The 57,671-nt window shown below is 46.2% G+C and carries 52 protein-coding genes (2 of these 52 cut by a window edge); 41 read left to right on the forward strand and 11 right to left on the reverse strand.

Annotated elements, in window-relative coordinates:
• The 8 genes from MKY35_RS10910 to MKY35_RS10945 form a co-directional block, all read left to right on the forward strand.
• Window positions 1-546, forward strand: the 3' portion of a protein-coding gene (locus MKY35_RS10910; protein ID WP_039273395.1) for a cation diffusion facilitator family transporter. 447 nt of this gene lie to the left of the window's left edge; the window shows 546 of its 993 coding nt (coding positions 448-993); the start codon falls outside the window, past its left edge; it ends in the stop codon at window positions 544-546.
• 206 nt (window positions 547-752) lie between these two features.
• Entirely contained in the window at window positions 753-2,657 is a 1,905-nt protein-coding gene (locus MKY35_RS10915) for a heparinase II/III family protein (protein WP_342446352.1), read from the forward strand.
• 28 nt (window positions 2,658-2,685) lie between these two features.
• A complete protein-coding gene (locus MKY35_RS10920; protein ID WP_342446353.1) occupies window positions 2,686-4,596 on the forward strand; it encodes a glycosyl hydrolase in 1,911 nt (636 codons plus the stop codon).
• Between the two features lie 56 nt (window positions 4,597-4,652).
• The gene (locus MKY35_RS10925; RefSeq protein ID WP_342446354.1) at window positions 4,653-5,789 is read left to right on the forward strand and encodes a glycoside hydrolase family 88 protein; all 1,137 of its coding nucleotides are present in this window, start codon (window positions 4,653-4,655) and stop codon (window positions 5,787-5,789) included.
• Window positions 5,790-6,188: 399 nt separating this feature from the next.
• A complete protein-coding gene (locus tag MKY35_RS10930) occupies window positions 6,189-6,569 on the forward strand; it encodes an RDD family protein (RefSeq protein ID WP_342446355.1) in 381 nt (126 codons plus the stop codon).
• A 206-nt stretch (window positions 6,570-6,775) separates the two neighbouring features.
• Window positions 6,776-7,294, forward strand: a complete 519-nt coding sequence (locus MKY35_RS10935; RefSeq protein WP_342446356.1) for a hypothetical protein — start codon at window positions 6,776-6,778, stop codon at window positions 7,292-7,294.
• 358 nt (window positions 7,295-7,652) lie between these two features.
• Window positions 7,653-9,620, forward strand: coding sequence for an ATP-dependent DNA helicase (locus MKY35_RS10940; RefSeq protein ID WP_342446357.1), 1,968 nt, complete (start codon window positions 7,653-7,655; stop codon window positions 9,618-9,620).
• Window positions 9,614-9,913 (forward strand): DUF6509 family protein, encoded by a 300-nt coding sequence (locus tag MKY35_RS10945; RefSeq protein ID WP_069010203.1) that lies wholly within the window; start codon window positions 9,614-9,616, stop codon window positions 9,911-9,913. Before MKY35_RS10940 ends, MKY35_RS10945 begins: the two co-directional genes overlap by 7 nt.
• Window positions 9,914-10,031: 118 nt before the next feature.
• Here MKY35_RS10945 and MKY35_RS10950 read toward each other — a convergent pair whose 3' ends face one another.
• Window positions 10,032-10,394, reverse strand: coding sequence for a hypothetical protein (locus MKY35_RS10950; protein WP_342446358.1), 363 nt, complete (start codon window positions 10,392-10,394; stop codon window positions 10,032-10,034).
• A gap of 256 nt (window positions 10,395-10,650) precedes the next feature.
• Between MKY35_RS10950 and MKY35_RS10955 the strand changes: the two genes are divergently transcribed.
• From MKY35_RS10955 to MKY35_RS10965, 3 genes are all read left to right on the forward strand, one after another.
• Complete coding sequence (locus tag MKY35_RS10955; RefSeq protein ID WP_029519141.1) at window positions 10,651-11,574, forward strand: cysteine synthase family protein; 924 nt, start codon at window positions 10,651-10,653, stop codon at window positions 11,572-11,574.
• Between the two features lies 1 nt (window position 11,575).
• Window positions 11,576-12,706, forward strand: a complete 1,131-nt coding sequence (locus MKY35_RS10960; RefSeq protein ID WP_342446359.1) for a bifunctional cystathionine gamma-lyase/homocysteine desulfhydrase — start codon at window positions 11,576-11,578, stop codon at window positions 12,704-12,706.
• A gap of 195 nt (window positions 12,707-12,901) precedes the next feature.
• Entirely contained in the window at window positions 12,902-15,658 is a 2,757-nt protein-coding gene (locus tag MKY35_RS10965; protein WP_342446360.1) for a PHB depolymerase family esterase, read from the forward strand.
• Between the two features lie 145 nt (window positions 15,659-15,803).
• Here MKY35_RS10965 and MKY35_RS10970 read toward each other — a convergent pair whose 3' ends face one another.
• Entirely contained in the window at window positions 15,804-16,721 is a 918-nt protein-coding gene (locus MKY35_RS10970) for a hypothetical protein (RefSeq protein ID WP_342446361.1), read from the reverse strand.
• Window positions 16,714-16,866, reverse strand: coding sequence for a hypothetical protein (locus tag MKY35_RS10975; protein ID WP_165147246.1), 153 nt, complete (start codon window positions 16,864-16,866; stop codon window positions 16,714-16,716). The genes MKY35_RS10970 and MKY35_RS10975 overlap by 8 nt, the downstream gene beginning before the upstream one ends.
• Window positions 16,867-17,166: 300 nt before the next feature.
• On the opposite strand from MKY35_RS10975, the gene MKY35_RS10980 reads away from it, so the two are divergent.
• The 13 genes from MKY35_RS10980 (at window position 17,167) to MKY35_RS11040 (ending at window position 34,838) form a co-directional block, all read left to right on the forward strand.
• A complete protein-coding gene (locus MKY35_RS10980; protein WP_039273366.1) occupies window positions 17,167-18,969 on the forward strand; it encodes a vWA domain-containing protein in 1,803 nt (600 codons plus the stop codon).
• 24 nt (window positions 18,970-18,993) lie between these two features.
• Window positions 18,994-22,383 (forward strand): tubulin-like doman-containing protein, encoded by a 3,390-nt coding sequence (locus tag MKY35_RS10985; protein WP_342446362.1) that lies wholly within the window; start codon window positions 18,994-18,996, stop codon window positions 22,381-22,383.
• A gap of 3 nt (window positions 22,384-22,386) precedes the next feature.
• Window positions 22,387-24,753: a transcription initiation factor TFIID gene (locus tag MKY35_RS10990; RefSeq protein ID WP_342446363.1), complete on the forward strand. Its 2,367-nt coding sequence runs from the start codon at window positions 22,387-22,389 to the stop codon at window positions 24,751-24,753.
• Window positions 24,754-24,799: 46 nt separating this feature from the next.
• The gene (locus tag MKY35_RS10995; RefSeq protein ID WP_342446364.1) at window positions 24,800-26,089 is read left to right on the forward strand and encodes a vWA domain-containing protein; all 1,290 of its coding nucleotides are present in this window, start codon (window positions 24,800-24,802) and stop codon (window positions 26,087-26,089) included.
• Window positions 26,090-26,107: 18 nt separating this feature from the next.
• Complete coding sequence (locus tag MKY35_RS11000) at window positions 26,108-26,761, forward strand: hypothetical protein (protein WP_039273361.1); 654 nt, start codon at window positions 26,108-26,110, stop codon at window positions 26,759-26,761.
• 16 nt (window positions 26,762-26,777) lie between these two features.
• A complete protein-coding gene (locus MKY35_RS11005) occupies window positions 26,778-28,043 on the forward strand; it encodes a hypothetical protein (protein WP_029519150.1) in 1,266 nt (421 codons plus the stop codon).
• Entirely contained in the window at window positions 28,040-31,093 is a 3,054-nt protein-coding gene (locus tag MKY35_RS11010) for a hypothetical protein (RefSeq protein WP_342446365.1), read from the forward strand. Before MKY35_RS11005 ends, MKY35_RS11010 begins: the two co-directional genes overlap by 4 nt.
• 208 nt (window positions 31,094-31,301) lie before the next feature.
• Entirely contained in the window at window positions 31,302-31,769 is a 468-nt protein-coding gene (locus tag MKY35_RS11015) for a MarR family transcriptional regulator (protein WP_342446366.1), read from the forward strand.
• Window positions 31,770-31,860: 91 nt separating this feature from the next.
• Window positions 31,861-33,237: an MFS transporter gene (locus MKY35_RS11020; protein WP_342446367.1), complete on the forward strand. Its 1,377-nt coding sequence runs from the start codon at window positions 31,861-31,863 to the stop codon at window positions 33,235-33,237.
• Window positions 33,238-33,323: 86 nt separating this feature from the next.
• A complete protein-coding gene (locus MKY35_RS11025; RefSeq protein WP_322252073.1) occupies window positions 33,324-33,893 on the forward strand; it encodes a hypothetical protein in 570 nt (189 codons plus the stop codon).
• Between the two features lie 68 nt (window positions 33,894-33,961).
• The gene (gene rpmG / locus MKY35_RS11030; RefSeq protein ID WP_013310116.1) at window positions 33,962-34,111 is read left to right on the forward strand and encodes a 50S ribosomal protein L33; all 150 of its coding nucleotides are present in this window, start codon (window positions 33,962-33,964) and stop codon (window positions 34,109-34,111) included.
• A gap of 23 nt (window positions 34,112-34,134) precedes the next feature.
• On the forward strand, window positions 34,135-34,575 hold the full coding sequence (locus MKY35_RS11035) for a hypothetical protein (protein ID WP_342446368.1): 441 nt from the start codon (window positions 34,135-34,137) through the stop codon (window positions 34,573-34,575).
• A gap of 17 nt (window positions 34,576-34,592) precedes the next feature.
• The gene (locus MKY35_RS11040) at window positions 34,593-34,838 is read left to right on the forward strand and encodes a type B 50S ribosomal protein L31 (protein WP_013310118.1); all 246 of its coding nucleotides are present in this window, start codon (window positions 34,593-34,595) and stop codon (window positions 34,836-34,838) included.
• A gap of 111 nt (window positions 34,839-34,949) precedes the next feature.
• Here MKY35_RS11040 and MKY35_RS11045 read toward each other — a convergent pair whose 3' ends face one another.
• From MKY35_RS11045 to MKY35_RS11055, 3 genes are read right to left on the reverse strand one after another with little or no spacing between them, the layout of a single operon-like run.
• Window positions 34,950-36,053 carry a CobW family GTP-binding protein gene (locus MKY35_RS11045; protein WP_342446369.1) on the reverse strand — a complete coding sequence of 368 codons (1,104 nt, stop codon included), beginning with the start codon at window positions 36,051-36,053 and terminating at the stop codon, window positions 34,950-34,952.
• Between the two features lie 18 nt (window positions 36,054-36,071).
• Window positions 36,072-37,049, reverse strand: coding sequence for a TIGR03943 family protein (locus MKY35_RS11050; RefSeq protein ID WP_342446370.1), 978 nt, complete (start codon window positions 37,047-37,049; stop codon window positions 36,072-36,074).
• 8 nt (window positions 37,050-37,057) lie between these two features.
• The gene (locus MKY35_RS11055; RefSeq protein WP_342446371.1) at window positions 37,058-38,059 is read right to left on the reverse strand and encodes a permease; all 1,002 of its coding nucleotides are present in this window, start codon (window positions 38,057-38,059) and stop codon (window positions 37,058-37,060) included.
• A gap of 235 nt (window positions 38,060-38,294) precedes the next feature.
• On the opposite strand from MKY35_RS11055, the gene MKY35_RS11060 reads away from it, so the two are divergent.
• The 12 genes from MKY35_RS11060 to MKY35_RS11115 all read left to right on the forward strand — a co-directional run bounded on the left by MKY35_RS11060 (window position 38,295) and on the right by MKY35_RS11115 (window position 47,518).
• Window positions 38,295-39,374, forward strand: a complete 1,080-nt coding sequence (locus MKY35_RS11060; RefSeq protein ID WP_342446372.1) for a CobW family GTP-binding protein — start codon at window positions 38,295-38,297, stop codon at window positions 39,372-39,374.
• Window positions 39,371-40,495 (forward strand): iron ABC transporter permease, encoded by a 1,125-nt coding sequence (locus MKY35_RS11065; protein ID WP_342446373.1) that lies wholly within the window; start codon window positions 39,371-39,373, stop codon window positions 40,493-40,495. Before MKY35_RS11060 ends, MKY35_RS11065 begins: the two co-directional genes overlap by 4 nt.
• A complete protein-coding gene (locus tag MKY35_RS11070; protein WP_029519160.1) occupies window positions 40,492-41,280 on the forward strand; it encodes an ABC transporter ATP-binding protein in 789 nt (262 codons plus the stop codon). Before MKY35_RS11065 ends, MKY35_RS11070 begins: the two co-directional genes overlap by 4 nt.
• 64 nt (window positions 41,281-41,344) lie before the next feature.
• A complete protein-coding gene (locus MKY35_RS11075; RefSeq protein ID WP_039273343.1) occupies window positions 41,345-42,367 on the forward strand; it encodes an ABC transporter substrate-binding protein in 1,023 nt (340 codons plus the stop codon).
• Between the two features lie 217 nt (window positions 42,368-42,584).
• Entirely contained in the window at window positions 42,585-43,292 is a 708-nt protein-coding gene (locus MKY35_RS11080; RefSeq protein WP_342446374.1) for a metal ABC transporter ATP-binding protein, read from the forward strand.
• Window positions 43,238-44,086 carry a metal ABC transporter permease gene (locus tag MKY35_RS11085; RefSeq protein ID WP_307350275.1) on the forward strand — a complete coding sequence of 283 codons (849 nt, stop codon included), beginning with the start codon at window positions 43,238-43,240 and terminating at the stop codon, window positions 44,084-44,086. Before MKY35_RS11080 ends, MKY35_RS11085 begins: the two co-directional genes overlap by 55 nt.
• Before the next feature lie 54 nt (window positions 44,087-44,140).
• Window positions 44,141-45,139 carry a metal ABC transporter substrate-binding protein gene (locus MKY35_RS11090; RefSeq protein ID WP_342446375.1) on the forward strand — a complete coding sequence of 333 codons (999 nt, stop codon included), beginning with the start codon at window positions 44,141-44,143 and terminating at the stop codon, window positions 45,137-45,139.
• A gap of 332 nt (window positions 45,140-45,471) precedes the next feature.
• Window positions 45,472-45,834: a response regulator gene (locus tag MKY35_RS11095; RefSeq protein WP_029519165.1), complete on the forward strand. Its 363-nt coding sequence runs from the start codon at window positions 45,472-45,474 to the stop codon at window positions 45,832-45,834.
• 85 nt (window positions 45,835-45,919) lie between these two features.
• Entirely contained in the window at window positions 45,920-46,408 is a 489-nt protein-coding gene (locus tag MKY35_RS11100) for a hypothetical protein (protein ID WP_029519166.1), read from the forward strand.
• Window positions 46,409-46,511: 103 nt separating this feature from the next.
• Window positions 46,512-46,706, forward strand: a complete 195-nt coding sequence (locus tag MKY35_RS11105; RefSeq protein WP_013310131.1) for a hypothetical protein — start codon at window positions 46,512-46,514, stop codon at window positions 46,704-46,706.
• A gap of 11 nt (window positions 46,707-46,717) precedes the next feature.
• On the forward strand, window positions 46,718-47,053 hold the full coding sequence (locus MKY35_RS11110; RefSeq protein WP_029519167.1) for a YolD-like family protein: 336 nt from the start codon (window positions 46,718-46,720) through the stop codon (window positions 47,051-47,053).
• Between the two features lie 123 nt (window positions 47,054-47,176).
• Window positions 47,177-47,518 (forward strand): cupin domain-containing protein, encoded by a 342-nt coding sequence (locus tag MKY35_RS11115; RefSeq protein WP_069010190.1) that lies wholly within the window; start codon window positions 47,177-47,179, stop codon window positions 47,516-47,518.
• 62 nt (window positions 47,519-47,580) lie between these two features.
• Here MKY35_RS11115 and MKY35_RS11120 read toward each other — a convergent pair whose 3' ends face one another.
• Window positions 47,581-48,450 (reverse strand): aminoglycoside 6-adenylyltransferase, encoded by an 870-nt coding sequence (locus MKY35_RS11120; protein WP_342446376.1) that lies wholly within the window; start codon window positions 48,448-48,450, stop codon window positions 47,581-47,583.
• 320 nt (window positions 48,451-48,770) lie between these two features.
• Between MKY35_RS11120 and MKY35_RS11125 the strand changes: the two genes are divergently transcribed.
• The gene (locus MKY35_RS11125; protein ID WP_342446377.1) at window positions 48,771-49,352 is read left to right on the forward strand and encodes a GNAT family N-acetyltransferase; all 582 of its coding nucleotides are present in this window, start codon (window positions 48,771-48,773) and stop codon (window positions 49,350-49,352) included.
• Window positions 49,353-49,457: 105 nt separating this feature from the next.
• Here the strand turns inward: MKY35_RS11125 and MKY35_RS11130 are convergent, their stop codons facing one another.
• The 4 genes from MKY35_RS11130 to MKY35_RS11145 all read right to left on the reverse strand — a co-directional run bounded on the left by MKY35_RS11130 (window position 49,458) and on the right by MKY35_RS11145 (window position 52,323).
• Window positions 49,458-49,907 carry a DUF5301 domain-containing protein gene (locus tag MKY35_RS11130; protein WP_342446378.1) on the reverse strand — a complete coding sequence of 150 codons (450 nt, stop codon included), beginning with the start codon at window positions 49,905-49,907 and terminating at the stop codon, window positions 49,458-49,460.
• A gap of 37 nt (window positions 49,908-49,944) precedes the next feature.
• Window positions 49,945-50,778: a class I SAM-dependent methyltransferase gene (locus tag MKY35_RS11135; protein WP_342446379.1), complete on the reverse strand. Its 834-nt coding sequence runs from the start codon at window positions 50,776-50,778 to the stop codon at window positions 49,945-49,947.
• 155 nt (window positions 50,779-50,933) lie between these two features.
• Entirely contained in the window at window positions 50,934-51,815 is an 882-nt protein-coding gene (gene hslO / locus MKY35_RS11140) for an Hsp33 family molecular chaperone HslO (RefSeq protein WP_342446380.1), read from the reverse strand.
• 31 nt (window positions 51,816-51,846) lie between these two features.
• Window positions 51,847-52,323 (reverse strand): Rrf2 family transcriptional regulator, encoded by a 477-nt coding sequence (locus tag MKY35_RS11145; RefSeq protein ID WP_080658677.1) that lies wholly within the window; start codon window positions 52,321-52,323, stop codon window positions 51,847-51,849.
• A 245-nt stretch (window positions 52,324-52,568) separates the two neighbouring features.
• On the opposite strand from MKY35_RS11145, the gene MKY35_RS11150 reads away from it, so the two are divergent.
• The 4 genes from MKY35_RS11150 to MKY35_RS11165 all read left to right on the forward strand — a co-directional run.
• The gene (locus MKY35_RS11150) at window positions 52,569-53,582 is read left to right on the forward strand and encodes an LLM class flavin-dependent oxidoreductase (RefSeq protein ID WP_342446381.1); all 1,014 of its coding nucleotides are present in this window, start codon (window positions 52,569-52,571) and stop codon (window positions 53,580-53,582) included.
• Window positions 53,583-53,993: 411 nt separating this feature from the next.
• Window positions 53,994-54,722, forward strand: a complete 729-nt coding sequence (locus MKY35_RS11155) for a glycosyltransferase family 2 protein (RefSeq protein ID WP_103047069.1) — start codon at window positions 53,994-53,996, stop codon at window positions 54,720-54,722.
• Window positions 54,723-55,182: 460 nt separating this feature from the next.
• Window positions 55,183-55,536, forward strand: a complete 354-nt coding sequence (locus MKY35_RS11160; protein WP_226000561.1) for a hypothetical protein — start codon at window positions 55,183-55,185, stop codon at window positions 55,534-55,536.
• A 512-nt stretch (window positions 55,537-56,048) separates the two neighbouring features.
• Window positions 56,049-57,671, forward strand: partial view of a hypothetical protein gene (locus MKY35_RS11165; protein ID WP_342446382.1) — the 5' portion only. 1,302 nt of this gene lie beyond the right edge of the window; 1,623 of the gene's 2,925 nt are visible here — the first part of the coding sequence; the start codon lies at window positions 56,049-56,051; its stop codon lies off the right edge, out of view.

The raw sequence follows: 57,671 nt of genomic DNA on the forward strand, positions 1-57,671 counted from the left end.
CATGAATCCAGAGTAGAAGCGAAGGGGCTAAGCATTTTCACCACTGCGTTCCGCCATGTGGGGCGTGCTGCACCGCCAACCCGTCTGGTATTTTATGAAGATTTGGTAGCAACAACGGGGGGAGTACTCGCTCTGCTAGCAGTGGTGGTCACATCGCTGACCGATTTTAAATTGTTGGACGGTATTTCGAGTATTCTCATTGGATGTTTGATGGTCGGTGTAGCTTTCCGGGTCGGTTATGACAACATGGTGGGCTTGATTGGTGTATCTGCACCTCCTGATATCGAAGAACGTGTGGCTTCCATTATTTTGGCAGATACACATGTGACCGATATTTCTCAAATGCGTATTTTGCAGGAGGGACGTTACTATCACGTCGAAGGGGTGATCGAGCTTACTTCGGGCATGACGCTGGCAGATGCTGATGATATTAAATTTAGAGTCGAGGACGCTCTGCTGCGTGATCCTAATATTTCAGATGCCGCATTGGGGATTTTAGAGGATGACGGGATTAGAAAGTGGAAACAAGAGAAACCCACAGTTTAGAAAACATGATCAAAGCTAATCTGGACGTAGATTGGCAATAGCGTAATAAAAGAACTTCCATGACCACGGCAACGGGGCTTGGAGGTTCTTTTATTTTTTCTCCATTGTTTTACTACCCCTTTGAATTTAGGATGATTGTTAGATACAATGAAAGCGTTAACAAAAAAGAGAGTGAAACGAATGCTTCTCATGGGGAGGAAAGGCAAATGAGTCTTCTGAGGGAGGCTTGGCCTGCTTCGCGGCTCGTTAAGGCGCTGGCTGGTAGTATGCAGGATTCAGCAAGGCAACGGTTAAGGAGTAATTGGACAAAAAGGCTGCGGACGACTGTCTCTGAGCCGATATACGCCGAGTTTTGGAAGGATATTGAGCGTGCCTGTAAAGATAATCGGGAAACATCATGGCCTGAACTGCCGTTGTCTCTGTTCCGGGAATTTGCGAATACAGGAGAGCGCAAACCGTATGAGGATGTGTACTTTGAACGGCGTGGACGACTGGTTGCTATAGTGCTAGAAGCGGTTGTCAAGCCGAAGCCTCGAAAGATGAAAGCGGTGGAAAGCGGTCTGCTGGACATATGTGGTGAGTACACCTGGGCGCTTCCTGCACATGTCAATGAAGAGGACACAGTAGCACCGCCTTGGCAGCAGGTGGATTTATTCACGTCCGAAACAGCACAAATGCTGGTTGAAATTTTATTGCTGCTAGGTGAACAACTGGCTAGCCATGTGGTCGCTCAGGTGCACGAAGAGATCGAACGTCGTGTACTGGAACCCGTTTTTTGGCAGCCTCGTCATTTTGGATGGGAAACCGCAGATCATAACTGGTCGGCAGTATGTGCTTCCGGTTGCGGAATTGCAGCACTGCTGCTAGTAGAAGACGACTTTTCCAGAGCGGTAGCCATCGAGAGTATGCTGGGCGCACTGGATTGTTTTTTGGCAGGCTACAGTGAGGACGGGGGATGCCCCGAAGGCGTAGGATACTGGGTGTACGGCTTTGGTTATTTCATTTATTTTGCCGATATGCTGCGTGAGTTTACCGAAGGAGCAGTGGATATTCTGAACTCGGAAAAGGTTAGGCAAATCGCAGCCTTTGCAGAGCGGGTTCATCTGTCGGATGGCATTTTTGCTAATTATTCGGACAGTAGTGAAACGGAACGTTTGCCTTCCGGACTCATCTCTCATTTGAATTCATTGCAAGAACGACCATCTACACTCCCTTTCCGCGTACCTGGTCTGTTGGAAGACCCCTGTCGCCGCTGGGCTCATGTATTGCGTAATCTGGTCTGGACGAATCCTTTGGCATTTGGGAGCGGTGAGACCGTTGCCAATTATTTGCCGCAACTTGGTTGGCTGATGTGCCGCAGCCGCAGTTCCAGCCATAGTGGACTTGGAAGCCAAAAGGGTGAATCAGGTATCATGCTTGCATTTTCAGCGAAGGCTGGGCATAACAATGAACCGCACAATCATAACGATCTTGGACACTTCATCCTTCATGGTGGTGGCGAAAATCTATTGTGTGATCTGGGAGCAGGCTTATACACGAAGGCCTATTTTTCACCGGGAAGAGAGTCGATTATCAATATCTCCTCCGGAGGTCACTCCGTGCCTGTCATCAATGGGACTATGCAGCAATCGGGCGCAAAGGCAAAGGCGGTTGTACTGGATATTGCTTTGGATGAGCAGGAGGAGGTACAGCCAGGCACAAGACTTAAGCTTGATTTGACATCTGCTTATCCCGTAGAAGAATTGGCAGTCTTCACCCGCTCCTTCACATGGACTGTGCTGGAGGGAAGCAAGGGAGCAAGGCTTACCGTCACAGATCATTTTGAGTTTGAAGCGTCTGGCGTGAGCATGAAGTCATGGGATGTGGAGGAGCTTTTCATCAGCCGCATTCAGCCTAATCTGGGAGCAAACTTCGTGGAATGGAAGGGAACGAGCGCGGTCGTCAGGCTAGATTATGATGCCAGCGTGCTGCGGGCAGGGTTAGAGGCTGTGAAGCACATAGATCATGACGGAATTTCCTTTGTGGTTTATAAAACATCGCTGCAGCTGGGCTCCAATCACTGGAACGGTTCTGCAAGCGTAGATTGCAATCTGTTTTTTACCATACATTAATTTTCATTTTGAATGGGAGGCAGACAGGATGAATAAGCTGCAGACAGGCAGCGTGTACCCTTGGCAGACGGAGCTGGAGAGATTTATAGAACAGGTGGAAAGCGCACCGAACCAAGTGAATGACGGATGGACTCACCAACATAAGCTGGCCGTGCTGGAAAAGCTGGTTCGCGCATATGCCCTGCATCAGGATGAATCTGGAGCTATCATTGACCTCCATTCTGAAAGTGAACGGTACTACTCCACCCCGTCCTATGCGTTCGCTGCGGCGGTATTGGTCAAAGAAGGCCGGCATGATTTACTGGAATCTGCTGCTGCGGCCTTGACGCATAGCATAGCTTGTGTAGTGGAGGAAAAAGCGCCCGATCACCACCCAGACTTTTTTCCAATTATGATGATGGGAGCGTATCGGCTCCTTAAAAACTTGCTGCCAGAACAAGCCACGGCATGGAAGCAACAACTGAGCAGAATTCAGCCGGAGCAGACCTACATTTTTACGATGAGCAAAATGAAAAACCCGAACCGGATGATCAACTGGAATGCAATTATGATTTCCGGCGAGTTTTTGCGTGCAGCGGAAGGAATTGCAGCCGATTCGGAATGGATGGAGACATATATCCGCAGCTACCATCTGCCTCGTTTTACCGGTTTGGGCCTGTACCAGGATGGACCGCTGGATCGGCCCAATAGCCCATTTGCCTACGATATTGTTACACGTTTTCATTTGGGCGTGATGCTGGAGAATGGATATGATGGCAGCTGCGCACTCGAACTGCGTGACCACCTTCGCAGGGGGGCGCTCAGCACATTACTGGCGCTATCCCCGCACGGGGAAATTCCGCCGCGTGGAAGAAGCGCGCAGCATCAGTGGAACGAAGCGGCTGCTGCCTTTGTCTTTACAACACATGCTCAGCAGGCTATTACGGCAGGAGAGCATGGGCTTGCAGGTGCGTTCCGACGGGCAGCAGATCTATGCTGGCAAGCGATTAGTCGCTGGCAGACCGATGACGGCAAGCTGCATATCGTCCGCAACCATTATTCGTCCGAGGCACGGCATGGCTTTGAGGTGTATTCAAATCATACCTGCTACAGTCTGTGGACGGCGGCTGTGCTGGCCCACACCCTTCTATATGGGGAGGAGATGGATCGCATTTCTCCAACCTTCATCCCGGCGGAAATCGGCAGCCGGGTGTTGGCAACGGATGGCTGGTTCCAGACTGTCATTGCAGCCGTAGAGGGGCAGCAAATGCTTGTGCAAACATCGGTCAACGACCCGTATAATGTTCCGGGCATCGTGCGTATTCAGCAGTCTGCGCTGCCGTCGCTGATCGGTCCGTCCTCAGCAGGTCATGCAGACCGTGGCTTTACAGGCTTCGCGGAGGGAGATATTTTCCCGCTGAGCTATACCCCGGCCTGGCAAACGGAGGACGGAAAGTGGCACAGCTTGTCGGAAGGTATTCCCGGTACATTGGAGTTCGATCGGGATGGAGGGATTGACCCGCAGGATGGCGGAGGAACCGTACAGCTGGAACAAAGCTCAGCGTCTGACGGAGCAACGGATTTTACTCTCCTGTGGGAAGGTCCCTTCCCGGGAGTGAGGGAAATCCGAACGCATTATCGTCAGGTACCCGGCAAAATTGAAGTGGCGTATGAGATTCAAGGCAATATTCAGAATGTAGGGGCACTTATTCCCTTAATGGCGTATGACGGTCGGGAGCGCAGCGTAATTCATCATGTCATGTCAGCCGGGAAAGAAACGGAAAGCATTCGAGTAGAATACGCAGGCGCAAGCCTCGAAGTTATCCCGACGACGGAAGGAACGAACGTGGTATGGCCGGAAGAATTAGCTTCAGTAGCCTGTCGGAATGGTTTACTTAAGGGAGCGCGTCTGGAATATGAAGGCAACCGCATTTCCTTTATCATTCGGTTACCTGAATAGTTAGAGCTGGAGCCATGAATATGGTTTAACATGTGGAAAAAGGAGAGGGAAAAGAAATGACGAAAGCAGAAGCGTGGCTGGAGCAATCGTGGAAGCTGGCTTTGGATAAGACCCTTGCCTTAGCGGCAAGACTGGGGGACGCTTTTCCACATGTTGCTGAGGGTGGACGTTATGATAATCGTGAAGAAGCGTGGTGGACAGCAGGCTTTTATCCGGGGCTACTGTGGCTGACCAATCGGGCGCGTCCTGACAGTGTGGCTGCCGGGATTGCACAGCGGTGCGAGGGTCGTTTGGAAAAAATACTCTATAATAGCGAAGCTGTAGACCATGATCTTGGCTTTATTTGGCTGCTCAGCGGTGTAGCCGCCCATCGGCTGACCGGAGATTCAGAGTCCAGAAGGCGAGGGTTGTTGGCTGCCAATCTGCTGACTGCCCGTTTTAACGTGAATGGCCGTTTTATTCGCGCATGGAACTTCCCCTCGAAGGACATGGATACACGGGGCGTTGCGATTATAGATAGTATGATGAATCTGCCCTTGCTTTATTGGGCTTCGGAGGTAAGCAGAGATCCGCGTTTTGCCGCTCTCGCTGTGCAGCATGCAGATACCGTAGCACGTGAATTTGTCCGCTCGGACGGTTCTATCGCTCATGTGGTCGAATTCGATCCGGAGATTGGAAAAAAGGTCGCCGAGCATGGTGGACAGGGATTTAGTCCCGGTTCTGCCTGGGCACGTGGCACGGCTTGGGCATTGTATGGTTTTACGCTTTCATATGGGTATACGCGCGATTCGCGTTATTTGAAGGTGGCCGAGAACACGGCTGACTTTTTCCTATCCCAGCTGGGCGATGCTTGCCTGCCTGTGTGGGATTTTAGAGCAGAAGAAGAGCACCGCGGGGCATGGGATTCATCGGCTGCGGCAATAGCGGCCAGTGGTTTGCTGGAGCTGGCAAAATATACGACACGTGCGGAGCATTATACAGAAGCTGCAGAATCTATTCTCAAGGGCTTGCATCATACGTGTACGGCGTGGGGCGAGGAGCATGAGGGATTGCTGATGAATGGGACCGTACATTATCCTGAGCAAAAATACATCAACGTTCCCATTATCTATGGCGATTATTTCTTTGTCGAGGCATTGGCAAAGCTGCGCGGTGAAGAAGGTTTGTTTAGTGTTGAATGCAAAAAAATATAGTGAGTAAGATGGTCGGGAACAAGCTCATTCGAGCTGAGCTGTTGCTTGTCAAATCCACAGAGTAAATAGTGGGGCAGCGTGTGTGTAATCTCATTTACATATACGCTGTTTTTTTTTATGCGCAAAAAAGACTTTATTTAATTCGATGCCAAAGTACTACTTATAGAGGGGGAAGAGATTGTAGCTGCGCTTATTTTGTACCCAATCAAAGAAAAATCATTGTATATAAGCTCTTAATTCCTAAAAATTTTCATTTTGATGCATGGAAATAGGTCCTTTTACTTGTTTAAGAGTATTTATTCGTAAATTGACAATATAGGTAGGTAACCGTATGATATCATCTTGTGTAAAGGAATAAACTGGATTTTAAATATCATTTCAAAAGGAGTTATACATATCATGACAGGAACAAGTGATACTGAAAGACGGATGTACGGAGGATTCTGGATAAGAACAGCCGCGTTTTTGATTGATTTGATCATCCTTACTGGCATAGTCCTTTTAGTAGGGGGAGCAATTAACATTATCCCAGATCTTCTGGGTATAAAGGAGACGGGTTTCATACAAGTGCTGCTTATGGTTTGGCCGCTGATCTTATGGCTCGTAGTACCATGGCTTTACTGTGTGTTATGGGAATCATCGAAGGTAAGAGCAACACCGGGTAAGCTTGTGTTCTCTTTAATTGTTGTAGACAAGGAAGGAAAGCGTCTTGGATTCTTGCATGCCTCAGGACGTTATTGGATTAAAGCCGTTTCTTTTGTGATTTTACGTCTTATATAGATTGTGGTCGCTTTTACTGCGAAGAAACAGGGAGTCCACGATCTTTGTACCAACACCTTTGTTGTACATAAAAAAGAGTTGCAGCGATATAATCAGCAATCGTCTTTTCTGTAAGTATCCAAGGAGATCACCGATTATTAAGGAAAGCTTAGGTAGTCTTTGATTTTCAATATAATGGGGGACCATGAATTCATGCGACAACGAAAATGGATGTTTTGTTCAGTTGTAGTCCTGCTGATCATAACTTCGACAGTGCGTTAAAATGTTTCCCTATTGTGGAAAAATATCGTGCGAATACAGTAGATAATCATTTCAATTTGCTCCATACCTATGAGCTTCAAGCAGGCGCTCCCATTCCTTCCTTTGAAAGCCATAACTTTTTAAAAAGCTTTATCGAATATGAACAGTATTGGGAGAAATTTTATATGTTACTGCTCTTAAACTCAAATCCGGATATGGTGGGCAAACGTATCGTTATGGGAGAAGCGAATGCTGCTACGGAGCTAAAGAAAATCAAGGAAATGAAGGTGAGTAGCATGTACTCTAAGCCTCAAATAATATCGAGTCATAATGAAAAGAACAAAAATGTTATAGAGCAGACTATGAATATACAAGAAATAAGGGTGCTTGAAGTTAAGCTTTATATAGATGGAGAAGAACAAAACCATGTATTAATAAGCGTGGGGAAAATTGGATCTAATTGGCGAATCTTAAACATGAGTTAAGGAGAACGAGCTTCTGCTTAATGCATATTCATCAATCAACAAGAAACCAGCTAATGCTTGTAATACATTAGCTGGTTTCTTTTATTTTGTCATGATAATTTTCTTCATTTACTATTACGGAAAAAACAGACATTTCTCAAAAAATTTCCATCGTAGATGTCTATGTAGCTTTCTTTATGAAATATTAATATAACGTAGCATCTCACCGAGACGAAAGTATGCCCTTTTATTTTAAAGGGAATCTTATACCGACATAAAAAAAATATAAGCTGCTCTTACAGTTTTCATGTTCTTTTTAGCTTGTTTTGCGTTATAATGAAAGGATGCACATTATGAACGAATTGGAGGCACAGCCCGATTGACTACTTACCCTTTTGCCTTTGATCCGTCCAAGCCGTTTATTGAGCAGGCAAGTGACTGGATTGCGGATGTATTTTATGAAGTTTTGCCTGAAGTCGGCTTTGAGGTTCGGGATGAACAAATTTATATGGCATTCCAGCTAGAACGTGCCTATAAGGAAAAAAAGACCATTTTTGCAGAAGCAGGTGTGGGTACTGGTAAAACGCTGGTATACCTGCTGTACGCTATTGCATATGCCCGATACATGAGAAAACCGGCGATTATCGCCTGTGCAGATGAATCGTTAATTGAACAATTGGTAAAGCCGGAAGGGGATATCGCCAAGCTGGCACAGCATTTGAGTCTGACGATTGATGCCAGATTAGGGAAGTCGCCGGATCAGTATATTTGCCTGAATAAGCTGGATGAGGTGCGAAGCGGACTGGATGAGGACGCAGATGTTTTCCGTGATATCTATCAGGATCTACCGGATTTTGTTCATTTTCCAGATACGTTACAGTCCTTCACTCCTTACGGGAACCGAAAGGAATATCCTGAGCTAACAGATGGACAATGGAGCAGACTCGGATGGGATGTATTTCAAGACTGTCTCGTCTGCCCTCAGCGGCATCGTTGTGGTCAGACGTTGTCTCGTGATCATTACCGCAAAGCGGCAGATTTGGTCATCTGCTCTCATGATTTTTATATGGAGCATGTATGGACCTACGAAGCGAGAAAGCGCGAGGGGCAGCTGCCGTTGCTGCCGGAGCACAGCTCTGTTGTCTTTGACGAAGGGCATTTGCTGGAGACAGCGGCACAAAATGCGCTTACCTACAAGCTTAAGCACGCTCAGTTTGAGTCTATAATTACCCGACTGCTGGAGGGAGAAGTGCGAGAATCTCTGGCAATGACGATTGAAGATGCAATCTCCCAAAGTGAGGCTTTGTTCGCTGCACTAGATAAGAACAGTCAGCCTGTCCAGGGTTCTAATCGCAAGGAGTTCATCCTGAATGAGTCACTGACTCGAGAGGTAAACCGCTTTGGAGAACTGATCGGCATGATCGAGGAAGAGCTTGTATTTGAAAGCGGACTATTCTCTTTGGATGAGTATCAAGTCAAAATTGTGGAAGAACATTTGGAAATGATTCAAACCGCGTTGGCTTTGTTTAAGCGTCCTGAACTTCTCATTTCGTGGGTGATGGAGGATCAGGATGGATTAACGCTTGTGGTTATGCCGAAGATGGTAAAAGAGATTCTCAAAGAGCGAGTATTTGCGCAGCATATACCGATCGTATTCTCTTCAGCTACGCTTTCCGTAGAAAGCTCTTTTGACTATATGGCGCAGAGTCTCGGTATTGAAAATCCGCTAACGTTTTCTGTTGCTTCACCTTATGACTACAGCGATCAGATGCAAGCTGCACTGTACCCGTTGCAAGCGGGGGATGATCCAATCCAGAGAGCGCTGGCACTGCTGAAGAAATCGCAGGGAAGAGCGCTTATCCTGTTTCCTTCACAGGAGGAATTGGCTGCATTCCAGACGGGTCTCGTTGCTTACCCGGAGGCGTCTGCCTATCGTTTTCTGTACGAAGGTTCGGCTGAAATCAGCCATCTGATCTCAGCTTTTCAGAATGATGAGGAAAGTGTGTTGTGCGCTGTCACATTATGGGAAGGATTGGATATTCCTGGACCTTCTCTGTCGCACGTTATTATCTGGTCACTGCCATTTCCTCCGAATGATCCGGTTTTTACGGCTCTGCGCAAGGATGCAGCAGATCCGTTTATTCAGATAGATATGCCTCACATGGCACTTAGACTCAGACAAGGCATAGGGCGTTTAATTCGTTCGCGCAATGATCGGGGCTGGATATCCATCATGGGCCAGGATTTGAGTCGTCAAGAAGTACGTATACAAGTTGAACAACTACTGCCTGCAGGCGTAGAATGCACCGTAATTGAAGGAAACCCGGAGGGAATAAAAACATGTTGAACTTTACAGCGTACACCGTAGATCAGATTAAAGATGCTTTTGGTATTTTGACTGGACAGCGTTATGAATTTATCATTGATGTAGAGGTAGAGGAGGACGACGAGCTATACACTGAAAACGGACTGTATATCCGTTGTCTTTATTTAGTAGACGAAGAAAAGACAGGACTGCTGAAGTATGAATTAATTGAAAAAGTAACGAATCGTTACATTGATCTTGAACTTGAAGAGGATGAGCTGCAAGCTGTTGAGAACTTCTGTAAAGAACATGTACAGGATGAAATAGTGAAGTAACAGTAAGACACTTAGCTAGTACAGCTGGTATATAGCTAACATATGATGAAGATATCAAGGAGTCCTGACATGATCAGGCTCCTTTTTTTTATGGTCAAATGAAGAGAACTTATCTGCTCTAGCGCAGTCTGTCCCACACATTCACCATAAACAGCATAATCCCCCCTGCGAGTAACACCCACCCTATGACGATCCAAACTTCAGTCTCTGGAACCTTGTAATTTTGACCTATAAGCGCCAATATCAACACGGGCAGACCGATATTATGCATCCAAAAATGGATATGTGCCAGAATAGTAACTGAAAGTGCGGGAAAGGCCACATAGATCAGACCTATGATTCCAAGCGCTGTCCAACCCAATAAATGGATATGATACTGAACATTGGATAGACTGTAATCACCCGACACGCCAATAATGGCACTAAGCAGCACACTGAGGGCAAAATATACGGCAGCTATCTTTAGAAATTGCTTTCCCATATATGAACTCCTCCTTATGTTGCACGGGGAATATTTTGTGACATCTTCTCTATCCTATCGAGCAAACAGGCAGGGGGTGTGGGTATTGTGACTGGTCCATTTGACAAAAGCTTCAAATACACATAAAATCTTATTGCATCAATACTTACCGCATTACTATGTTTTTTTGGAGATGATAGCGAACTTCTCCGACAGTAGGCGTTAATTTTTGACCATTGGTTTATTTTGGATTCGCCATTAAAAGGAGCTTGAAATTATGAATGTATATCAAAATACCCTTGAACTCATCGGACGTACGCCATTAGTGGAGCTGAACAGCTATTCTCTACCGAGAGGAATTCGCCTGTTTGCGAAGCTGGAGTTTATGAATCCCGGCGGCAGCGTAAAGGATCGGGTGGGTAAGGCTCTTATTGAAAAAGCATTAAAAACAGGTCAGCTGAAGCCAGGTGGGACATTAATTGAAGCAACAGCAGGCAACGCAGGTATTGGTCTTGCGATGGCAGCACTTCATTATAATATCTCGGTTATTTTTGCTGTGCCTGAGAAGTTCAGCCAAGAGAAACAGGACCTGATGAAGGCATTGGGAGCACGCATCGTTCATACCCCGACGAGTAAGGGGATGAAAGGAGCTATCGAAAAAACAAAAGAATTGGCTGCTGAAATAAAAGATGCATACTTGCCGCGGCAATTCAGTAATCCGGATAATCCCGAGGCATACTATACGACAATGGGACCTGAAATATGGAACGATCTGGACGGCAAAGTGGACGTATTTGTGGCAGGTGCAGGCTCGGGGGGAACGTTTATGGGAACCTCGCGTTATCTTAAGGAACAAAATGCAGCCCTTAAAACAGTCATCGTGGAGCCGGAAGGGTCCATTTTGAACGGCGGCGAGTCAGGTCCACATAAAACGGAAGGAATTGGCATGGAATTAATTCCTGAATTTGTGGATAAAGGATATTTTAATGCCATCCACACCATTAGTGATGTCGATGCTTTTGGCCGTGTCAAGGAACTGGCTGCACGTGAGGGTCTTCTCGTTGGCAGTTCTTCAGGGTCTGCTTTACATGCCGCTTTACTGGAAGCAGAAAATGCACCGGATGGTGCACATATTGTTACCATTTTCCCGGATAGCAGCGAACGTTATCTGAGTAAAAAAATATATGAAGGCGGGATATAAAATGAAACGCAAAACAAAACTGATTCACGGCGGGCTTCCTACCGATCCCCATACAGGCGCGGTTAACGTTCCTATTTATCAGGTAAGCACTTATGAGCAAGAGGAAATTGGCATCCATAAGGGATACGAGTATTCGCGTACAGGCAATCCGACCCGGTTTGCTTTGGAGGAGCTGATCAAGGATCTGGAGGAAGGAAAGCGTGGTTTTGCTTTCGGTTCGGGTATGGCTGCAATTCATGCGGTATTTTCACTGTTTAATGCAGGGGATCATATTTTGCTGACCGATGATGTATACGGAGGCACCTATCGCATTGTAAGCAAAGTGCTCAGCCGTATCGGAATTGAGTCCACATTTGTGGATACGACTGACCTGGAAGCTATCTCCAAAGCAATTCGTCCGAATACGAAGGCATTGTATGTCGAAACGCCAACGAACCCGCTTTTGAAGGTTACTGATATCCGCGCTGTTTCGGAGCTTGTAAAAAAACATGATCTTTTACTGATCGTCGACAACACATTTGCTACCCCTTATTGGCAGACGCCAATTACACTCGGGGCTGATATTGTCATTCACTCTGCTACCAAATATTTGGGCGGCCACAGCGATGTTGTAGCTGGTCTGGCTGTTGTGAACAGCGACGAGCTGGGAGAACAACTCCATTTTCTGCAAAACGCCATTGGTGCTATTCTCGGCCCGCAGGATTCTTGGTTATTGATCCGCGGTATTAAAACATTGGGTCTGCGTATGGAAGCGATTGAGCAAAATGCGAAGGAAATTGCAGCCTTTTTGGAAAAACATCCGAAGGTTAGAAAAGTGTATTATCCTGGACTGGAAAGCCATGCGCAGCACGAACTGTCCAAAATCCAGGCTCAAGGCTTTGGCGGCATCATTTCCTTTGATGTAGGTAGCGACGCTAACGCGGTTGCACTTCTGAAAAAGGTGAAATATTTTACACTGGCTGAAAGCTTGGGAGCGGTTGAAAGTCTGATTAGCGTTCCTGCACGTATGACGCACGCCTCTATTCCGGTAGAACGTCGTGCAGAGTTAGGCATTACCGAAGGTTTGGTGCGGATTTCGGTTGGGATTGAAGATCTGGAAGATTTGATTGAAGACTTGCAGGCAGCATTGTAAGAAAATAAGTGTAATATTCAAGAGAGGTGGCAGAAGCTGCCTCTTTTTTTGTTGTGAGAATAGCTTCTTTTTTGAAAAGCACAGAGGAGTACGTAGAGGTAATAACGAATAGTTTTATATAGTTCAATTGAATGTTAAACGGAATATAACCGCGACTACGTCTCTGAGGAAACAAAAACCTGGAGGGGGAATGTTATGAGGTTCACACATCTGGAAAAAGCAACTACTGTGCTGTCGGATCATCCGGTACGTCTGGCGTCTGCTTATGCAGTCGGTCCAGTCGAGCTTCCGGAAAATTGCGGTGTGGGCAGGGAATGGTCAAGTTATTTTGCCCATGAGGATTGGAATTTGGAAAAGGCTTGTGGTGAAGAAGGAGTAGAGCTTTCAGCCGGAGGAAAGGCAGCGTGCCGATTATTGACCGAGCTGGACCCTCGGACTGCGGAACTGAATCTAGGTGTTTTTCCGCCTTTGGCCGAACAAGAAAGGCTTTTGCTGGTTTCAAATCTTCGTTGTATGGCTGCACAGGAAGTGATTTTCAGACCCTTTGAAGGAACGGGACAAATATGGATAGATGGCACACTAGTATATGCGGAATCCGGTCCTTTTCGCTTGTATCTGGAGGAAGGCGATCACACGGTAGTTATCATTGCTGCGTTTATTCCCGAGGAGGCCCGCTCTATTCGTATCAGTGGAAATCAGGTATGCGACGAATCAGATGTGACAGAACTGCATCGAGAATTTGTAGAGCGTAATATACGTTTTCATATGGCATGGCTAGAGGTTGAAGAAAGTGCTGGCAGGGAGGGCGAAGACAGCCCGATCTTATTTTATTTACTGCGTAAGGATCGGATAGATCTTCCCTTAGATCAAACGTTATGGGTCGAGGTAACGGATGATGAGGGCATAAAGCTGGATCGCTTTCCAGCACATTGGGAACAGGAGCAAAGCTATGACTGGGATGAGGAAAAGGCCAGGAATACGGGAATGCTGCACTTCACCGTTACATATCGGGATCATGAGGCTGTGGAGCATCATTTTGTGTATTCGGCACTTGTGCGGCCTTTGTCAGTCGTCGTGGAGGGCTTGCAGGAAGAGTATGACCGGTACATTCAAGCCCGTGCTATAGATATTCTTCATTCTGCGCAGAAAATACAAATAGAGGGCCTGCTTGAAGAATTAATAAGGTTAACGGATTCTCCAGAAGATCCTTTTGAAATCTGGGATTACCGGGTTGTACGTGAATATATCAAGCTATTAAAACAAATTTTCACATATGGACATACCGAGCAGTCACATTCCCCATCCTTACTTCAAGAAGAACACATCTTTTTGTGTAATGACGGAATTGGGGAAGGATTTTTTGTCTCCCGTTTGGACAATAGTTTGCAACGCTATACCATTCAGCTTCCTAGAAGCTATTCGGCTGACCGACAGTATCCTCTGATCGTTCTGATGCCAGGCAAGCGATATGAGCTGGGTTTGCCGGATTTTCAGAATCGAGGTTTTGGGCAAGGCTGGGAAGAGGAAGCTATATTCGTTACTTTTTCGTGCCGTGGTGTAACGTTGGGCAGTTATATTGGAGAAGCTGCTTTTTTGGAGGGGCTGGATGTCATACTGCAAGCGTATCGAGTGGACGAAGATCGGGTCTATCTGACGGGTTATTCGAACGGAGCATACGCTGCTTGGGCGATGGCACAGGCTTATCCTTCTCGTTTTGCGGCTATAGCGGTTATCTCTGGAGCGCCACATCCTAAGCATCTGATAAATCTGTTGAATATGCCAATATTGAATGTATGCGGAGATCAGGATTACTTATTTGCACAAGCATTTACAGCCCCTGTAACAGCGCTTCCATCTGATCATTTTAAAGGTGTCATAGAACGTCATTCTAATCACTGGGACACGCATGAGCTGAGACTTCTGGACGGTGTACTGGGCTGGCTTATGCAATGGAAAAGAGATGTCGTACCTCAGCGTATTGCCTACCGGACGGAACGGGGCAGACATAACCGGGCTTACTGGCTGGAACTGACGCGAATGGATGTAAATGAGGAATATGCCGAGTTGTACGGTGAAATGAGTGCCACAGGTGAGTTAGATATCGAGGCAGTTCACGCCGAAGAATTTATCATTCATCTTTCTCAAGAGGTCATGCCCTTGGAATTGGCTCAAGTTCGTATCGGAGCCCGTATTTTCGTGTTGGATTTGCGGGAATACAGTCGCTTTCGCTTTGTTAAGACACAGTCACATAAACGTCCCTCCCCAGAATACCGTTTGATTGCCGAACGGGAGGAAGAAAGCAGTGGATGCTTTACAAAAGAATCGGATGCCAAAAAGAAAATGGTGGATTCGAAAAGCGTGGGAAGAAACGTTTTGAGCCATGGTATGGGTGTGCTTGATGTTTATATGGATCGTCTTCACATTGTCCTTCCGTCCAGCTACGCTACACCGGAGGAAGAGCAGGCGGTGAGACGGACGGCGAACGCCTTGGCTAGCCCACGAACAGCGACTTGGAATCCGTATATCGGTGTTCATTATCCGGTGGTGTCTTCCACTGATATTACGGAGGAAGCACTGGCTGATAGCAACGTGATTTGTGTCACTTCGGGCTTGTCCAGACATGAGCTGCTTCACAAGCACCAAGCCGATCTGCAAATTACATGTACGGAGGAAGGGTATACATTGGGCGGCGATTTTACGGCAGGCGAGTATTGTCTGTCATATATTCAACCTAGCCCATGGTCTGCAACCCAGCAAATGCTTGTCGTAGCGACCAATTCTCCCCGTATGCTGGGTAAAAACCTATTTATGCGCAGACTGATTATGCCCGGATACTTTAATGGTCTACACCCGTATTTGAATAAAGAGATTATTGTGTATGATAGCCAGGGAGTGCGTGCTTTTAACTTTACTTCCATTAGACATACGCAGCAAAAACTGCAAGGCCAATAGCCAATAAAAAAGTAACAATGTTATAATAATCCATAATTTAAAAAACCGTCTGGAGGCACATTGGCGATCCTGACGGTTTTTTGCTGGTTCATTGCAGTGATTTGTGATCGGGATGACGTCATATAAAGAAGGGCATTATGGCAGCTTAGCTTTTATATTGCTCCATCAGGTACATGATCTTTACTTCATCGGCCAAATCTCCAAAGGGTTCTAACGGATTCTCTTGAATGATATGATATAAACGCTGGACTCGTTCCTTTGGCAGTTTGCGCACATATCTGGAAATGAAAGCGGCATGGGTGACTACGTAGCGCTTTTTACGGACAGCTGCACTGGCTACGCGGACGAGAATATCTTCGCCCCCTGCTAATTCCAGAATACGGCGCTCATAAAAGACTACGTATCGGAATGTCCGGTCCTTGATCAGCTCACGATTGAGTCTGGCAATCTCTCCGATATATCTGACCATAAGCGGCTCAAAGCTCTTGATCAGGAGAGGATCGAGCGTTAATTCCATGTCTTTGCGGAGAACAAAAGATTGCAGCAGAGCGACCTGCTGGAGCCTTATCCGATCATTGTGAAGGAGTACAGCCATCTCACGCAGCATTTCATAGGAGACACGCTCACTAAGCTGCCGCAGGGCAACTGCGTTTTTATGATTAACGTTTAGTCCTTCCTGGATCTGCCCTATACGGCCTCTGAACAGACGTATAAGCTGCCTACGCCGTTCATAAGGATAAATACCCTGCTGTAGAAGCACCAAGGGCAGCAGAAGAAGCGCACCGACGATACCGCACAGAAGCATTTGTTGCGGCGAGTGGCCGAAAAAGACAGTAGAGGCCAGCAATATGACACTAACGACAAGGTCTTTACGAAAATAACGTTTGGCTCTGAGTCTGGCATATTGCTCTACAGGGACTAGTGTATCCCGACCACATGATGTGCACTCTTCTTCCCAAAGGGCGGTAAATTGTCCACAACGCTTGCAGACTCTTAGCTTTTGGAAGGCGTACTCTGTGCGGGTAAATGGGCGAAATTGTACAGCTTGTTTGGAACTATTCATTGTGCTCACTTCTCCGGTTCAGCAGCGCTAGAAGCTCGGTGTCGATTTGTGTAATCGACGGGGCGCGTTTTTTATGTATATAGTAAATTAGTGATTTGATGGCGACAAAAAGAAACATAATCGCCAGACATCCGTATGAGATCATAGTGTATTTCCTCTTTCTACTTGGATTTTTACTTCAATATTTTACATGGGCGGGTTTCGCTATTGTTATTTTTGTCGTATAAAGGAGAAGGCTGGTGCCCGATTGCCCTTGTTGGGGTATAATTATATCATTACTGCAGGATATTGGTAAAATCTCGCGGTATAACAGGCTTTTGGGTTGGATTCAGACCATTCGGGCAGTATTTTCAGCTGGCGCTCATGTAAAACTCATTATAATTTAATAGTAGGGGAGTACAACTGTAATTTAGAATGAGAATTAACCGGCAAAGGGGTACAAGCGATGTTTAGTAGAGACAGAAAATGGTTTTTGGTCATCGGAATCATATGTACAATGATCATGACCTCGATTTTGGCATGGCAGCCACAGATGGCGAATGCCGCTTCACCCTCTGCTTCTAAGGTGGATGCGGTGCTGGTCGTCGATGTAAGTAATTCAATGAACACCAGTGATCCTGGGAAAATTGGCAATGAAGCCATGAAAATGTTCATTGATATGCTGTCGACGCAAAATGACAAGGTCGGGATTGTAGCGTATACGGATGTCGTACAGCGTGAGAAAGCCTTGCTTAATATTACATCCGAAGCGGATAAGCAGGAACTGAAGACGTTTATTGACGGACTGAACCGGGGGGCGTATACTGACACCTCCGTGGGTGTCAAGGAAGCAATCCGCATTTTGCAAGATGGTAAAACAGCTGGACATGCGCCTATGATCGTCATGCTGGCCGACGGTAACAACGATTTTAATAAGACGACAGGTAGAACCGAAAGCCAATCCGATCAGGATATGGCACAGGCTGTAGCCGAGGCTAAAAATAGCGGCGTTCCGATCTACACCATCGGCTTGAATGCAGATGGGAAGCTGAATAAAAACAAGCTCGCCGACATAGCGCAGCAAACGGGCGGCAAGTCCTTTATTACAAGCTCAGCGGATGACCTGCCGAACATTTTGAGTGAAATTTTCGCCAGCAATTTGAAGTTGAAAGTGGTGCCTTTGCAGTCCATTACGGCAAACGGCGACTATCAGGACGTAACGGTAACCGTACCGAACGATAGTGTGCTGGAGGCTAACATTTCGATCATGTCCTCGAAACCGGTGGATGCGAGACTGTTAGACCCGTCGGGCAACACCAAGCCGATTCCTTCGAGCGATGTGCTGCTGTCCAAGTCCAAAAGCTACTCACTGATTAAACTGCTCAAGCCTGCGGCTGGTGACTGGAAGCTCCAAGTCAAGGGAGTCCAGCAGGATCAGATTGATATTAATCTGGTATTTAACTATGATCTGGAGCTGAAAATGGACGCACCGCCCGCCAAATCATACAAAAAAGGCGATGCAGTTCAAATTCGTTCCTACCTGACGAGCAATAGCCAGCATCTTCAGGATCAGGAATTGTATGCGAATATGAATGCTGTTCTGAAGGTCAAGGATCTGGATTCCGGTACAACGAATGAGGTGCCGTTAACCAACGCAGGGGATTCTTTTACCGGTTCCTATACGATTCCAGATGAGCATGACTACGAACTAACCGTTAGAGCAGAGGAGAAGAGCTTCTACCGTGAAACACAGCCTGTAACCATTAGTGCTAAAGCAGGGGCGACGAGCGGTACAAATACGGGCACGACTCAGCCAACAACACCTGCTGAAAAGTCCAAGCTAATGCCACTCATTCTTTTAGGGCTGGGACTGCTCGTTCTGCTGGTTGCCGCATATTTCATCTGGAAGGCTATGAAAAAGGCCAACCGTGGCTTTGTCGGTCAAATCGTACTGGAAATCCGGGATGAGAACACTGGCGAAAAAACGTATCCGCAGTACAAGAAGCTGAACACCTTCCGGGGCAAATTTAATCTGCACCAGTTGCTGCAACTGGCACCGGAATTTGCTGGAACCGACAAGGTTGTGTTCACACCAGCCAATCAGGATCGTATCATTGTGCGCAGTACCTCCGAGATTACGATTGAAAAATCCGGGCGAGCTGTAGACACAGGCAACGGTCTTGAACTCAAAAACGGTGATCGTCTGACCATCCCGTTAGCCAGTGTGGACAAAACCATTTTGCTGGAATTTATTTCAGTAAACAGCTAAACGAACCCTTAGGAGGTCATATCTATGAAACCAGTAGTTAGAGAGCATATCCAACAATTAGACGTATCACTCGGCGGGGGGATCGTAAGCGATAAGATCAGAGTGGATACTATTGATAATCCTATTTTAATTATCGGACTCGGAGGTACGGGAATTGATGCCCTTCTCCGCTTGAAATATCAAATTAACCGCAGATTCAAGCTTCCAGCAGATCCGATCTCCAAGAAAAAGAGCGATAAACCGGACAATGTGGAATTTCTCGCTTTTGAAACGAATGAACAAGACCGCAACAAAAAATACAAGGGGATTGGTTTGGACCCCATCAATGAGTTTGTATTGCTGTCCAATGCGGAAATCGGCGGATTGCTGCAAAACCGTAGCATTCTAGAGCCGTACATTACCGATTGGCTGTCTCCAGAGCTGAGCATTACCGATGGTATGAACGGGGCGGCAGGGGTACGTCAGGCAGGACGATTACTGCTGTTTACCAAAATTAATCAGGTCGTTCAAAGCATTGACAAAAAAATCAAAACCTTGTCTGAGGGCACTAATAAGAAGCTTATGGTGTTCCTGCTGTCCGGTTTGTCCGGCGGTACAGGAAGCGGTACTTTCCTCGATATCTCATATATCGTCCGAGGAATTATTGAGCGCGATTATGGCTCTGCAGGTGTAGACCGTGTAAATACATTAGGGTATCTGTTTACACCGGATATTAATTTGGCGAACAAAAGCCTGAGTGAGCATACACGTGAATATATTAAAAAGAACGGCTATGCTGCACTGAAAGAGCTGGACTACTGGATGAATGTAGACAGCCGTGGTGAACGCTTTAAGCAGCAGTACGGAAATATTTTGACCGTGAACTCGCCGCTTCCGCCGTTTAATCTGTGCCATCTCATTTCGGCCACGAATACGGAAGGCAAGCTGTTGGAAAATGCTTATGATTACTGCATGAATGTCACCGCCGAAAACATCACCAACTTTATGGCGAGTGAGGAAAAACAATCCGGCGAAGAATTTGCCATTCATGACTATATCAGCAATATCCGTACCAACATCGCACAAATGAATAAGGCGTATCCAGCAAACTACGATTACAATATTATCGGGGCTTCCTCGGCGGTGCTGCCAATGGAGGAAATGACGACATATCTGGCTTATCGAATGTTTGGCAAAATGTCCAAAATGTTCGAGCAATCGCCAAATCAAGAGGATGTAGAGAAGTTTGCCCGCAAGCTGGGCGTGGATCTGGATAGCATGATCAAAAACTTTGAATCCCGTGTACCTGAGCCGCTTCCGGGCTTTGAAAACAGTGAACGGTTAAGTTATAGCAATGTCGTTAAAATGCAAGTTGTCAATATGGACACCGAGCTGGAGCAAACGTTCCTGACGCGTGCCCGCGAAGAGTATATCAAAGCGAAGAAGCAGCTTCCTGGTGAAATTACAGGACAGTTTACGGATCAAATTCGCCGGATGTTTCTGCATCCTGAGCAAGGACCGTTTTATGTATCCCGCATGATTTATACTGAAAAAGGATTTAGCTTGCTGAAAATGCTGCTTTCATATGTGGAGACGTTGCGTGAATCACTGCACCGTATTCCAACGGACATTGAATGGGCGCGTGAGCAGGCGAACGAAAAGTTGGGCGATGCCAAGAGCGCGTTTGTATCCAAGGATAAAAAGAAAAATGCGTACATTGAAGCGAAAATTAATGAATATTGGCTGCGTGCTGATGTGGAACGTACAGAGCAGCTCATTGAATTTTATGAAGACCTGTATGACCTGTTGAATAAGGAAAATAGCCGCATTTATAATGTATTTACTGAAATTTTGAACGCATTGAGCGCAATATTCGAGAAGAATGGTGATCTGCTGATTAACGGCGAGGAACAGTCCGATCACAAAGGTAACAAAACGTACTATTGGAATCTGGTAAGTGTACCGGATATTTCTGAAGTTGTGACCAAGCTGCTGGATAACCGCAACGGTGACGATTTGATTCGTGATTTTGCCCAAGAATTGCTCGAAAATTCAGATCAATGGGTGAAGGATCAGGATATGGACATCATCAGCTCAATCTCCAATTTCTTGACTGATAAGTTCGGTGATCTCATTACCCGTTCCATGGAGGATTTCCTCGTCATGAAATACGGGCAAGATGAAGCCATTGAAAAATTTGTGGAGCGCTACATTGCGAGCAAACTGGATGAGGAAGCTGTACCTGTGTTCCATCTGAGCAATAGCTCTGGCAACTTGTACTTCCCGTCTTGGGGATTCGTTTCGGTACCTGTACAGTCGCCTAATATCCTAAAAGGCGTTCGCAATTATCAAAATAATGCAATTGGAAAATCACACTTTACTATTAAAGAAAGTGAAGTTCGTAACCGGATTTTCTGGCTCAATACGCGTAATGGTGTTCCTCTGTTTGTATATACGCCGCTCAAAGTGTATGAAGAAAGCTATGAAAAAACGATTCTTGACCGCGAAGGTATTGGCCGCCATCTGGTGCAAACAGGCCAGAACAACTGGACTAATCTGCCGTCGCCGATTCCTGAAAAGTCATGGGGCGAAACTTACGTCAATTCGCGTGTGCAAGCATACAATGCACGGATTCGTAATGATTTTGACCGTGCCAAGTCACTTGGCGTGATTCGAGAAAAGGATGTCGATCAGAATACGAGCAGCCGCTTCACTGTAATCCGTTCACATGCGCTAGATCTGAATGCGATGCTGGCAGGCTACGATATGCGCTTGCATGAATCCAAGCCGAATTTGGGTGAGGTGAAAAGAGCATGGTCTGAGTTGAAACGTTTGCTGGCTGAAGGGCTGGAGCAGGCCGGAAGCAAGGACATCTTTGGCAGCATCAATGAAGAGATGGCGAAGGAAAACCTGATCCGTTCACCAGAGTTAACACAGGTGGTTCGTGAAGAACTGGTGAAATATACACAAATTGAAGCGAAAGCCGCTGAACTGGAAGCTTTGCTGGGTAAATATCAGGATGAAGAAAAATGGCTGGATCAGTTCATTCAGGCTCTCTATACAGACACGATTACGAAAAAAGGCGCTTTGTATGTCTATGATCGTGACGAAGAGGAAGAGGCTTGGGAGCCGTTTGCGAACGTCATGAAGAGCCGCAATTATGTGGAGTTTGAAGTGTTTACAAACTTCCGTGGTTTAGAGGAAAAGAAATTTGCAGCTCTAATGCGCAAGGCGGATCGCCGTGATGCTGTATTGACTTCATCTGAGGATATTACACCATTGCTGGCGAAGCTGGATGAACTGGCTGCAACTTACACAGAGGCCCGCAATCAATTGGAATATGAAAAGGTGGAGCTGGCTAACGGAGCGGAACTTTATGCATTCTATGCTCAACTGGCTGGAAAATTAAACGACATCCGCAGAAAGTTGAAGTAAAGTATGAGAGAGCAGCTGTTACGTTATGCGGCTGACTATGCAGCCGCAGAGGACCAATTAATCGGAAGCGGGGATGGACGCAGCAGCATCCATTTCCCGTCCGTGTTTCTTTTTATCGGTGATCGCATGAACCCGGTAATGAACACCATTGCAGATATCAACCGGACCAAGTGGGATAACAGCACGGGAGTAACGTATATTCAGATTCGCTCGCAGGAAGAACATGCGGCTGTAGATCGTTCGGTGGATGCTATTGTTCATACGATAGCGGTACCGGAGGAAAGTGGCCACCAAACGATACGCCGTGACTTGCACCAGGCTTTTTATACACATGAATCGCAGCTAATTGAGCTTAACACCGCGTTGCGCCGGGCTAGTGGACATCTGGCAGATTACGGTCGGTTGTATTCTTCGTTCGAGCGTGTCCATCTATCGATTTTGACGACAGCGGATGACCCCATGAACGTATTAATCCCTGAAATTACGCTGTTGGCGGAGTATATTTTCGCACAGTCTTTTAAATCTGTACAAATGGATCTGTATGTGTTGGTGAATGAAAGTGATCAGGCTGTCCAATTCGGCTACAGTAGTGCAACGTCCGTTGCTTTCATGCGGGAGCTGGACTATATCCAGAGTCCGGAGTATACGTTTACGGCACCGCTTCATATGACCGAGGACAAATTGACCATTCCGGTATCCCATGCTCCATCGTCGTTGTTCGATCTCGTCTATGTGCTGTCCGACAAGAACGAACGCGGCGTAACGGTGCCGAATAGTCTGCGAGAAAGCTGTGACATCATTTGCCACATTCAGCTTCTTAAAAACCGTTATCAGGCAGGAGATTCCTATCGGTCACAGGATGGGGGATACAACAATACATCGTTTAAAAACAACATCATGACGGAATCCGGGCGGCAGGGTTATGTGTCGGCTGGATTTTCCCGAGTCAACCGCCCTAACCAGTCAATCGCACTTACGGTGCTGTATCACTTTTATGTGAAGCTGTTAGAGCGTATGAGAACAGAGCAGGAGTGGGACATACGCGATAAGCTGAATTATTTTGGTTTAGATGCTGCTGAGCGCGGTCGCACGCGAAATGATCTAGTTCCTGGTAATGAAGCGATCACGGACATGAGTGCACTGATGACCAGCGGAGCCAGCTACGGCTCGTTGAAGCGAATGACATTACGTGAGGCGGAGGAGGCCTTGTTTGGTCAAGGCTGCGAAGCCTTTTTTCGTGATAATTGTGAACGGATTGTGCACAAACGGTTGGGAAATTTTCAGGCGGAATCAGGTCTGCAGTTGGCTGTGAATGCAGCTGCCAAGGAATATCCTGAAATCGGATTTTTCGAGTTGACAGACTGGACGGATGAAAATAAAACAGGGAATGTGCTTACGGCTGTTCGGGGGCTGATTCGGGATACGTCCAATGACTTGCAGATTAGTGCCGCTGAACTGGATACCCTGTATAACGGGCGGGTGGAGGACCAGCCTTTTCAACGACTGCCACTCATGGATAAGCATAATGTGCGCAGCTTGATCCGTTACCTGACCGAGACAGTTTACGGGCATAAGCTGCACATGCTGCGGATTCAAGCGGATTTGGAGTTACTTCGCCGCTATGAACTGGCACTAGAGAAATGGCATACACAAGCGAAGCATATTACAGTACAGCTTGCCAGCCTGGAGCGTGAACTGCATCAAGCTGCAACGGACAGTATTCGGCAGGCCGACAGTTACACAGGTCAAAACCTGTTCGAGTATTACGAGCGTGTGACAGAGGATGTCATGCGTGAGCTGGAAAGCAAGCGGGGAAAATCTATATTCTTTGATACCCGGCATATGGGGCCTGTATCCGGATTGCTGGACGGGGGTCTGTCCGCATTGGTGGATCGACTTACGCAGACCTGTCGTACCTTGATTCTCAGTTCACAGCCGTTTAATCAGACCTTCGAAGAAGAATTATTGCGGCGTGCGAATGTAGCTGCTGCATATGAAAATCGGCTGGTCGTTCCGAAGGATGAGCTGTTTAGAAAACTGTATCAAACGTTAGAGGAACATGGCGGAATTAACGTACGTTTGCTCGACTATACCCATGAGCATCGGTATGAAGAAAAGTACTTCTTTGGTGACTACGAAGGCGAATTTCTTCCTTATGCGATGGATGTGGACATTACTTCGCGTATTTACAAACTGGGTTTTGTGCATGAGCGTCGCAGTAGCGGGGTGGAAAAACTGCATTTGATGGGCGGCTTCCATCTGGAGGATCTGATGGTTTACCGCAACGGCAAAACGTATTATGAGACATATACTGCGAATGGTTTCGTGTTTCACGGAATCGACGTGGACCGGTTGCCGGAATTGCGGTAGCCACATATTCATCCTACTTTAATGATGGAAGGAAGCAACGATTCTTATGAAGCAGCGTAAATTTAACGTTCTCCTATTACTGTTCGGCTTGCTGGGCGCTGTAGTAGGCTTCATCTTGGGAGAGCTTATTCTTCACAAATTGATAGGGCACTGGCCGCATATCATCGTGATCGGGCTGTATTTTGGCATCATGGCCCTGTGCATTGGCCTAGGCTGTCTGATTGGCGAACTGATTTCGCCACAGTTAAATGGACATTCATGGCGGCAGCGCTACTCCGGGTTATCCTGGAAGTTACTGGTGCCTGCTACGTTGGTGATGTTGTTGGTGGCAGGTCTGCTATTGGAGTTGGGCTATCAGGTTAACCCTGAAGGGCGCAAGAGCGTACAGGACCTCGTACTTGTGATTGATAATTCCGGAAGTATGCAACAAACAGATCCTGATAATGAACGCCTAACGGCTGCCAAGAGTCTGATTGGTCAAATGGATGGAGACAAGCGGGTAGCCATTGTTTCATTTGAATCTGCTGCGCAGTTGGTTCAGCCATTTACTCCCATTCGCACAGATGCAGAGAAGCAAGCGGTTTATTCCAAAATCGATAGTATGCAGACTATAATGTCAGGCAGTACAGAGATTGGGCTTGCTTTGGACGAGACGATCAAGGAGATTGAAACCCAAGGCAATGCAGAAAAAGGTTCTCTCGTTATTATGCTCTCTGATGGCTTTAGCGAGTTGGATACCCAGACAGCATTGGCTCCTTATATCGCGCGCCAGATTCCGGTCAATACAATAGGGCTGAAACTGGCAGAGTCGGATGGTATAGCCTTATTGCAAAATATTGCTAACCTGACAGGCGGAACATATTCTAATGTAGCCAATGCCCAAGGACTTACTCAGGCGTTCGGTAAAATATATAACAAAATCGGTGATCGCACACTGGTAACGGAGCGGACAGGTGAATATGCCGACAGTCTGTATTTTGCCATTTATCGTGTAACGGCTCTGGTCATTATCGGCGCTCTATTGGGATTAGCTCTTGGGCTGATGTTCGATAACCGTTTTCTTGCACGGAACTTCGCCATTGGTGGAGTCCCGGCAGGCTTGCTCGCTGGCTTTATTTTGGAAAAAGGATTATCTGGATCGCCTATAGGCGACTTGATGATTCGTTTGTTGGCAGCGCTCGTACTGGCAGCCCTTATTGCTATCTTTTCGCTTGTTCTGCCGATTGCGGAAAATACTCGCCGATCTTCCGGTGGAGGAAGTCAGGGTGAGCTGTCAGGACGCCGGAGAGGGGCAGCGGAAGCCCCGACGCGCAATCGACGCAGCAGTGGATTTTAGAACGGGAGGCTGGAACTTATGCAGTATAGGGAAGCACAGCCCGGTGATCCTATTATTTCGGAGCTGAGCCACAAAATTGACGACAACCGGGTTGTGTTACGCTGGCAGTGGCCTGAGGGCGCAGCCGTGGTATATATTGCGAAACAATCAGCCGATGCAGGTGTGAATGGGCAAAATGAAGGTGAAGTTTTACCGCCTTTTTCAAGCCTAAAACTTTTTACACGCGAGGAGTATAAGGCTGCTGGCAGCTATCGTGACCGAATTGAAGGCATTGGACGCGTGCGGTATACCGTGTATCCGGCTGTTCGGGAGGATGGAGACACTTACGTGATCCGTCAGCAAGACGGAGCCAACCAACTGGAGTTGAGCACCGGAAGGGCTAAAATCAGATATGCGGTTCACCATAAAAAAGGCTGGTTTCGCAGCCGCAAAACCGTCCAAATTCAGGTGACAGCCGAAGTTCCTGTCCCGCAGGAGGCGCTTTGCTACGTGAAGAAGCGTGGGGGCTATCCCACAGATCGGGACGATGGAACCTTGTATCCGTTCACGGCACCTTTTGCCGCGGGACGGAATGTTTTACCCGCTGTTGAAGTGGGGGGAGATGAATATGTGCGGCTGTTTTTTACGGACGGCCAGAAATATGGCACGGTATATGAATTAGTTCCTGAATGAAAGGAGGCCGCAACCGATGAGTTTTCTTAGCAATTTATTCAGAAGAAAGCCACAGGCAGCGCCAAGGCCGTTATTTTATGATATTGTGTGCCCTTATTGCTTTAGTAAATTCTCCCCGGAGGAAGTAGTATTCCGTGCTTCTCATCACCGTGAAGATGACGAGGACTACGCTTTGGGTGAAGATGAACTGTTGAACAAATATCGAGAGCGTTTTGGCTTGGACAGTGTGCATGATATGGAGGCGATTTTACATCCCCTTGATGTTCCTGAGGAACATCGATTGTATTCTGATCATGTACTGACAGGACTGACCGACCGTTATGGTGAGCTGACGCGTCACCGACTGTGCCCGCACTGCCATAACGAGCTGCCCGTGACTGCGGGTAAGGTGCCTAGCAATATCATTTCGATTATTGGAGCTTCGCAGGCAGGGAAATCTGTTTATATGACCTCCCTGATTCACACGCTGCAACATGTTACGGCCGATCATTTTGACGCGGCTTGCATGCCACTCAATGCAGAGATCAGCCGAAAGTTCCGCACTATGTATGAGGAACCCTTATTTGAAAGAGGCGATCTGCTTACATCGACACAAAAAGAAAAGATGCAGGAGCCTTTTATCTTCCAGTTTGTATTTAAGGATGAGGAAAAGCCGCCACTGACGCTAGTGTTTTTTGATGTCGCCGGTGAGGGAATGGTAGATCAGGACTATCTGGGACTGCATGGACAGCATATTAAGAATTCTGCAGGTATTCTCTTTATGGTCGATCCACTACAAATCCGCTCTATTCGGGAGCGCATTAAGATTAACCTTGGCGATAAGCCGGGTGAGTGGGTCTCACAATATGATGAACCGCGTGACGTTGTACTTACGATGTTCGGTGATTTTATCGCCTATCAGGAAAAAGGGAAAACGGACATTCCGACCGCTGTCGTCCTGACCAAAAGTGATATGCTTACTGCGTTGGCAGATGAAGAAGGCACATACATCAAGACGAACAGCAATATTTTTAATCCGATGGAGCATCGCAAATATATGGATTTGGATGAGTTTGCGAACATTGATGGCGAAGTTCGGCGCTTCATCGAAAAGGTGGATAAACCGTTCAAGGGCACGATGGATGTATATTTTACGGATACGGCCTATTTCGCGGTTTCCGCGCTGGGTAGCAATCCGGTTGAGCAAAAGCTGCAAGGGTTGGTTAGTCCGATCCGTGTGGATGAGCCATTTATTTGGCTGCTTTATAAGTTGAAGTACATTGAGGGGAGAGAATCACAGTGAGTTATGCTACCTCTCATTTGATACAACAGCAGATGTACACACGGGAACGGCGTGGTATTTTCCGTTCTACGGAAGGCTTCGATACAGTGGCTAATTCCAAAGGATTGGATGCTTCTTTTATTAAAAAGGTGCTGCATCCCTTATGTGTATATGATGCGCCTGCTGCTTTGACGGCGCGCGGCGAGAAACAGGAAAGTGTCTATCCGGAAGCCATACATCTGGTACGGACGGAGTCCGGGGATGTAGTACTTGGCCGCAGTATTTATAAGGCTGCGGATTTTACTGGGCTACGAAGCGCCCTTTTCACGCACAACTATGTGATTCCAGCCGGACATGGTGAATCTCCGTCTGACTATAAGCAGTGGCTGAACACCTCCTTTGTTGATACTTATGATATTGAGCAGGGAACGGATTTGCCGGAATTGGAGCGTCTACCAGGTGGAAGTGTATTTCCGGCTGTTGACCCGTCTACAGTGCTGGCTCAATTGCAGCTGAGCGAAGAAGTGTTCAAACAGCTTTTATACGCAGTCATGATGTCCGCAGCGGGTCGCAAAAAGGTATACGTAGCGCTGAATGTTCCTGTAGAAGCGGTCGGATCTTCAGCCAAGCAACTGCTTGGTGTGTTATATGCAGCACTGCCTTATGCATTTCGCAACAGACTCGGATTTCTTACATATGCACAGGAACCAAACAGCAGAAAAGGCATTCACTTGATGTTTGTTGAGCCTTTTAGTTTGCGTCCCGGTGATCGGAATGTAGAAAAGGACTTTGTATTTGACCTGTCTAATCATAGTCGAATACTTAATGTGGATGCAGAGCAGGTGAGACAGCCGTATTTTGACTGGATCGTCCGTACGTTGTTGAATGGTGAGACGCCTGACGATTTCTTCAAATTTGCCGAGCAAATGCTGACAGGTATGGAGGCCGGGCGTGATTTGACGCCATCCAGCTATCATGAGCTAATTACGTTGTACAGAATTGAGCAGGGAGAGCGGGCATTATACAACGAACAACGAATCACTGTGTTACGAAGCCTGACTGATTATTTATCACCACCCGATGCGCTGCCACGTAAAATGAGGCTGAATGATCTGTTTCTGTCGTTCTTTGATCATGAATTTGATCGGGTGAAGGATGGATATATTCCGGATGTAGGCCTGGTAGATAGTTTCAAGGACTATTATAAAGTTCATGCACGCAGCAGCGAAAATCGGTTGGTGGAATATTTAATCCGTTCGCTAAACAATGCTTATACTGCCAGAAATACGGAAGCAGTCACGTATATTTATCATACAATTGAAGAGAATCCATCATTAGGCAAGGCATATTTTACGAAAGTGTTGGGTAATCCGGCACTGACAAAAATGCTGTTCATTCCCTACATGGACAGTCAGATGAAAAGAACACCGGATGCCAAGGGGCTGCTGGCTGTTGTGCACGAATGGGGCAGTAGGTATATCGAAGTGTCGGCGAATGCCGATTTTCAGCTTTTGGCAGAATCTGCACTGATGGGCCGACTGCGTGCGGAAAGAAAACCAGTAGAGGCTGTGGCTGCCATTCACCAACGCTTGTGTCAATGGGACAGCAACTCTGCCGTAGGCAAACTGTCCCCGCTGGAGCAATCTGGATTGACAGAACGCTTGCAGGAAGCGTCGGATCGGTATTTACTTACCGAAGTAGAGCTAAAGGAAATATCACCCGATCAGGTCGTACAGATTCCTTTTTTCACACGGCCCGATTTGGTGCAGTGGGTTGGAAAGCTGCCTGCTCCTCTTAAGGGACAAGCTGTGCGATTAGTTGCGGCTTATGATTGGTTTAACACGGAGGACCCGAAACCGTCGGTGCTGGACGGTCTGGAGCCCAGCGAAGTAGAAAAGGTACAGGATTGGGCTTACGGCTGGCTGCCCCAGCAGCTTGCGGAAGGCCATTTTGCCCGTCTGTTGCCTGCCTTTTATCGTTCTGACGGGCCGGGAGAGGGAATATTGGATTTCGCTCGCCTGGTCAGTTCGATTCGCAAATGGACAAAGGATAACGATACGATGTACCGCTTTATCCGATGGTCGGAGGAACACCCTGAGTTTGCTACTCCACGCGGCGGTTTTGAACCATCCTACAGACGTGCGCTACTTCTATTCTTCCAAAAGGAAGGACGAGAGGGACTGCATAAGAAAATGCTGTGGCGTCAATATTTTGAACCTGCGAAGCCTGCCTTTAAAAATTTCTATCTGGCAGCAAAGCGTGAGACGGACACGCCTCTGGTCAAAACGCTTCGTCGTTTCCGTAAAGGTGGGGTGATTTCCGGGATCGTGCTGATTGTCATTGCAGGTACGCTAGGCGGCCTGAAAGCAACCGGGGTGATCGGATCTGCTGACACACCTGCGCCTGTTGCCACTCCGAAGCCTGTACAACAACAGCCTGTAGAGCCTACAGTGCCCGTAAAAAAGGAGCCTACGGCGATAGTGACACATGTGCCTAATACCAAGTCCACTACGAAAATGGTCAAGCTGTTGTTTGCGTTTCAGACATCGACAGGGCAGGCAGAATTTAAGCCGAAGAAGCTCGCCATTGTTGGGGCGGATCAACAGGAGCACTTATACGAAAATTTTACACTTGTTGAACAGAACGACAAGGAAACAGCCAGTAAAGCGAACAATGATCCATCCGGTGACGTAAACACTGGGAGCGCCACTACAAAAAGTACGACAGCAGATGGACAATCCACAGACAGTGGTTCCACAGCTCGTGGTGGTACATCCAGTGGAACAAGCGGCGATCAGTCTGGAGCAGTGACAGACAATACGGACGGAGGCTCGACTTCGGAGATTTCTACTGAGGGTAGTGGTATAGCAGCCGATAAAACCATAGGCAGCACGTCCGGTGATGGTACAGAGACAAAGGAGTACGATCTGAAGAAGTATCCTTATCGTACGTTGTTGACCATATGGCAACGGTTAGAGCTGAATGATGCTAGCACGGTTACCGTTGATGGAGAAGAATATCCGCTAGTTCAAGTGAAAGCCGCGGACGAAGCAACTATAAAACAGAAATAAATGATGAATGAAGTAAAAGACGGGTTTCCTTCAAGGACTCGTCTTTTATTATGCCTATAATTTCATAAAGAATAATTTCGTAATTTGAAATTCACCTTATCTAGTAAAACATCATTTTACGAAAGTATTGACACCAGATGGACCACTGATTAAAATTAGTTGGAATTCAAACTATTAAAATTAGATAGATATGGAGGTTCGTAGTGAGATGGGAAGTGAGGTGTATCCCGTTTGTCTTCCTTGGGAGGAAGAGAGCACGATGTATTTAATTAAATGGATTTTCACTACCGTCCGGCGCGAAATTGAAACAGCACTGCGCCCTTTGGGACTCACCTCCCCACAATCGCAGACGCTCTATATACTGGCGATGTCGCCTGGAGTCACTAATACGGATTTGGAAAAGCTATTGCTTATTGATAAATCAAGCGTTACCAGCCTGGTTAACGGGATCGTTAAGAAAAACTGGGCAGTACGCAAAAGTCACCCGGAAGATGCACGAATGAAGCAAATCTATTTGACGGAGGAAGGCTTAGAGATTCACAAAGTAGCTGAGCGTACTATTGAGGCAATTAAAAGCTCGGTAGGTGAAACGTTGTCTGTCGGAGAATCGGAGACGCTGCGCGGCCTGCTAAAAAAAATTCTCCGCGACTACCACCCTGAGGACGCCCGCGTTTGAGCGGATATATAGAGAATTTGCCGGATAGGGGTATCAAAAACAGTGAAATATGATCCTAGATAAGAGGTTTACAGGAGAGGGAGACAACCAAATGATAAATGAACAAACTTATCCTAATGCGGATAAGCTTATGCGTGTGTTAGCTTTCACACTTGTTTTTTCAGTGATGAACGCTTTTATGTTTAATGTCGTTATGCCTGTGATTCGTGAGGAGTTTCATATTAGTGCTTCCGATGTAAGTTGGCTGTTGACCGGTTATATGATTGTGTATGCAGTTGGCTCCGTGACCTACGGCAAATTGGCAGATAAATATCGTCTTAAGGATTTGCTGACGTTTGGGATTATCTTTTTTGCACTGGGTTCGCTTATTGGACTGTTGGCCAATCAATTTTGGATGCTCATTGTAGCTCGTTTGCTTCAGGCTGCAGGGGCTGCTGTTATTCCGGCCACTGCTATGATCGTCCCAGTCCGTTATTTCTCGGCTGAAAAAAGAGGACGTGCTTTGGGCGTCACAGCAATCGGCTTGGCGTTAGGTACTGCAATGGCTCCGATTATTTCCGGTTTGATCACAGGCTTTGCAAGCTGGCGTTTTTTGTTCGTCATTTCCATGCTGCCACTGATCGCATTGCCGTTCTTTCGTAAATATTTGGACGATCAGCGTGGAGAGGATCAGAAGTTCGACTTTCTTGGTGGATTATTGCTGGGTGGAACAGTAGCCTTCTTATTACTTTCGATTTCGCAAACCAATATAATGTTTTTTCTGGTCGGTATGGTGCTGTTTGCATTGTTTATATGGCGCATTAACACTGCACATGATCCATTCATCCAGCCGAAGCTGTTCCGTAACAAGCAATATTCATACGGGCTCCTTATCGCTTTTTTAGGGACGGGGATTAGCTTTGGATTACCGTACTTGGCACCGCAGTTTCTGAACAGTCTCAATCAGCTTACGCCGGCAATAATTGGACTGGTTATGTTTCCGGCTGCTATTGCTTCGGCTCTATTGGGTAAAAGAGGGGGACGTTTGGCGGATAGCAAAGGAAATTCGTTTCTCGTCTATACAGCTGTATCGCTTTTGTTTATTTGTTTTATCAGCTTGTCTACGTTTGTGGGTGCGTCTCCGTATCTGATTTTGTTTTTGCTTATTTTCGGAAACGTAGGTCAGACCTTCATGCAAATTGCCATGTCCAACACGATTTCTCGTACCTTGTCGAAAGACCAGATTGGTGTTGGAATGGGGCTGCTATCTCTGCTGAATTTCATTGCCGGAGCGATTACGACAAGTATCTTGGGCAAAACGCTGGATAGTTCGTCGTCCTTTCATTTGAATCCTGTTGTATCTAATGTGCAGGTGTTCAATTTTAGTAATATTTTCACGGTGCTTGCACTGATTGCGCTTGTGACAATGGGACTTTATGCGTTGCAATTCCGAAGGGGTTCACGCCGTAATACGCCTGCTGTTGAATAAGGATAAACATTTGATGTAACCTCATGCCAAAACAAGGGTATAATATAGAAGGAAAAGTTCATCTATGGAAGGACGGAGTGTCCGGCATGACAAGAAACCTTCAATATGTACCCTATGGTTATGAGCCTCCGATCGAGACGCATAAAGGGACCATGGTCTACTATGATACGTTCGAGCAGATTACAGCCAGAGAGCTGGAGCTTTTTGCCGAAACGGGGGCTGCATTATCTTTTACAAAGCTGGTGCTGTATCCGCTGCATGAAGAAACCGTCAGAAGAATGTGGAAGCAGCCGGTACGTTCGTATTACAAGCGGGTGGACGAGCTGGGAGAGTGGCAGCGGGAGCAGGCTTTGAGTGCTGTTGTGATTGAGAGCTGGGAAGGTAAGCGTAAAAAGTATACGCCGATTGAAGCAGCTATTCGTTTTTTGGCGGAAAAGTATACGACCCCAATTTTTTTGTACATGAGTCCTGAAATGGCAAATTTGTGCGCTTCCTATGCATCGTTCGGAGAATGGATTAGAAATGTCAGATTGGTGCTTTCGAGCGAACCACTAGAACTTCATCCGAAGCTTGCACAGTACCGTAATCGCTGGAACACGGTAGAAGAAGCGATAAACCGTGACTCTAAGGTTGACAAAGCGGAGCATGAATTATAGAATAGAACTAATCGTAAAAATTACTATTGTAATTGTATACCATGTATTCCAATTAAGGAGGAAGAGAAATGCGCGTAATTGTTACCTTGGCATGCACCGAATCCGGTGACCGCAACTATACAACAACTAAGAACAAAAGAAATCATCCGGACCGTCTTGAAATGAAAAAATACTCTCCGCGTCTGAAAAAGTACACGATCCATCGTGAAACTAGATAACTCCAATTAACGATGAAGAAATCGTGTTAAGTTTGCAAAAGCCTGCGTTATGGAACCGGCGAAAACTTGAATTAGTCCAGTGGACAGAGCGTCTAAAGTTAAAGCTTGCATCTAAGAGAACGGCTTTTTTTCACGGCTGTATGATAGATGCTGAGCTACATGGCACGCTTTGCCTTTTGAATCGAAAGCACGTGGCTACCGACTTCTCCTGTGCTGGTGTCAGCATTTGGGACGAGCCGGAGGACCATTCACTATATGCTTATATAACGATGAAGGCTGACGAAAGATCCGGAGCGTTCGTGCAATGGGCGATGCGATATATGCGGCATCGTTTGCTTGTCGTTTACGAGCTTGAGCGCAACCGTTATGATCTGTCGTCTTTTTTTCTGGGACATAACCGTTCCTTTTGCCAACTGATGGAGTATTGCGCCAGTACGATTGAGTTTGAAACTAAAACTACATGAAAGATTAGGTGAAACTAATGAAAAAAGATATTCATCCAACATTGAACAAAGTTATCTTTTTGGACCCTAGCTGTGGATTTACTTTCCTGAGTGCTTCCACTAAATATTCGCAAGAAACGATGGAATGGGAAGATGGTAACACATACCCAGTTATCCGTGTAGATACTAGCTCCGCTTCCCACCCGTTCTTCACTGGTAAACAAAGAAACGTGGATATCGGTGGTCGTGTGGATCGCTTTAACAAAAAATATAACCTTAAGTAAGAACAGTCGAGCGTTGTGTTCATGGATTATGCTCATAATCCGTGAATTTCGCTTTTTAAAAAACCTCCTGCATCTGCAGGAGGTTTTTTTGTCTTAATTTAGACCTGTTATTTATAGCGAAATGAAGCACTGTTCCCATTGGTCGGTAATGGATGCTTTGTCGAGCTGCTCCCCAATGAGCGTGACATATCCCTGACTCACGGGAAGTGCAGTAGGCTGCCACTCCAAGTGATTTCCTGCAAATTGCAAAAGCATTGTACCTTCCTGAGGAAGCACGCAATAACCTTTCGCTCGAAGCAGTGACGAACCTAACCCGGTCAGAAAGTTTTCTAATCGTTGTTTTTCGAGTGGCTGAGGAGAATATTGATGCAGCGTTAAGCTTTCCAGACGGGAAAACGAATGAGGCTGCTTAGGATCGTGCTTATGACTATGTGCCGAAATAACTTTGAAAGCCGTACTTCTGGAGACACTACTGGGTCGTCCGGAACTTTTGACGGGAATGGGGACAGACAGTGCATCTGCATCAGTGGGCTGGACCTGTTCAGGTGCTGGTTGAGGTGTCTGTACAGGTTTCTCGGCAACGGATGTGGAGGCCAGAACAGGCTCTAGCAGTGGTTCAAGGTCAACCCGGCTATATTCAGTAGTTTGCAGCTTGGCCGTATCGTTGAGCTTGCGGATGCTTTTGACGACCTTTGTCACTTCACGGCTGCTTGCTGCATCCGTCTTGTTCACCACAATGAAGTCTGCGGTGCGCAGTTGTCCGTGCAGGGTGCGAACCAGTTCTTTATCAGCCGTAAAACGGCTATTGTATTCATGGAACAGCTCAGCATCCACAACACTGATGCTGTGAACCAGATAAAGCTGATCTGCCAGTAGAGGGGAGCGAAGCTCCTCCAGTACTTGTTCGGGGTTGGCTACCCCGGTGGTCTCCATGAAGATCAGATCTGGCTCCTGGCTGAGCAGGGTATGCAGAGCCCCTGCCAGTTCATTTCTTTTGCTGCAACAAATGCAGCCTTCTAGCAGTCCTTCTACTGTTACGTCAGGCATTTCCTCTGAAATTATAGCGCTGTCTACATTATATTCACCCATTTCGTTCATTAAAACAACAGCACGAAGGGGAATTTGGCGGGTATGGGCTAACAGGCGCAAAAGCAGTGTTGTTTTGCCGCTTCCAAGAAAACCACTGATTAAAATAACAGGAACTTTGTTCATCATTTTTCCTCCTTGGCGGGGTTAGTGTGTTGTGTTCAAGCGATCAAAGGTAGCTACCGAGTCTGCTTGGGTATAGACATAAGGGGATTCTGGCTGCTCGACAGCGGTTATTTTTTCGGATCGAATTTCAAGTACGGGAGCGTTTCCCTTTTGTGCGGTATGCAGTGTTCCTTCAATGGTCACCCAGGTATCCTTGTCAAAGGACGGGGCTTTCTGGGATTGGACGATGATCCCGAAGGGCATGGCATCGGCAGTACAGCACATGACGAGGAATCTCCCTACTGCAAAAAGCCCTTTACCCGGCAGATTGTCGTCTTTATAAACAAAGCCAGTCACCTGTACTTTTTTTCCTTCAAAAGCTTGTTTATATAATTCAATGGCTCCAATAGTTTCGGAAAAAATCTCTGGCTTGATCTGTATGATAGGTTGCTGATACAGGCGTTTCGCCAGTTCGGCGAATTCCACATTGTACTTATCAGGCGGAACGAACAGCTTATCCAGCGTTTCCTGACTCCATTTCCCCTCTGGAGGGGGCGAAGTGGGGACAGAAGATGCAGTTGATAAAAGGGAGGTGGTGGATGCTTTCGTGGTCTGTGTATCTGTTTTCCGTCGGATGTCCGGGTTGGGATACGTGAAGGACATGCCTTTTTTGGCGGCCATATCACTACCAAGTGCCTGATTGGGCAGCAAAGAACCGAATAGGAGCGGAATGAGCAGCATTCCATATACAAGTGTTTTTTTGAACCAGCTTTGCGGCAACGGGTGCTCACAATCACATACATCCTCACCGTCCCGCTCCCCGATGATTCCGTGCCATGCCATCGCCAATGCGATGAACAAGAGGGGTACAGGACAGAGTAGGAGCAGCTTTTGCATATGGGGAGCTAGGTAGTAATGAAGTGCATTCGTGCGGCTTAATGAGATGATGTATACAGCCAATCCGATCATGAGCAAGGAGCGCATGCCATATTGCCAGCGGATGCTAAAGGTTGAATTCACGTTTATATTCACCTCCCCAATAACCATTCAGCAGCTATAGAACCCACGAGGACGAGTGAAACAATGAGCAAGCCCAGAATGGCGACAAATTTGGTGCGGAAGGTGCTGAGCAGCATAAGCGTGCCTTTGAAGTCTAGCATTGGCCCGAGTACAAGAAAGGCTGCCAGCGGACCCAGTGTAAAGGTATGTGAAAAAGCAGTGGCTACAAAGGCATCAGAGGTGGAACACAGCGACAGTATGTAGGCAAAACCCATCATAAAGGCGTACGATCCGACCGTTCCTTCGCTTAACGAAAGCATCTCATCACGTGGGATGAAGGTTTGGATGCAGGCTGTCAATAATGCGCCGATAATGAGATATTTACTCATGTCCAAAAACTCGTCCCCAGCATGTACAAAAAATCCCCGCCATGTGCGATTATGCCGATGAGCCTGATTGTTCTGCTTTTGCTGGTTAAAAGAGAGTAACGACCGTTTGAGCGGATGTACTCGCACAAAGGCATACACGATCAGCCCGATGATCGCGGAAACGGTAAAAGCCAAACCCGTTCGAACGGCAGTGACCTCGGGATGGGAAGGGAAAGCCATCATCGTCGCAGCCAGTACCACGGGATTGATAATGGGCCCGCTTAAAATAAAAGTGATACCCATATAGGCAGGCATTCCCTTGAGCATTAATTGGCGAACGACAGGGATCATGCCGCATTCACAGATGGGAAACAGCATACCTAGTAAGGAGGCCAGCAGGACACCCGGTACAGGATACGCAGGCGCTATTTTGCGAATCCATGTCTCCGGTACAAGCCACTGCAAAAGGGATGAGACGAGCACACCGATCAGGAGAAACGGAACAGCTTCCAGAAAAATACCCATAAATACCGTTTTTAATGGCTGCAGCTGCCCCACATCTAACAAACGAAGCCACTGGGGAGATAGCGTGACAAGCACAGGGATGAGAAAGGCAAACGGAATCATAAAAGGCAGCATCTTCAACAGCGTACTGTTTTTCATTCCACGTCTCCTTGGGAATAAGGGTTCTTATCTACAGCCTATGCCTGTAAGGGGACAATCATGCCCGCCGGATTGTGTGTGAATCACCTCCCTATATTGACAAATCTGAGCATGCTCATATATATTTATACTCATTAATAGTAATCATTACGATTAAAATCCGATAAATGATTGCAAGAAGGAAATTTTTACGGTACGATCCATATTAAATGTTGCAAAGACAAGGAGGGGTTATATGATACCGATTGTTGTTTTATCCGGTTTTTTGGGTAGCGGTAAAACCACTCTTCTTCAGCATGCGCTGGCTTACTACAAGGAGAAGGGCCTCAAGCCAGCCATTTTGATGAATGAGTTGGGTGATGTTAATCTGGACGGTAGTTTGGTGAATGGACAAGCACCCATGAAGGAAATGCTCAGTGGTTGTATATGCTGTACCATTCGCGGGGACTTGGGCGTCGAGCTCATGAATCTTGCTGAGGAATATAAGCCGGACGTGATTATTGTAGAATGTACCGGAGTGGCTAACCCGATGGAGATTGTAGATGCAGTGACAGACGCCTCCATTTATTCTACTATGATATTACAATCCGTTATCACGGTCATAGACGCGCGTCAATTTCTGGATTTTGCCTCGGGGAACGAGAGAAGCAAGTCGCTTCGTTTGATGCAGGATCAGCTTCGATGCGCTTCCAAACTGATTATTAACAAGACCGATTTATTGGCTGCGGGCGAGTTACAGAAAGTACAGGCCCTCGTAAAAGAGTTAAATCCATATGCTTTGACTGTGAGCACGCAACGAAGTGACGTGGATGCTGGAATTTTTTTCTCCACTCAAGGACAGGAGCGTATGGATGTTTCGCGGCATAAGGAATCCGCAGTTGATATTGAGAGTGAACATCCTCATTCGGAAAATCATCTGCACACGTATGACCATGATGACCATTCAGATCATCAGTCTCATGATCACCATGATCACGACCATGACCACGAACATGGGGAGCATTATCATTCCTACGACCATGTAGTTGTTCACACGCATTTTTTTGGACAACCTGTGCCACGCTCCGAGTTTGAACAGTTGTTCCGCAGTTTGCCAGCTGAAATTTATCGGGCTAAAGGAATTGTGCGGTTTCTGGAATCAGAGGGTCAGATGATGTTTCAATTTGCCTATCGAGAGCTGGAAATCATTCCGATCCGCCCGCAAAAGCCAGTGAACGATGTAGCGGTTGTCATGGGTGAGAATTTCTCTGCTTCCGAGATCGAGGAACAATTGAGAAAGCTGGAAGCGGCCGAAAAGCCATTGAGTAATTCATGACTTCGAGAACGAGTCACTTTAATCCATCAAGACCTAATCCATCACAACATCATTCTCGTGCACACCTAGCGGGCAAGCCTACTTGGGGATTTACAACAATTCTGCTGCTGACTGCTGGGCTGTTGCTTTCGGTCACACTCGCGGTCATGCTGGGCCCTGTAGCTGTCGCACCGGGGACGATATGGCGAATTGCACTGTCCCATCTTCCCTGGCTGGACCAGTGGATACCCGTGACATGGACCAAGTCTGAGCAATATATCGTTTGGGAAATCCGCTTTCCACGCGTGTTGTTAGGTGTTGTCGTAGGAGCAGGACTTGCTGTTACAGGGGCGACTATACAGGCATTAATTCGTAATTCGTTAGCAGATCCCTATATTTTAGGAGTCTCGTCTGGGGCTTCGGTGACAGCCACATTGGTAATTGTGTTCGGAGCTTTCGGATTTTTAGGACGACTTGCGCTGCCTTTATCTGCTTTTATAGGATCGTTAACTGCAATGCTTATGGTGTTCGCGTTAGCCCGTGTGGCTGGGAGCATATCGACGACCCGCTTATTGCTGGCAGGGGTGGCGGTGTCTATGATGCTGTCGGCTGTGACTAGCTTTATCGTGACGATGGCCCCGAATGAAAAAGGCATTCGTGACGCGATGTATTGGATGATGGGAAGTCTGGCAGGTGCTCAATGGGACACGCTTTTCATTCCAAGCCTTATTGTAGTCGTTGGAACGGCTGTGCTTCTGACCCGATACCGGTCGCTGAATGCTTTGCTAACGGGTGAAGAGACCGCAGTAACGCTTGGTGTGAACGTACAGGCGTTCCGCGTATTACTGGTTGTGGTGGCGTCTCTTTTAACCGGGGCAGTCGTATCCGTTAGTGGCTCGATTGGCTTTGTCGGACTAATGATTCCGCACATCGTTAGGCTGGTAGTGGGATCAGATCATCGGCGTGTACTGCCCGTCAGCCTGTTGGCGGGAGCTATTTTTGTCGTGTGGGCTGATGTATGTGCCCGGCTTGTGCTGGCTCCACAGGAGCTACCGATTGGTATTGTGACGGCTGTGTGCGGAGGACCTTTTTTTGTGTGGCTGCTGCGTCGTAGTTCCTACTCGTTTGGAGGCGAAAAATGAATATAGAAGTCGAATGCGTGACCTTCAGTATTCACGACAAACGGTTGATCGACGGCATCTGTCTCCAGGTAAAAGCAGGGGAGCTAGTCGGATTGATCGGTCCGAATGGCAGCGGGAAATCAACGTTGCTCAAAAATATGTATCGCGTGCTAAAGCCTGACAGTGGTGTAGTTACGTTGGATGGCCAGGATATGCTGCGGATGAAGTATAAAGAGACGGCCCGACAAATGGCAGTGGTGAGTCAGGATGCGCCGCAAACGTTTGATTTCTCAGTACGGGACATCGTCCTGATGGGTCGCCATCCGCATAAGAAACTGTTGGAAGCAGATACTGTCGTCGATCATGAACTGGTCGAGCAGGCGCTGGAGCGGGTAGGCATGAATGCTCAGGCAGATCAGGGCTTTGCCACCTTGTCCGGCGGCGAAAAGCAACGGGTATTGATCGCCAGAGCTTTGGCCGGGCAGGCGAAATTTCTTGTTTTGGATGAGCCGACGAATCATCTGGACATCCGGTATCAGCTGCAAATTCTGGATTTGGTCAAAACACTTCGGATAACTACGCTAGCTGCACTGCATGATTTGAATTTAGCGGCATTTTATTGTGATCGAATGTATGTATTAAAAGAAGGCAAAGTGGTAGCCTCCGGCATAACAGAGGATGTGCTTCAGCCAGACCTGCTGTGGAGTGTATTCGGGGTCGAGACAGAAATCTGCATTCATCCAAAAACCGGAAAGCCGAATATTACCTTTTTACCGGATTCTCTCAGGAGAGGAGGCCATCCATGATGTTAACAGAAAAGGCGATACGATGAGATAAGATTAACTACAAATAAAAGAGGAGACGGTACATATGAAAAAATATAGCAGGCCCGCGTTACCGCTGGTTATGCTCGCTTTGGCGATGATGCTGTTGTTATCAGCCTGTGCAGCAGGAAACACGGCCCAAACAAGCGATCCATCCGCAAACGGGCAGCAACCTGCCGCATCCCAATCAGCAACCAAGGAGACGTCGGTAGAGCTTGAGAACATGGGCGTTAAAATGGCATTTCCCGAGGCGCCTAAACGCGCGGTTACACTGAACCAGCACGCGACTGAGGTTATGCTGGCTCTTGGACTGGAATCCTCTATGGTAGGAACTGCGTATTTGGATGATCAGATTTTGCCAAAATATAAGGCTCAATATGACAAAATCCCGGTACTGGCCGAACAATATCCGTCCAAAGAGGTGTTTATGGCCGCTGCACCGGATTTTGCCTATGCGGGCTGGAAGAGTGCTTTTAATGATAAAAATCTGGGTTCCCGTGAGGAGCTAGCCAAACAAGGGGTGCTGACCTATGTACAGGAGTCCTCAAATAAGCCGGGCCCCACATTAGAAGATGTATATCAGGATATACTAAATATTGGGCGTATTTTTAGGGTTGAGGAGCGTGCAGAAAAGCTGGTAAATGAAATGCGTGAACAAGTGCAGTCCATTCAGACTCAAATTGGTGTTGTTGAACAGGCACCCAAGGTGTTTGTTTATGACAGCGGAGAAGACAAGCCCTTTACGGCTGCCAACAATTATCTAACGTCTTTGATTGAAAGTGTGAAGGCGAAAAATATTTTTGATGATATCGACAAAAGTTTTACTGAGGTAAGCTGGGAAGAGGTCGTAAACCGTAATCCTGACGTCATTGTCATTCTCGACTATGGAGATACTTCACTGGCGGATAAAGAGAAACTGCTTCTGAGCAAGCCTGCGCTGGCTGGTGTGGAAGCGATCAAAAACAAACGGTTTATAGTCCTGCCATTATCCGCAGCGGCTGAAGGCGTGCGCGCTCCGATCGCGTTGAAAACCTTGGCTGCAGGCTTGTACCCGGACAAAGTGAAGTAAACAAACAAAAGAGTTGCCAAAACATTGACGAACCTTGCCTAAACTGTTAAACTTGCTAATGCGTAAAGGTTACGTTTATCAAACGCTTATTTTTTTATTACCAAATCGTAATAATTACGGTAGATGGTTTAATGATCATAAACGACCTGGAGAATCTGCGCAAAGGATGATTGCTCAGATGGCTCCAGGCTTTTTAAAGGAAAAGGAGATTTGCGTCATGTTATTGGCCTCATTGGAACAGGTCACATTTGGCTACGGAGATGTTCCTAACTTGGTGGATGCCAATGTTGAAATTTTTTCGGGAGAATTTGTAGCCATTACCGGACCGAATGGTGCTTCCAAGTCAACCATGCTCAAACTGTTGCTCGGCTTGCTTCAGCCTTGGAAGGGCAAGGTGTTCATGTCTAATCGTACAGGTGAAGGCAAAAAGCTCGTTGTTGGATTTGTATCCCAACAAATTGCTGCCTTCAATGGCGGATTTCCAAGTACGATTTTAGAATTTGTCCGTTCAGGAAGATATACTCATGGCTCTTGGTTACGCCGCATGAGGTCTGAGGATCATGATCTGACGGAGCAGGCGCTGCGTCAGGTAGGCATGTGGGATTTGCGTCACCGTAAAATCGGCGAATTGTCCGGTGGACAGAAGCAACGTATTTGTGTGGCGAGAGCGCTCGCTCAGGAATCGGATTTGCTCATTTTGGATGAGCCCACGACCGGAATGGATCAAGAAAGCCGCCATCACTTCTATGATCTGATGAATCAGCAGGTTAAGGAATATGGAAGAACCGTGGTCATGGTAACCCATGGACTATCGGAAGTACAACATTATCTGGATCGAATTATTGAGCTTGAAAGGAAGGAAGATGGCGGATGGAAATGCTGCACTACGACTTCATGCAGCGGGCATTTTGTGCCGGTGGAGTAATTGCACTGCTGGCCTCGGTGCTTGGAGTATACCTGATGCTGCGGCGTCAGGCTCTCATGGCGGACATGCTATCGCATGTATCGCTGGCAGGGGTGGCAGCGGGTGCCTATTTAGGCATTAACCCGACGATAACCGGATTTATTGTTGCCGTAATCGGCGCGATTATCGTTGAATACGTCCGCAGGTCTTATAAAACATATAGTGAGATATCTGTGGCTATTATTATGGTAGGTGGCCTCTCGACGGCCGTTATTTTAATGAATCTGAATCAGAGCATCAACAAAGGGTTTTCCGCTTATTTGTTCGGCTCGGTCGTAGCGGTCAATCAGACAGAGCTGATGTTGATGATTGTAGTGGCTGTGATCGGAGGTATTTTCTTTTTTGTATTCCGGCGTCCTTTGTATCAGATTACCTTTGATGAAGAAACGGCGAAGACCAATGGTCTTCCTGTCAAGTCCATTTCATTTGCATTTAGTATTTTAACAGGGATGATTGTAGCCGCTGCAATGCCGATTGTCGGTGTGCTGCTCGTCTCCTCACTCATCGTGCTCCCTGCAGCGCTGGCGATTCGAATTGCACCGAGCTTCGCGGCAGCCATCTGGATATCTATGGTCACTGCATTGATCGGCGTATTTATGGGTTTAACGGCATCGTATGAACTCAGTACACCCCCAGGGGGGACGATTGCCATGGTGCTGTTATTATTCCTGATTGTAGGAGCTGGTATACAAAAGCTGGTCCGCAAGCTGGGCAAGCAACAAGCTTCGCGACGGAAGAATGCGGCAGGCCAGTGAGTGTAATTACAGTGAGAATAACTAAAAAATCTAATGGATAAAGGAGTAATGAATATGAATACATGGTTCAAAAAATCATTTGTATTGTCTGCTGGACTAGCACTTATTTTGTCTGGTTGCGGAGCCAAATCTGATAATACAGCTACAAATGCTTCCCAAACCGAGCCGAATGCGGCACAAACAACAGACAGTGGTAAGAAGCTGAATGTGGTCACCACTTTTTATCCAATGTATGAATTTACCAAGCAAGTTGCTGGAGACCATGCTAACGTAACCGCGTTGATTCCTGCTGGTGCTGAGCCGCATGACTGGGAACCAAGCGCCAAAGATATGGCACAGGTAAAGGATGCTGACGTGTTTGTTTATAACGGTATCGTCGAAGGCTGGGCAGAACAGGCTTTGAGTAGCGCGTCCAATAATAAGCGTGTTGTAGTTGAAGCGAGCAAAGGGTTAAACCTGATGGAAGGCACCGCTGAGGAGGAAGAAGGAGAAGAAGCACATGCAGAGGAAGGCCATGATCACGATCATGTGATGGACCCTCATGTATGGCTTGATCCAGTCTTGGCTCAAAAAGAAGTAGAGTCCATTGAAGCAGGTCTTGTGGCAGCCGATCCAGCAAACAAAGCTGATTATGAGAAAAACGCTGATGCTTATATCGCCAAGCTGAAAGAGCTGGATACCGAGTTCAAAACAGGTCTGAAAGATGTAAAACGTAAAGACTTTATTACGCAGCATGCTGCTTTTAGTTATTTGGCTAAGCAATATGGTCTGACCCAAGTGCCCATTGCCGGATTATCTCCAGAGCAAGAGCCTACACCGGACAAGCTAGCGGGTATTATCAAATTTGCTAAAGAAAATAATGTGAAGACGATTTTCTTTGAAACTCTTGTTGATCCGAAGGTCGCTGAGACTGTAGCTACTGAAATTGGTTCGAAAACGGATGTGCTGAATCCGCTTGAAGGACTGACGGACGAAGACAAACAGAAGAACCTAGATTACCTTGGTGTGATGAAAAATAATCTGGAGGCTTTGAAAAAAGCTCTGAATGAATAAGAAATGCTAAACGAATAAGTTTATAAACTGACGTCGGAATGATACCGACGTCAGTTTTTTTATAACTATCCAAGAAGATTGTGCTTTTATGGCTAGTGCTCAAGATACAGTAGATATATAGTCCTTTGTAATTTGCTTTTCAGAAATGATTTACGTCATTGTGAAACGTTTTTTTGAAAACTAATTCTGTAGTAGCTAGTTTCAAATTTCTTTTATAATTCATTGGTAGCGTTTTTATTTTTACAGATTCTTTCTATTAATATTACCAGTTTTTTCACCGATATTGAAGTTTGGGCGTGCATATCATTTGACAACGGATTGGAGAGATTAATTTGGCAGCAGTTATAGTAGTGGATGATTCTTTGTTTATGCGTTCTGTGCTTAAAGATATTCTTTTGGATTTAGGTCACGCTGTTATTGCGGAAGCAGAAAACGGGTATGATGCTGTTTTGAAATACGCACACTTTCGTCCCGATTTAATCACCATGGATATTAATATGCCTAAGATGGACGGGCTTGAGGCTGTTAAAAAGATCATAGAACTTGATCCCCAAGCCAACATTTTGATGTGTTCTGCTTTGGGGCAGCAGGAAGCGATTATAAAAGCATTTCAGGCAGGTGCAAAAGACTTTATTGTTAAGCCATTTGAGATGGAAAGGGTCGTGAATGCAGTCACAAAATTGCTTGATAGTTAATGAATCAAGATTTTTAATACATAATTATTGAACATGTAGAAGCAGGAATTCCATGCTTATTTTCACGAATATGGAGATGAATAGGATGAGCAATCGAGTGTTGTCTCAAAAAGTATTTATAGACGAACTGATCGCTACGATCAAGAAAGGAGGGCTTGTCCCTGTAAATTATGAACAACTCGTCAGCGAACAAAGAGAAAGAATGGATGCTCTTAACAATGAACTCACCCTTCGAATTGAGGGATTAGAGACAGATTTGATCTCTGCTTCGACATATTCCATTCCTTTTGCCAATGGCGAAATTATGTTTCTTGCTCGCTATATTGTACTCATTGGGGATCATACCGAGGGATACTTTGTGTTCTATCGAGCAGAAGACTGTGAAAGCCCAGAGGAATATCAGTTTTTAACAAGCTCTTATCAACTTCCCCATTTATTACTTGAATTATCTCTTTCTTTAAAAGAACATGGTACTAATGAGCCGCTTGATATTCTCACTTATTGGAATGGCCCTGTCCATCCTCTGAAAGATTTGAATAAAGAAGATATTAAGCTATCCACTTATGAATTTTAATTCCCTTGAGAGAGTCAAATCCCTCAGGGGATTTTTTACATTGATAATCAAACGCATGTTCGCATATAATACAAACAAACGTTCTGATAAGGAGTGAAGGATCATGTTGGAAAAATACGTGGGGCAGATCGTGGAAATCGTGTATTTGGATCGGAAGGGCAAACTGTCTCATCGGCGTATCGAGGTGCATCGTGTGCAGAATGGCTTGATACGAGCCACCTGTTTACAGACAGGCCAGCCACGTGTTTTTCGATTAGATCATGTATTGGCATGGCATCCGGTAACCAGAACAGCATAGGAGGGCTTACGATGGGGAAAAAGCTTGAAGGAAATGGCATATGGGAAAGCTCGCGCATGATTTTGCCTGAGCATCGGGAGGCATATTTAAGACTGATGAAGGAGCAAGGTAGGCGCGGCAAACCGACACTGGACGATCAGGAAATGCAGCAGATTGAACAGGCCATCATCGTATCCTATAACGAACGTAAGCCTATTACGCTAAAAGTGTTCAATCCATTTGATGATGAGGAGCTGCGTGGACTGGTCACGGTGATTAACACAAGTCGGCGAGAAGTGAAGCTGTCCCGTGGGGAAGAGGATTTTAGCTGGATTAAGTTGGAGGAAATTATCGAGGCGGATATATAAAAACAGTCTGACTAAGTCGGAGTGCTTTTTACATTTGTCCCGCCGTTTTTTTTAAAATAAGATTGTAGCTCTATGAATTCATATTTAAAATAAAACTGTAATTGCAAAAAGGAGGAGTTCAATATGAAAATAAGTAAAAATAATGCTGAACATTATATATGGGGAGATCAATGTGATGGTTGGCGCTTAGTGAAAAATAAGGATTTGAGTATTATTCATGAGCGGATGCCCGGAAATACTCATGAGGTCAGACATTATCATCATCATGCACGCCAATTTTTCTTTATTTTATCAGGTACAGCGGTACTTGAAGTGGATGGTGAACAAATCCAATTAGGATCTCAGGAAGGGTGTGAGGTTCCTCCTATGGTACCCCATCAAATGTTTAATGAAACGAATGAGGATGTTGAATTTTTGGTTATCTCTCAGCCTGCGAGCAGAGGCGACCGGGTTCTGACCGAATAACGTTAGTGTATAAAAATAAAACCAGCCTAGCACATATAAATCAAGTGCCGACTGGTTTTTTATCAATAAATGTCCTTAGCATCTGCTGGGAGAGCTTTTACGCGATGGAGATAGTTCGTAACACGTTGGTCGTCCAGAGTCGGATATTCGTAACCATAATGGTTCGCTACTTCCAAGGCAACTTCTCTAAATAAATTTCCCATGATCAAAAGAGACTGCCACATATGTTCATAATCTGCATCCGCAAAGGTTTGGATGTAGAGCGTCCAAAGTCGAGGCTCAAGATGGTTCTCGAAATATTTTCCCTGCTTTCCCGGATCTGCCGCGAAGTCGGTTCGTATACCAATATGCCATTCCAGCATCAAGTGAAGCGCATCCCTTACAGGCCGATCTAGCATAAATTTGGCATAGGGCAGCTCCTGTCGCCATGATCCTTTAGCTACATAAGTACTGACCCACCAGAACTCGTTGCAGGAATTCGCATAGACTTGGGCAGTTGGAGGTATCGTCTTATAATCTTGAAGACTAGGCGGTGGGAAAGGCTCCACCAGTCCATCTTTATCCAGCAGCAGTACACTTAAGCTGTCTCGGGTCCAATTGGCGATGTTATTCGCAGGGTAGAGTGTAAGATCTATGCGATTGCTGTCCGTAAATAACATGAGAAAAACAAAGCGATCATGGGGCGTCGAAGTAGGTTCCATATGCTCATCGGGCGTCTGCATAATGATCAATTCACCAAAATGGTTGATCCAGCGACGTTCCTGAATAAAGCTGTCCATGGAAGATACGAGAAAGACGATATCAAAATCCTGAAAAACGTCTCGTGGAGCATGTGGATTAGCGCGTGAACCATTCATAATCACGGCACGCACCCGTTCGTCCTCTTGAGCAAATTGAAGAATGGTATGCAGCATCTCTTGTTCATTTCTCACTATAGTTGTCTCCACAAGCGGTATCGAAAGGAAAAAAACGTAGATAAGAGAGCAGTAGAAATAATGGCCACCAGTTCAAGGATCATCAAGAAAAACGACCTCCTGTAAGTTCGGTTTATCTGGAAAAAGTCTCCTGTCCTTACAATAGCCTATACACAGAAGCTATTCAACTGTGCTGCCAAGGCCCTTTTATCAACAAGAGCACACTTGACCGAATTGTATGTTTTATCCATAATGAAGCGAGGCATCAAGTACAGACCATATCGATTCAAGGTGTCATTAGCGGCACCATACCGGGTGCCTTCTTTAAAGAAATCAACATGTTGCTTCAAAATATACTGTTGCCTCAACTTGCATCTCAAGGAAAATTAGACTACGTGCTATATTACCCGACAGATGAGAAGTGGGAAGCTGCTCTTGAAACTGTGATGAAGGGTATACGACCGATGAAGAGTGGACGAATGACGTTTACTCGGCACTTGGAAGGCGTAGCTGGCCCGCTTGGGGAAGATATCGTAGTAATAGATCGTGAACTATTAAAGCAGAGGCATCTGGCCGGTCTTGAGGATATCATTCATGAGATCCAGGACGGTTGGCCCTCTCAGGCCGCTTATGAAAAAAATGGATTTGGATGCGCCGCCATTCAACATACGGAGGCAGGCCCGGCCATTGTCAGCTGGTGCTTGACCGATTGGGTCGTGGGTCAAGAGTGTGAGTTAGGCATTCAAACTGTTGCGAGCTATCAGAAAAAAGGATGGGCCCAAAAGGTAGCACACGGTGCGCTTTCTCTGGCCAAACAACGGGGAATCGCCAGCGTCGGCTGGCAGTACTGGTCCGATAACATAGCTTCTCAAAGAACAGCCTTATCTGTAGGCTTTACATTGCTTGCGGCATTATTATGATTTTATTTATAAGGAAAAACAGCGAACAGATTGCTCGTACTCTTGCTGAATCGATTTAAATAAAAGGATAGAATGCAATAGAGGAAGGCCACCATTTCTGGTGGCCTATTTGAATAGTTTACGAATGGGCTCTATATCATAATCACTCGTAATTTTATAGGAAGTAACTTTATTTTTCGTTTTGGTTTCATCATATATTTCTATATAGTTTTGGTCATATAGGGTGATTCCAAATAAGTCCCTTTCATTTTCGCGATCTACGAAAATACTGAGCATGTATACAGAATTAAGACCTTTATCTAATACACTGGATTTTCTTAATTTCATTTCAGCAAGAGCATTGAGGATACTTTGAATTTCATTTTTGTCTTTTACCAATTGGTCTGTATAGTCTGGCGATTTACTAATGAGAATAGTATTAATCTTGGCTGTATCCATGCGATCCAAAACGACTTTTCTAAAAGAGGTATCCAGATTTACGATATAAACCATTCCGATTATAGCTGCGATCAGAATGATTGCAGACTTAACGATGCAACGATTACGTCTTCTCATAGGCTATATCTCTCCATAGTTGTAGAGTTGATGAGCTTCAAGGCTTGATACCGACTGCAAGCATATGCGGGCTCATACCGATCACAGATTCCTGCTCTTCAACCTGCTGTGCTATATCCAGCAAACGGCTACGATGGGAAGGGATCGCCCACTTCTTTTCAAATCCGGGTGCAATCCAGCCGGGTCCTTCCACGCCCAGTACACGAGGCTTCGGCAATCCAGCCGCCTGCCAGTCTGCACGCAAGGCATCCGGTGTATGAAAGTAGGACCGTGTGATAAAAGGCGGATAAGCCGCCGGTCGTACATGCTGACCATCTGTCAGCTCCTGTCTAACCATATCCATGAACGCATCTTCCTCCACAATGGTATTGCACTCGTCGTACACCGATAGTCCCCACAGTAGCGAGCCAAACCTGGAAATAGCTGAAGTAATCAGCGTTCCGCCCTTCTTTAAGACACGCGCCGCTTCTTGTAGTGCTTTTACTCGTTCCTTCTGTTCCGTTAAATGATATAAAGGTCCCATCAATAGCACGATGTCCGCGCTTTCATCTTTACGATCAAGATTTCTGGCATCCGCGGTTTCCAGCTTACTGATGATGGGGTTATTCAGTTGTTGCTGACGAGCGAATTCAATGGCTTGGGAAGATAGATCAAATAGATGAACTTCGTATCCCAGCTCCGCCAGCCACGAAGAATAGACCCCTACACCGCCGCCGATATCGTAAATAACATGAGTAGACTCGCTGAGATAACGTGAAATGATTTCTTTTGATCTTTCCAGTTCTATTTTTCCTATGCCTCGCTCTAACCTGCCTATTTCTGCACCGCCATCATAATAAGCCAGAATTTCATGCGTATCATTTTCAAGCATAGCGCACCTCATCTCAGGTGATTGGAATAATATAACATTATCACTTACATCATGAACAAGTCTACCGTATTTAGGATAAAGAAATCATCGGAAGCATTGGGAAAGAAAAAGCTGTTCCCCAGTAGCTAAACCTACTCTTTGGGAACAGCCTATATTTAAATGATGTTTGTTTCCAGCATCCCTTCGAGATCTTCTTTAGTAAGATGGTAGTGTGCGTTACAAAAGTGGCAATGAGCTTCAGCTTGTCCATCGGTATGGATCATATCTTCTATTTCCTTATTCCCTAAGCTGATAATGGCATTGGTAACACGCTCTTCTGAGCAGGGACAATGAAATTGTACAGGCATGGTTTCTAGTATGTTCAGGTTGCTTTCTCCCAAAATCTGACCCAGAATCTGCTCTGGCGTAAGGCCTTCCATGACCATTGCGGAGATGCTTGGAATGCTCTCAATGCGTCTCTCGATAAAACTGATAACTTCCTCCTGCGTATCTGGCATCAGCTGAATAATGAAACCTCCAGCCGCCTGAATAGAGTTATCCGGGTTAACAATAACTCCCGCTCCTACAGAAGAGGGGATTTGTTCGGATTGGACGAGATAAGATGTGAAATCCTCGCCCAGCTCACCCGATATGAGAGGGACTTGTCCAACAAACGGGTGTTTTAAGCCGATATCTTTGGATACAATGAGAGCTCCATCTGTTCCTACAGCTCTGGCGACATCTAATTTCCCTATCTGATTAAGCTCAAAATGGGTTTGTGGATTTTTTACATAACCCCTAACTTCACCTTTGGAGTTGGTATCGACAAGAATAGTGCCGATAGGTCCGCCACCGTTAATTCTGATCGTCAGTTTATCCTCATCTTTAAGCATGGCTCCCAGCATGACGCCGATCGTCATTGAGCGTCCCAATGCAGCCGATGCTGTGGGCCAGGTATAATGACGCCGTTGGGCTTCACTTACCGTTTCCGTTGTTCTCACGGCATAAGCCCGTACCTGATTATTGTAGGCAAGAGCTTTTACTAAATAATCGTTCATGTTCATGTTCCTTTCTGTTAATTAGAGTTCTTTACAAGACCATTTTTTCCTGAATCCAGTTCTCCAAGGAAGTAATTTTGGCATCATATCCTTCTTTAAAAAAGTCAGCGGATAGTGACGCGATGGTTTCCCTTTTCAGAACGGCCTTCCAGGAGGCTTCCGCTTCTTCCATCAAATTTGTCAGTAAACAACACTGATCGTCTTTCTTTAATTCAAGCATTTCGTTGTATATACCACTGGAAGAATAAAGGGTTTGTTGTCCCTCAATCGCTAGGTAAATATCAAATACCCGTATATCCTCAGGTTTTTTCTTTAATTTGAACCCGCCCTTGACACCAGGTACAGAAGTAATCAAATCGGAGCTAACCAATTTTCGTAACAGCTTATGAAAATAAGTAGGTGAAGCACCTAACTGCTGGCTAATGGCCTCCCCAGGTAAAACAGCTTTGTCCGGCAGCATCGTGAGTAGAAGAAGAGCGTAGACAGATTGTTCGACACCTGTTTTCATATGCACTAGCAATCACCTCAATATTTATAACCAGGCTAACGTGGATAACCATTATCCACATATATTGCATAATAGATGAGCTTTTCATAAAAGTAATCTGATTTTTGATAAAAACTAAAAATTTAAATCATTTGCAATTCATAACGGGACACATTATCATAATTGACGTATCAATTGATGGGTCAAAGAATTAAGGCGTTGAGGGAAATACGTAAAATAATATTTTGACAGGGGGTTTATATATAATGACTACGCGGAACGTTGCACTATCTATATTAGATCTTGCACCTGTCATTGAAGGCGGCACTCCTGCCGATTCCTTCCGCGACACGGTGGATCTTGCCCAGCATGCAGAACAATGGGGGTACCATCGGTACTGGCTAACGGAGCATCATAACATGCAGGCAGTTGCTAGTGCAGCTACGTCCGTGATCATCGGGCATGTAGCTGCACATACAAACAAGATTCGGGTCGGTTCAGGCGGTATTATGCTGGCTAACCATGCTCCACTCATGATTGCGGAGCAGTTTGGAACATTAGAGTCGCTCTATCCGGGACGAATTGATCTGGGACTTGGCCGTGCTCCAGGCACGGATCAACCCGCGATGAGGGCACTGCGGCGAGGGCTTCACAGTACTGGGGAAGATTTCCCCGAGCAATTGAATGAGCTGCGTTCTTACCTGAATCCAGCGCTAAGCGGAGCAGTTCCGGGAGTAAGAGCGATTCCTGGAGAAGGGCTGGACATTCCCATCTGGTTACTGGGATCAAGCGGATTCAGCGCACAGCTGGCAGGTCAGCTTGGGTTGCCGTTCGCGTTCGCCAGCCACTTTGCCCCGGCTCATTTGCTACAGGCTTTAGAGTTGTATCATCGCAATTTTCGGCCATCTAAAGCACTGGATAAGCCCTATGTGATGGTCGGTGTTAATGTGCTTGTTGCAGATTCTGATGAGGAAGCGAAAAGGCTCTTTACATCACAAGAACAACAGTTTCTAAATGTGCTGCGTGGGCACAGCGGAAGACTGAAGCCACCAGTTGATGACATGGAGAAACTCTGGAGTGAGCAGGAAAAGGAGGCGGTTCGTGGTAATATGCTGGGGTATTCAGCCATCGGCAGTCCTGACACCGTCAAGCAAAAGATAGATTGGATTATAGACCAGACTAGAGCCAATGAGCTGATTACAACCTCTCAGGTATATGACCATCAAGCGCGCCTGCGCTCGTATGAGCTGCTAGCCAAAGTAATGCGAACAGACGATTAGTTGGTCAAACCATAAGGCCGTGCTGAAAAAGGTTCTCATAACCTGATCTGGCATGGCCTTATTATATTTTAATGCTTATATTTACGAATCAAATAGGTTGGGGTGCAGCTCCACGCGTGACAGTAGCTGCTAATCAGATAGCTGCCGTAGGGTGAAAAGGCTTTGTTATGGGGATCGTTTTTCGGGAGCTTGTTCAAACCCAACGTATACTGTACGCAGATACGCTACTTAGCTACGATCAGAATGATTAAAGCCTGGTGCAATCCGGCAACTCAACATTATGATTTATCATCTTCACATACTTGCTTAACGAAAAGCTTGTCTTCCACGACTTGAACCCCACAAATATAAGTTGCATATATTATCAAGCAAGTTGGTCCATAAGCTTTGAGTTTGAAAGGGGAAGAGTACGTGATAATACATGTATATGCTTTATGCTGGAATGAAGAAAAAATGCTCCCGTTTTTTTTCAAGCACTATGATAATATAGCGGATCAATACTATATCTTCGATAATGGCTCAACTGATAATTCTGTATCCATGTTAAGGGAAAATCCCAAAGTTGTTATAGATAGATTTGAAATAGAAGGTAATTCTCTCGTTAAATCAGCACAAGATAAATTCAATCAATTTTGGAAAGGAAGCAGAGGAAAAGCAGACTGGGTTATTGTCTGTGACGCTGATGAACATTTCTATCACCCTAACCTTAGAACATATCTGCAAGAATGCACCTCTAAAGGGATAACATTGATTGTCCCTGATGGTTATGAGATGGTTTCTGATTTTTTTCCGAGTAGCCATCAACCATTATATGAAACGGTAAGGAATGGTGTAAGAAGTCAAACGTACGATAAGCCACAAATATTTAATCCAAATGCGATTCAAGAAATAAATTTCAGTCCAGGCAGGCATACTGCTTCACCTATAGGGGACGTCATAAAGCCATCCAACAATGATGTTTTATTGCTACATTATAAATACTTGGGACTTGACTATATAAATTCACGTTTCTCGGCTTTAAAACAAGGGCTGCGAGAAGGGGACACGGCAAATAGATGGGGATTTCATTATTTATGGGATGAGAAACAAAGGTTGGAACAATTTGAGAAATTAAAAAATAGATCTATTAGAGTGTTGTAGCATGAGCTGTTGTCGCAAGTGACATTTGTAAGTAACTATTATAACCTTCACTGTTTCTGTGTAAACGTGCTTGCAAGAGAGTATAGTTTATTTGAAATTGATCTACAAGGATAAAGGCACTTTTTTCTCAGGGTGCCTTTATCCTTTTTTATGGTTGGAAAAGAAATTGGTGAATCAGCTGCTTAATGCTCGGTCACTGCCTTTTAATGTCCCCAGAATTTAAAACGGCTTGAATAAGTAAATATCTATTTTAATTTTTATAGGTAAACAAACAATCATATGTAACAAGTTATTAATATGATACATGGAGCTACATTAATCCCTATTCTGTTCTATATAGATTGAACTTTAAAAAATATAGTAGATAAAGGCTTAAATATATTTTTTAGTTCAATATATATATATTATTTTATATAATATGGATTTGTAGTTAATAAATAGAAAAGGAGAGATGAACTTAATGGCTGTATTATCAACTGGACCTATTGAGAATAGTCCTGTTAGTGGGATCAGGCCTATTCAGCAGGTTACCGTTAAAATAATTAACCGTGATTTAGTCAATTCTTCAATTGTTTTAATTCAGGGCTACATTTTAAATGGTTTACGAACATTGTATGTACTCGAACAAATAGCTTTAGCCCCCAATGCAGTTGTTACGAGAAATTATCTAGCGAACTTCGACGCATATGAATTCGTTTTTACCACAAGCGGTTTAGCAGAAGAAAGTACTGATATTTCAGTTTGGGGAAAAAACGCGAGCGGTACAATCATTGATGTTCAGCGTATTGTTGCGGATGAGCAACTAGGGTCTTAAAACTCAACATATGTATAGAGATAGAACCACAATCGCAGCAAATGGTTGAGACATACAATAGAGGGAACAGGGTCTTGAGAAAGATCATTGTTCACAAAAAAAATTTGCTTTTTACTAGAGAGGAGGGAGTACCTAAATGGCAGTATTATCAACTGGACCCATTGCAAACGATCCTGTTCTAGGAGTCAGACCCACCCAACTGGTCACTGTAAAAATAGATAACCGAGATTCTGTAAATTCTTCTACTGTTTTAATTGAGGGTTTTATTTTAAACGGTAGCAGAACATTATATGTACAACAACTAGTGGCAGTGGGGCCCAATGTGGTTTTAACTAGGAATTTCTTTGCAGGTTTCGACGCATTTGAATTCGTGTTTACCACAAGCGGGCCAGCAGAGGATGAAACTCAAATTTCTGTTTGGGGTAAAGATGCAGTGGGGCAATTAGTACCTGCGCATCGGTTAGTATCTGATGAACTTTTAGGAACCGATCAAGGCGTCCAAGGACCTCAGGGTGTTCAAGGACCTCAAGGTGTTCAAGGGCCTCAGGGTGTTCAAGGAGCACAAGGTGTTCAAGGACCGCAGGGTGTCCAAGGACCTCAAGGTGTTCAAGGGCCTCAGGGTGCTCAAGGACCTCAAGGTGTTCAAGGCGTCCAAGGTGTCCAAGGACCTCAAGGCGTCCAAGGAGCCCAAGGCGATCAAGGGGTACAAGGCGATCAAGGACCTCAGGGAGTTCAAGGAGCCCAAGGTGACCAAGGACCTCAGGGAGTTCAAGGCGATCAAGGACCTCAGGGAGTTCAAGGCGACCAAGGGCCTCAAGGAGTCCAAGGCGATCAAGGACCTCAGGGTGTTCAAGGGGCACAAGGTGACCAAGGACCTCAGGGAGTTCAAGGCGACCAAGGACCTCAAGGAGTTCAAGGCGTACAAGGTGACCAAGGACCTCAGGGTGTTCAAGGGGCACAAGGTGACCAAGGACCTCAGGGAGTTCAAGGCGACCAAGGACCTCAAGGAGTTCAAGGCGTACAAGGTGACCAAGGACCTCAGGGTGTTCAGGGCGATCAAGGACCTCAAGGAGTCCAAGGCGACCAAGGACCTCAGGGTGTTCAAGGTGACCAAGGACCTCAGGGTGTTCAAGGTGACCAAGGACCTCAGGGTGTTCAAGGCGTCCAAGGCGATCAAGGACCTCAGGGTGTTCAAGGTGACCAAGGACCTCAGGGTGTTCAAGGTGACCAAGGACCTCAGGGTGTTCAAGGCGATCAAGGACCTCAAGGAGTTCAAGGCGATCAAGGACCTCAAGGAGTTCAAGGTGACCAAGGACCTCAAGGAGTTCAAGGTGACCAAGGACCTCAAGGAGTCCAAGGCGATCAAGGACCTCAAGGAGTTCAAGGTGACCAAGGACCTCAAGGAGTTCAAGGTGACCAAGGAGTTCAAGGAGTCCAAGGCGACCAAGGACCTCAGGGTGTTCAAGGTGACGAAGGACCTCAGGGTGTTCAAGGCGATCAAGGACCTCAAGGAGTTCAAGGTGACCAAGGACCTCAAGGAGTCCAAGGCGATCAAGGACCTCAGGGAGTCCAAGGCGATCAAGGACCTCAGGGAGTTCAAGGCGACCAAGGGCCTCAAGGAGTCCAAGGCGATCAAGGACCTCAGGGTGTTCAAGGGGCACAAGGTGACCAAGGACCTCAGGGAGTTCAAGGCGACCAAGGACCTCAAGGAGTTCAAGGCGTACAAGGTGACCAAGGACCTCAGGGTGTTCAGGGCGTACAAGGCGACCAAGGACCTCAAGGAGTCCAAGGCGACCAAGGACCTCAAGGAGTCCAAGGTGACCAAGGACCTCAAGGAGTCCAAGGCGATCAAGGACCTCAGGGAGTTCAAGGTGACCAAGGACCTCAAGGAGTTCAAGGTGACCAAGGACCTCAGGGAGTTCAAGGGGCACAAGGTGACCAAGGACCTCAGGGCGTCCAAGGCGACCAAGGACCTCAAGGAGTTCAAGGTGATCAAGGACCTCAAGGAGTCCAAGGCGATCAAGGACCTCAAGGAGTCCAAGGTGACCAAGGACCTCAAGGAGTTCAAGGTGACCAAGGACCTCAAGGAGTCCAAGGCGATCAAGGACCTCAAGGAGTCCAAGGCGATCAAGGAC

It is taken from the genome of Paenibacillus sp. FSL L8-0638, from assembly GCF_038593075.1.
Lineage (GTDB): Bacteria > Bacillota > Bacilli > Paenibacillales > Paenibacillaceae > Paenibacillus > Paenibacillus polymyxa_D.

What these genes read in the sequence shown, in the direction of transcription:
- MKY35_RS11045 (WP_342446369.1), bottom strand. Translation starts at nt 36,053, where the DNA reads ATGATGAACAAAGTTCCTGTTATTTTAATCAGTGGTTTTCTTGGAAGC.
- MKY35_RS10980 (WP_039273366.1), top strand. Translation starts at nt 17,167, where the DNA reads ATGTTTAGTAGAGACAGAAAATGGTTTTTGGTCATCGGAATCATATGT.
- MKY35_RS11000 (WP_039273361.1), top strand. Translation starts at nt 26,108, where the DNA reads ATGCAGTATAGGGAAGCACAGCCCGGTGATCCTATTATTTCGGAGCTG.
- MKY35_RS11090 (WP_342446375.1), top strand. Translation starts at nt 44,141, where the DNA reads ATGAATACATGGTTCAAAAAATCATTTGTATTGTCTGCTGGACTAGCA.
- MKY35_RS10920 (WP_342446353.1), top strand. Translation starts at nt 2,686, where the DNA reads ATGAATAAGCTGCAGACAGGCAGCGTGTACCCTTGGCAGACGGAGCTG.
- MKY35_RS11060 (WP_342446372.1), top strand. Translation starts at nt 38,295, where the DNA reads ATGATACCGATTGTTGTTTTATCCGGTTTTTTGGGTAGCGGTAAAACC.
- MKY35_RS11135 (WP_342446379.1), bottom strand. Translation starts at nt 50,778, where the DNA reads ATGCTTGAAAATGATACGCATGAAATTCTGGCTTATTATGATGGCGGT.
- MKY35_RS11005 (WP_029519150.1), top strand. Translation starts at nt 26,778, where the DNA reads ATGAGTTTTCTTAGCAATTTATTCAGAAGAAAGCCACAGGCAGCGCCA.
- MKY35_RS10965 (WP_342446360.1), top strand. Translation starts at nt 12,902, where the DNA reads ATGAGGTTCACACATCTGGAAAAAGCAACTACTGTGCTGTCGGATCAT.
- MKY35_RS10950 (WP_342446358.1), bottom strand. Translation starts at nt 10,394, where the DNA reads ATGGGAAAGCAATTTCTAAAGATAGCTGCCGTATATTTTGCCCTCAGT.
- MKY35_RS11020 (WP_342446367.1), top strand. Translation starts at nt 31,861, where the DNA reads ATGATAAATGAACAAACTTATCCTAATGCGGATAAGCTTATGCGTGTG.
- MKY35_RS10960 (WP_342446359.1), top strand. Translation starts at nt 11,576, where the DNA reads ATGAAACGCAAAACAAAACTGATTCACGGCGGGCTTCCTACCGATCCC.
- MKY35_RS11055 (WP_342446371.1), bottom strand. Translation starts at nt 38,059, where the DNA reads ATGAAAAACAGTACGCTGTTGAAGATGCTGCCTTTTATGATTCCGTTT.
- MKY35_RS11070 (WP_029519160.1), top strand. Translation starts at nt 40,492, where the DNA reads ATGAATATAGAAGTCGAATGCGTGACCTTCAGTATTCACGACAAACGG.
- MKY35_RS11075 (WP_039273343.1), top strand. Translation starts at nt 41,345, where the DNA reads ATGAAAAAATATAGCAGGCCCGCGTTACCGCTGGTTATGCTCGCTTTG.
- MKY35_RS10955 (WP_029519141.1), top strand. Translation starts at nt 10,651, where the DNA reads ATGAATGTATATCAAAATACCCTTGAACTCATCGGACGTACGCCATTA.
- MKY35_RS10975 (WP_165147246.1), bottom strand. Translation starts at nt 16,866, where the DNA reads ATGATCTCATACGGATGTCTGGCGATTATGTTTCTTTTTGTCGCCATC.
- MKY35_RS11025 (WP_322252073.1), top strand. Translation starts at nt 33,324, where the DNA reads ATGACAAGAAACCTTCAATATGTACCCTATGGTTATGAGCCTCCGATC.
- MKY35_RS11150 (WP_342446381.1), top strand. Translation starts at nt 52,569, where the DNA reads ATGACTACGCGGAACGTTGCACTATCTATATTAGATCTTGCACCTGTC.
- MKY35_RS11160 (WP_226000561.1), top strand. Translation starts at nt 55,183, where the DNA reads ATGGCTGTATTATCAACTGGACCTATTGAGAATAGTCCTGTTAGTGGG.
- MKY35_RS10985 (WP_342446362.1), top strand. Translation starts at nt 18,994, where the DNA reads ATGAAACCAGTAGTTAGAGAGCATATCCAACAATTAGACGTATCACTC.
- MKY35_RS10945 (WP_069010203.1), top strand. Translation starts at nt 9,614, where the DNA reads ATGTTGAACTTTACAGCGTACACCGTAGATCAGATTAAAGATGCTTTT.
- MKY35_RS10970 (WP_342446361.1), bottom strand. Translation starts at nt 16,721, where the DNA reads ATGAATAGTTCCAAACAAGCTGTACAATTTCGCCCATTTACCCGCACA.
- MKY35_RS11065 (WP_342446373.1), top strand. Translation starts at nt 39,371, where the DNA reads ATGACTTCGAGAACGAGTCACTTTAATCCATCAAGACCTAATCCATCA.
- MKY35_RS10925 (WP_342446354.1), top strand. Translation starts at nt 4,653, where the DNA reads ATGACGAAAGCAGAAGCGTGGCTGGAGCAATCGTGGAAGCTGGCTTTG.
- rpmG (WP_013310116.1), top strand. Translation starts at nt 33,962, where the DNA reads ATGCGCGTAATTGTTACCTTGGCATGCACCGAATCCGGTGACCGCAAC.
- MKY35_RS10935 (WP_342446356.1), top strand. Translation starts at nt 6,776, where the DNA reads ATGGATGTTTTGTTCAGTTGTAGTCCTGCTGATCATAACTTCGACAGT.
- MKY35_RS11040 (WP_013310118.1), top strand. Translation starts at nt 34,593, where the DNA reads ATGAAAAAAGATATTCATCCAACATTGAACAAAGTTATCTTTTTGGAC.
- MKY35_RS11085 (WP_307350275.1), top strand. Translation starts at nt 43,238, where the DNA reads ATGGAAATGCTGCACTACGACTTCATGCAGCGGGCATTTTGTGCCGGT.
- MKY35_RS10930 (WP_342446355.1), top strand. Translation starts at nt 6,189, where the DNA reads ATGACAGGAACAAGTGATACTGAAAGACGGATGTACGGAGGATTCTGG.
- MKY35_RS11145 (WP_080658677.1), bottom strand. Translation starts at nt 52,323, where the DNA reads ATGAAAACAGGTGTCGAACAATCTGTCTACGCTCTTCTTCTACTCACG.
- hslO (WP_342446380.1), bottom strand. Translation starts at nt 51,815, where the DNA reads ATGAACGATTATTTAGTAAAAGCTCTTGCCTACAATAATCAGGTACGG.
- MKY35_RS10995 (WP_342446364.1), top strand. Translation starts at nt 24,800, where the DNA reads ATGAAGCAGCGTAAATTTAACGTTCTCCTATTACTGTTCGGCTTGCTG.
- MKY35_RS11080 (WP_342446374.1), top strand. Translation starts at nt 42,585, where the DNA reads ATGTTATTGGCCTCATTGGAACAGGTCACATTTGGCTACGGAGATGTT.
- MKY35_RS11105 (WP_013310131.1), top strand. Translation starts at nt 46,512, where the DNA reads ATGTTGGAAAAATACGTGGGGCAGATCGTGGAAATCGTGTATTTGGAT.
- MKY35_RS11100 (WP_029519166.1), top strand. Translation starts at nt 45,920, where the DNA reads ATGAGCAATCGAGTGTTGTCTCAAAAAGTATTTATAGACGAACTGATC.
- MKY35_RS11115 (WP_069010190.1), top strand. Translation starts at nt 47,177, where the DNA reads ATGAAAATAAGTAAAAATAATGCTGAACATTATATATGGGGAGATCAA.
- MKY35_RS11130 (WP_342446378.1), bottom strand. Translation starts at nt 49,907, where the DNA reads ATGAGAAGACGTAATCGTTGCATCGTTAAGTCTGCAATCATTCTGATC.
- MKY35_RS10990 (WP_342446363.1), top strand. Translation starts at nt 22,387, where the DNA reads ATGAGAGAGCAGCTGTTACGTTATGCGGCTGACTATGCAGCCGCAGAG.
- MKY35_RS11015 (WP_342446366.1), top strand. Translation starts at nt 31,302, where the DNA reads ATGGGAAGTGAGGTGTATCCCGTTTGTCTTCCTTGGGAGGAAGAGAGC.
- MKY35_RS11110 (WP_029519167.1), top strand. Translation starts at nt 46,718, where the DNA reads ATGGGGAAAAAGCTTGAAGGAAATGGCATATGGGAAAGCTCGCGCATG.
- MKY35_RS11125 (WP_342446377.1), top strand. Translation starts at nt 48,771, where the DNA reads ATGTTGCTTCAAAATATACTGTTGCCTCAACTTGCATCTCAAGGAAAA.
- MKY35_RS10915 (WP_342446352.1), top strand. Translation starts at nt 753, where the DNA reads ATGAGTCTTCTGAGGGAGGCTTGGCCTGCTTCGCGGCTCGTTAAGGCG.